Origin of the sequence: Ruegeria sp. HKCCA5763, from assembly GCF_013034545.1 — a bacterium.
Classification (GTDB): domain Bacteria; phylum Pseudomonadota; class Alphaproteobacteria; order Rhodobacterales; family Rhodobacteraceae; genus Ruegeria.
The window spans coordinates 57,672-113,800 of record NZ_WQGF01000010.1 but is presented as its reverse complement, the minus strand read 5'-3'; the positions used below and the strand labels follow the sequence as shown (position 1 = coordinate 113,800).

Sequence of the window (56,129 nt, the reverse complement as noted above, 5' to 3'; positions counted from 1 at the left end):
TTATGCTAAGCTTGCGCAAAGGGGGCAAAAAGAGCGAAACGGTGTCCGTGCTGAGACATATGCCGAGGCATGTGTCGAGTAGATAACTCTTTTTGAAACCGAGGGAAACAAGATGAAAAAAGTTCTCTTCGCATCGACGGCGCTGATCGCGACCGCAGGCGTTGCAGCAGCTGAAGTTAACTTCAGCGGTTACGGCCGTTTTGGTATTGGGTACGTTGAAGATCGTATCGGTTCCGTTCCGAACGTGAACACAAATGTGACCACAACCACAATTTCGGGCGGTGTAATTAACGTCAATCCCGGTCAAACCACTGTCGGCACTGCAATTGTTGACACTGACGACGCAATCCTGGTTTCGCGTTTCCGTCTGAACATCGACGGCATCGTTGAAACCGACGGTGGCGTTCGCTTCGAAGGTCGTGTTCGTCTGCAAGCTGACGAAGACAGCGGCAACGGTGAAGCAAACTCGGCCGGCCTGAACGGCGCGCGCTTCTCCGTCATCTACGGCGGTCTGCGTGTTGACGCGGGCAACGTTGCAGGTGCATTCGACAACTTGGCAAACTACTATGGCAACGAAGTTGGTTTGGAACTGTTCGCAGGCCAGTATTCGGGTGTTAACTACAGCTTCCTGGGTTACTCGTCGACCGGTTCGGGTGCGAACGCCGTGTTCTTCCAGTACGCGGTTGGTGACTTCGCCTTTGGCGCGTCGTACGACCAGGCGACCGTTGCTCTCAACGGTGTTCCTTCCAATGCTGACCGTTGGGATGTCAGCGCGACCTACACGTTCAACAACATCACCGCCGCTGTGGCTTACGGTCAGACCGACGTAGCTCCCGGTCTTAGCAAACCGAGCCTGACCGTTCTGACTCTGGGTGGTGAATGGGGTGACTTCTCGGGTACTCTGTTCGTTGCAGACGACAAAACCCGAATCGCAGCAACTGACGGCACCGCATGGGGTCTGTCGGCAGCCTACAACCTGGGCGCTGCAACCACCCTGCTGTTCACCTACGGTGACGGCAACGCCGACCTCGACACTCAGCAGGTCGCAATCGGTGCGATCTACGACCTGGGTGGCGGTGCATCGCTGCGCGGTGGTATCGGTATGAACGACTGCGACATCTGCGCAGACTCGACCATCGTTGCTGACTTCGGTGCTCAGTTCAACTTCTAAGCTGATCTGAACCGTAAGGTTTAAGGGCGGGTCTTCGGACTCGCCCTTTTCTTTTGTGCCGACTTGGTGTTTTTCTGCGCCAAAGACAGATTGAGGATCCCATGTCGCTGCAAGATATCACCGTTCGTATCGCCAAAGCCGAGGACAGGTCGGGGCGTCCGACAGGCTCGGTTAAACTCATCGCCGTGTCGAAAGTTCAGCCGAATGAACGTGTACAGGCGGTCCTGGAGCAGGGGCACAGGTGTTTCGGCGAAAATCGGGTGCAGGAAGCCGCCGGGAAATGGCCGGCCTTCAAAGAACAGTTCGATGGGGTCGATCTGCACCTCATTGGCCCGTTGCAGACCAACAAAGCTCGGCAGGCGATGGAGCTGTGCAACGCGATCCACTCTTTAGATCGCCCTAAACTGGCCAAGACGCTGGCGCGATTGGCGCAAGAGATGGGGTCATGCCCGGATCTGTTCATTCAGGTCAACACAGGTGAGGAGGAACAAAAGGCCGGTATACTTCCCGCGGATGCTGACGGGTTTATCGCCGACTGCACGGCCTTGGATCTGCCGGTACGTGGATTAATGTGTATCCCTCCCGTAGACGAAGAGCCTACGCTGCATTTCGCTCTTTTAGCCAAAATCGCCGCGCGCAATGGGCTAGAGGGATTGTCGATGGGGATGAGTGGCGATTTCGAGCAAGCTATCGCTTTGGGTGCAACCCATATCCGCGTTGGCTCGGCCATTTTTGGCGAACGCGTTAAACCTCAGGAATAATCAGGCGGGTTCCCAAGGCAATGCGCCCCGCGATCCAGTGCAAATGGTCCCGACGAAAAGCCAGGCATCCTTCGGTTGGATAGCCCGGCCTGCGCCATTGGTGTAAGAAGATTGCTGATCCATCGCCGGGGACGGCGTTGGGCCAGTTCCAGTCTGTCAAAAGAACCAGATCATAAAGCGGGTCGGATCGACGAAGTGTTTCGTGACTAAAGGCGTATGGCGCAGCAACCATGTGGTTGTAGTTGCTGTCAGATACGTCATCCGACCATAAATCCTGCGGGCCAATCGGTCGCGCCCAGTAATTCGGTCGTGCAATCCGGTCTGCGCGGTAAAGCATTCCGATAATCCGATGCGCCCCAGTGGGTGTCGCACCATCACCTTCTCGCTTTGATTTGCTCAAACCGCCTTTTCCAATGGAACAAGGGAAGGTTCTGCCCAGAAACCGAATACCGCGCGGTGTCAGCACAAGGTCACTGGGGGTCAAAGCAGATGCCCCGACTTCGTAGCCTTTGTCGCCAGATAGCCCCGGTTATGCGCTGTTTCACCCACTTTCAGGGGCACGCGTTCGGTCACGGCAATCCCTGTCCGCTCCATCATTGCGATCTTGGCCGGGTTGTTGGTCAACAACCTGACCGAGTTGAAGCCCAGTGATTTCAAAATGTCCGAGCCCAGCCGGAAATCGCGTTCATCATCTTCAAAACCCAGCCTGTGGTTTGCTTCGACCGTGTCAAACCCCTGATCCTGCAGGAAATAGGCCCGCATCTTGTTGGCCAATCCGATGCCGCGACCTTCCTGATTGAGATACAGCAAGACACCAGCGCCTTCAGATCCCATCTGTGCCAATGCTCCGCGCAACTGCGGCCCGCAGTCGCATTTCAGACTGCCCATCAGGTCGCCTGTAAAGCAGGCCGAGTGCAAACGGGCCAATACCGGCTTGTCCCGATCCGGGCGGCCAATTTCGACGGCATAGTGTTCTTCGCCACCATCTTCTGGCCGGAAAACGTGCAGGCGACCGGCCTCTGACACTTCCATCGGCAATCGGGCGGCAACCACTTCGTGCAATGCGCTACGATCTGCCAGATGCGGTGCGGCGCGCGTGTGATCAATGCAGGTCAGGCCATGCGTGGCAGCAAACGAACGACCGTCTTCTATCGAAACAACGACCGCCGCTGGAAGAATCCGCGCGGACTTTGCCAGCGCGATTGCGATACGATGCAGATTGGCATTGCCCTGCCGCTCGGTCATCAGCGGGCCTTTCATCGGCGCACTCAGGTCGTCCGAAGGGTCAGCCACTGCCTGAACCCAGGTGATATCCGCATCTGCGGGCACCACAACACGTGCTAAATCCCCGTCATAGGCCCGCGCTTTGAGCGTTTCGGCCCTACGCCCGGTTATCGCCACAACCGGTGTCCCTAATGCCTTCAGGTCAGCCAGGCGCTGCGGGCTCAGCGTCTCTGCCGACACTGCAAGCACGCTATAACCGCTGTCGTCGGTCAGTGCCACGGGAACACCCATGCGCAAGTCAGCCCGGGCTCGGGCCAGCAACTCAGTGATATCGGGGGCGAGACTCATCTAGGTTACCCTATTACGTTCAACCCTTCTCCTAGCTCTTTCGGAACGAAATGTGAAACATTTCTGCGAACTCTGACACGAAGGCGTGAGACCGTTGCAGCAAATCTTGTTGATTGCATCTTTCGCGCGCAAGTGATGGAAAAGCGTTTGGAGGACCGGGAAATGGCACAACTCAAAAAAATCCTGTTGGTGGACGATGACGAGGATCTGCGCGAGGCTCTCAGCGAGCAACTTGTAATGACCGAGGATTTCGATGTGTTCGAAGCCTCTGACGGAGCCTCGGCGATGGAACGTGCGCGTGAGGCGATCTATGACTTGGTCATTCTGGATGTTGGCCTGCCCGACACGGACGGGCGCGAGCTGTGCCGCCTGATGCGCAAGCAAGGCGTCAAAAGCCCCATCCTGATGCTGACCGGCCATGACAGCGACGCTGATACCATTCTGGGTCTTGATGCTGGCGCGAACGACTATGTCTCCAAACCTTTCAAATTCCCCGTACTTCTGGCCCGCATCCGTGCCCAGCTGCGCCAGCACGAACAATCGGAAGACGCGGTCTTTGTGCTTGGCCCCTATACGTTCAAACCGGCGATGAAGATGTTGATCACCGAAGATGACCGTAAAATTCGCCTGACCGAGAAGGAAACGAACATTCTCAAGTTCCTGTACCGCTCGACCGACGGCGTCGTGGCGCGGGATGTTCTGCTGCACGAGGTCTGGGGTTATAACGCCGGTGTGACAACCCACACGTTGGAAACCCATATCTACCGTCTGCGTCAGAAAATCGAGCCCGATCCGTCCAATGCGCGCCTTTTGGTCACAGAATCGGGTGGATATCGGCTGGTGTCTTAACTGGGTGTGGATTGATGTGGATCAAAGTGATACTCTGAACTCATAATTAGGTTACTCCCAACCCGCGCATGTCCGGGTCATGACATGCACCTCCCTGTTGGACTGCCGGGCCGAATGGCCCGGCTTTTTTTGTGGGGTGGTTGGCAAGATGGCTGCTTTGAGCCCAGCAGAGACATCTCCAAACCCTCGCGTTACAATCGATCGCAATGGAAATGGAACGCCATACCGGAAAAGTATCTAAGATTGTCCGAAGCAGGATTGTTGTGCCGACACAACTGTCGGCCAGTGAGCGTCGAACTCTGTCGCACAAACTGTATTCAGTACATCAAAAGATCTTTGCGGGTGTTTCCGCCGAAGAGTTTCATCAGCACGTGATAGAACCACCGGCAGAAACAACATCCATCCAGCTTTACTGCGCGGCAGACCAACGTGTTATTGGTTATTGTGCAGTTCACCGTTTTCGACGCCAAGTGCATGGGCGCAGCGCCATAGTACTGCGGGCAGAGGCTGGGTTGGAACCTGGGTTTCGCGGGCGCGGCGCAACCTACGGCTTCGGGATCGTACGTGCTTTAACTGAAAAGCTCAGCCATCCATTCACCCCGGTGTACTATCTCGGCACGCTCGTTCATACATCGAGCTATCACCTGTTCTGCAAGTATTTTCGGCGAATTTTCCCGCACCCGGACATTAAACAGCCCGCTGATATTCAGGAAATCGCGCGCCAGCTCATAGAAAGTTTCTCTGATCCGGCAGTTCGTCCAGAAGACCCGTTTGTGCGGGACGTCGGCTGGGTCACTATCGAAACACCGCAAGAAAAACGTCTCAATGAACAGCTTGATCCATCAGACGTGCAGTTCTTTAAGCGACGCAATCCAGGTTTCACGAAGGGTCATGGCCTTGTCGTTCTAGTTCCGATGACCTGGGTCAACCTTTTAGGAGCACTTCTTTCACGTCTTTACGAGCGCGCGCGCATCGCTTCCGGACTTCATAAACCCGACCTTTGATTGAACGGCGGCTTCGTCCGCATAGCGGTCATTCATTGACCTGGCTTTTTGGGGCCTTTTCCCATGGCACCCCATCCCACACCACGCTAACCTCCGTCCAACCGCGACAAAGGAATCCCCCATGCCCTTCACCCTTGCCACCTGGAACATCAACTCGGTCCGCCTTCGCGAGCCTATCGTATTGAAATTGTTGCAGGAAGAAGCGCCGGATGTTTTGTGCCTGCAGGAGTGTAAATCACCTGTCGAAAAGATCCCGACCGAAGGGTTTGCCGAGCTGGGCTATACCCACATGGTTGCACGCGGTCAGAAGGGCTATAACGGCGTCGCGATCCTGTCGCGCCTGCCGATGGAAGAGGTGGGCGACAAGGACTTCGCCGGTCTTGGCCACGCCCGCCATATTGCCGGGCGGTTGGAGAATGGTGTCACCATCCACAACTTCTATGTCCCGGCAGGTGGTGACGTGCCGGATCGGGAGGTGAATGAGAAATTCGGCCAGAAGCTCGACTACCTCACCGAAATGCGCGACTGGTTCCATGCGGAGAAGCCCGAGAAATCCATACTGGTCGGCGATCTGAACATCGCCCCGCGTGAAGACGATGTCTGGTCGCATAAACAACTGCTCAAGGTTGTCTCGCACACACCGATCGAGGTTGAGCACCTGGCCGAAACACAGGACGCAGGTGGTTGGGTCGACATTACGCGGCAGGATATACCTGAGGGTCAGCTGTACAGCTGGTGGTCTTATCGGGCGCGCGATTGGGACGCAGCCGATAAAGGGCGGCGGCTGGATCATGTCTGGGCCACGCCGGATATTTCCAACGCGGGCCATTCCAGCCGCATCCTGCGGGACGCGCGCGGGTGGGAAAAGCCCAGCGATCATGCTCCGGTCTTTGCGACCTTTGACGTCTGAGATGTAACTCTGCCCTTGGTTTCTGCGGCAAGCGATTGCATATAGGGCGCAAGTTCGAACGAAAGAGTGATTGCCATGGACCTTCTGAACGGCGCAGATTCCCCCGCCACCGATCTGATCAAAGACGGGAGCGAGGCCACTTTCATGGCCGACGTGGTCGAAGCTTCGCAGGAAACGCCAGTAATTGTTGACTTCTGGGCACCCTGGTGTGGTCCGTGCAAAACGTTGGGCCCGATGCTGGAAGAGGCTGTTACCGCCGCGAAAGGCGCGGTGAAGATGGTCAAGATCAACGTGGATGAGGCGCAGATGATCGCCTCGCAAATGCGGATTCAGTCGATCCCAACCGTCTATGCCTTTTTCAAGGGCCAACCGGTCGATGGGTTTCAGGGCGCGCTGCCAGGGTCCGAGATCAAGGCGTTTGTCGACCGTGTGATCGAAGCGGCTGGCGGTGAAAGCCCGGGCGGCCAGTTGGATGATGCAGTGCAAGCCGCCGAGGAAATGCTGACCGAAGGCGCGGCTGCGGACGCGGCGCAAACTTTTGCGGCCATTCTGGGTGAAGACCCGAACCACGCAGCAGCCTATGGCGGTTTGGTGCGGGCACATATCGCAACCGGCGATCTGGAACAGGCCGAGGCGATTCTGAATGGCGCCCCAGCTGAGATTTCGACATCCGCCGAGCTGGAGGCTGCACATGCACAACTTGCGCTGGCCAAACAGGCCGCGGATGCAGGCCCCGTCGCCGAGTTGACGGCTGCTGTTGAGGCTGATCCTGGCAACCACCAAGCCCGGTTCGATCTGGCCCAGGCCCTGCATGCGAACGGCGATGTGGAAGAGGCTGTGGCGCAACTGTTGGAGCTGTTCCGCCGGGATCGCGAATGGAATGACGGCGCGGCCAAAACCCAGCTTTTTACTATCTTTGATGCACTCAAGCCCAATGATCCGATTGTTCTGAACGGTCGCCGCAAACTCAGCTCGATGATATTTGCCTAATCCCCGATCAGAGCTAGAATTGGGTACATGATTCATCCCGCCGACTTGCCGGATACGGTATCCGTTTTTCCATTGCCCGGGGCACTGCTATTGCCCCGGTCGCCTTTGCCTCTGCACATCTTCGAGCCGCGCTATCTACAGATGCTGGACGATGCGCTGAAAACCAAGGAAAGGCTGATCGCGATGGTTCAGCCGAACCCATCGGTCAGCGACGAGAACAAGCTGCACCGTATTGGCTGTGCGGGGCGGGTGACGCAGTTTTCCGAAACAGAAGACGGCCGGTATCTGATCACGCTGACCGGAGTGTCCCGCTTCCGAATTGTGTCAGAGTTGGACGCGTTCACACCCTATCGCCGGTGTGCTGTCTCGTGGGATGGATTTGATCGCGATCTTGGTAAGGCCGAGAAAGACGACGGGTTCAATCGCCCGAAATTCCTGACCCTTCTGGAACGTTTCTTTTTGTCCCGGCAATTGTCGACCGATTGGGAGTCAATGAAAGACGCTGAAGATGAGTTGCTTGTGAACTCATTGTCTATGCTTTTGGATTTCGATCCCGAAGAAAAACAAGCTCTTTTGGAGGCCCCCTGCCTGCGTACCCGGCGCGAGACGCTGGTGACGCTGATTGAATTCGCCATGCGCGGCGGATCAAACGAGGAAAAACTGCAATGACTGACACTGACCACGCTTTCGACCGCCGTATGCTCGAAGCGCTGATCTGCCCGCAGACACACACAACGTTGCGTTATGACGCAGAAAAACAAGAGCTGGTGTCCAAAGCTGCCGGGTTGGCCTTTCCCATCCGCAACGGGATCCCGGTCATGTTGATCGATGAGGCGCGGCAGCTCGACTAGATAGCTCGCCCTTGCAACAGCTTGGGCAGATCTCCGGTCAATCCTGCGGCCTCACGAACGAAGCCACGGCGCAATCCGGGCAATGACCCGACAATTCCCATTCCAATATCCCGCCCGAGGCGCAGCAGGGGGTTATCGTTGGAAAACAGCTTGTTGAAGACATCCGTCGCCATCGCAAGCGAGGCGGTGTCAAAGCGGCGCCATTCCTGATAGCGCTCCAACACTATGACCGAGCCGATATCCTCGCCGCGCCGCCCGGCCAGTGTCAGAACCTCGGCCAATGCGCCGACGTCGCGCAGGCCGGCATTTAGCCCTTGGCCTGCAATTGGGTGCATCCCGTGCGCGGCATCGCCGACCAGTGCCATGCGGTCACTGATGAAGGAATTGGCGATGGTCAGGTTCAGCGGGTATGTGAAACGGTCGCCTGCCAGACGGATATCACCCAGGAAATCGCCGAACCTTGGGCGTAGCACTTGCAGATAATCTTCTTCAGACATGGCGTTGATCCGTGCTGCAGCCTCGGTACGCTCACTCCAGACGATAGAGCTGCGGTTTCCGGTCAGCGGCAGAATCGCAAGCGGACCGGGGGGCATGAAGAACTGATGGGCAATGCCATTGTGCGGCAGATCATGTTCGATGGCACAGACCAGCGCGGTCTGACCATAATCCCAACCGGTGCGTTTAATACCCGCCCGTGACGCGGTGTCACTGCGGCGGCCGTCGCACCCAACCAGCAGGCCGCCGCCCACGGTTGTGCCGTCGTCCAACGTTAAGGTCACTTCGGTGGCGTCGGCTTGTTGGGATACAACTGTCTTACCGCTTATCTGGGAGATGCGCGGCGCCTCTGCCATTGCGTCCAGAAAAGCGCGGCGCAGATGGCGGTCTTCGACCATATACCCCATCGGGCCTTCTTCGATCTCGGCATGATCAAAATGCATGAAAAACGGCGATGGCCCTGTTCCGGCATGGCCATCTGTGACCTTGATTTCCAGCATTGGCTGAGCGTGTTCAGCAACGCGATCCCATACGCCGATCGCATCCAGCAGCCGTTGCGACGCCAGGGCCAGCGCATAGGCACGACCGTCAAATGCCGCATTCTTGCGAACCTTTTCCGCCAGCGCATCAATCACCGTGACCGAGTGCCCGGTTTGTGCCAGTGCCAGCGCCAAGGCTGGGCCGTTCAGCCCGCCGCCCACAATCAGAATGTCAGATGCCTGTGTCATGCCCTGCAATATGCGCGCCCTTTCGGGATTGTCCATGTGCAGTCCTGTCGCTACCGTCACCCAAAGCCGAAAAATCAGGAGGGGTGAGATGCAGGATTGGTTGACCATGACCGCGTGTGATTTGGGCCGTGGCATTGGGATGGGTCAGATTGACCCGGTTGAGCTGACGGAAACCTACCTGTCAGCCATCGACTCTCATCCGCATCGGGACCGCATCTATGCCCGCGTCACCCACGACCGCGCCCGGTCCGAGGCTGAAGCAGCCCAGCAACGCGCCAAACTGGGCCTGCGTCGGTCTTTGCTGGACGGCGTTCCGATCAGTTGGAAAGACCTATTCGACACAGCGGGCACTGTGACCGAGGCGGGTTCGGCGTTGCTAAAAGATCGTGTGCCGGATGCGGATGCGCTGGTGTTGTGCAATGCGACTCAGATGGGCACCGTCTGTCTAGGCAAAACGCATATGAGTGAGCTGGCATTCTCTGGTCTGGGTCTTAACCCGATTACCGAAACGCCGCCTTGCGTTCATGATGAAGCCGCTGTCCCCGGTGGGTCGTCTTCAGGGGCTGCGGCTTCGGTTGCGTGGGGTTTGGCGGCTTGTGGAATTGGATCGGACACGGGCGGGTCGGTGCGTATTCCGGCGGCGTGGAATGACCTTGTGGGATTGAAAACCACTGTCGGGCGGCTGAGCCTGGAAGGTGTGGTGCCGCTCTGCTTGCGGTTTGATACGGTCGGGCCTCTGGCGCGGTCAGTCGCGGACGCAGCGCATATGCTGGCTCTGCTTGAGGGTGGAACGCCAGCCGATCTGCGCGGTGCGTCGCTGAAAGGCCGGCGCTTTGCCGATTTGCAGAACATCGCCAAGGACGATCTGCGTGACACACCGGGTAAGGCATATGAGGATGCCCTTGCAAAACTTGCGGATGCGGGGGCTGAAATCGTGCCTTTAGAGGTGCCTGCGCTGAACGAGGCCATGACCCTGACCAGCATCGTTTACACGACCGAGGCCTATGGGCTGTGGCGCGATGTGATCGAAGCCAATCCCGAAGCGATGTATCCTGAGATTCTTGAACGGTTCCGTATTGGCATGGGATTCTCTGGCCCCGACTATGTGGCCGCCTGGTCCAAGCTCAAGGCTTGCCGCACCGCATGGGACGCAGCAACCGCCGGTTTTGATGCGGTTCTGGCCCCCACGGCCCCGATTCTGCCGCCTAATCTGGAACGGTTGATGAGCGACCACGACTACTACGTGACCGAGAATCTACTGGCCCTACGCAACACGCGGATTGGCAATCTGATGGGTCTTGCAGCGCTGAGCCTACCCACCGGAACCCCCAGTTGCGGGTTGATGATGTTGGGTTATCCCGGCTCGGAAGAGGCCCTTTTGCGGCTGGGCTCAGCAGCAGAAGCGGTACTGGCCTGAATGCCACAATCCCCTGATTCGGAACCTCTTTGTCTGGACGAAGAGGGGCCCGGGCTGTAACCTGCCAAAAAAACGGGGCGTAAATGACCCCGATATTGAGGCAGTACTATGGATTTCCCCGAGCGGTTTTCGAACCTACCGGCTTATGCATTCCCGCGTCTGCGCGCCCTGTTGGATCATCACCAGCCGGGCGGTGACGTCGTTCACATGACGATTGGCGCACCCACACATGATTTTCCGGCCTGGGTGACGGATGTCATCATGGAAAACGCCTCTGGGTTTCAGGGCTATCCGCCAAACGAAGGTTCAGAAGACCTGCGTGGTGCGATCACGGATTGGATTCATCGCCGCTATGGCGTTCAGATGGACCCGGATGCCAATGTGATGGCGCTGAACGGCACCCGTGAGGGGCTTTACAACGCCGCTATGGCGCTGTGTCCGGAACAGAAGAACGGCCAGCAACCGATCGTCCTGTGCCCGAATCCGTTTTATCAGGTCTACATGGTCGCTTCGCTTTCGGTCGGGGCGCAGCCCTATTTTGTACCCGCCACCGACGCAACGGGTCATCTGCCAGATTATGCCGGCCTGCCCGCGGAGGTGCTGAATCGCACCGCTGTGGCCTATATCTGTTCGCCTGCCAATCCGCAGGGGGCTGTTGCTTCGCGTGACTACTGGGGCGAACTGATCCGTTTGGCCGAGCAATACGATTTCCGCATTTTTGCCGACGAATGCTATTCTGAGATTTACCGGGACAAGGCCCCGACGGGCGTTTTGACCGTCGCGCAAGAATTGGGCGCTGATCCTGAACGGATCACACTGTTCAACTCGCTTTCCAAACGTTCGAACCTGGCCGGGTTACGGTCGGGGCTGATCGCGGGCGGGCCGGAGACGATCAAACAGGTCAAGCAATTGCGCACCTACGCCGGGTCGCCTTTGCCGCTGCCCTTGCAGGCTGCCGCGGCAAAGGTGTGGGCAGATGAAGAACACGTCCGCGAGAACCGCGCGCTCTATCAGGAAAAATACGCCATCGCGGATGAAGTCTTCGCGGGCGTGCAGGGATACATGTCGCCTGAGGCCGGGTTCTTCTTGTGGCTGCCGGTCGACAATGGCGAAGACACCGCATTGAAGGTCTGGAAGGACACCGGGGTTCGGGTCCTGCCGGGCGCATATCTTTCACAAGGTGATCCGGGGAATAACCCGGGCAAAGGCTTTATCCGGGTTGCATTGGTAGCCCCAAAAACAGAGTTGCAGCGTGGTCTGATCACACTCCGCGACTGCATCTATTGGTGAGGTACGAGGGCAAAATGGCATCATATAACGCGCGCAATCGCGATCCATTGTTGGACAGCACCACGCAAGCCGCCTTGGAGCGGCGCAGCAAGGAACTGATCGGCATCGCCCTGATCCTGCTGGGTTTGGCTGCGGCGGCGATGATTTGGTCCTACACGCCCGATGATCCGAACTGGATGGTTTCGACCGACGCGCCGGTGCAGAACTGGATGGGGCGTATAGGCGCATCGATCGCAGCGCCCCTTTTCATGATTGTGGGCTGGGGAAGCTGGGGTGTTGCCCTTGTTCTGATCGGCTGGGGTATGCGTTTTGCGGGTCATTTCGGTGAAGACCGCGCCATCGCCCGGTTGATTTTTGCCCCGATATGGATTGCCGTTGTTTCGGTCTACGCTGCGACCCTTGTTCCCGGTGCCGAATGGCGCGCGACGCACAGCTATGGTCTGGGTGGTCTGTTCGGCGACACGGTTATGGGCGCGTTGCTGACGCTTTTGCCGATCTCGTCGCATTTTCTGGTCAAGCTGATGTCGCTGGCCATGGCGGTCGGGATGATCGCGCTGGGTATTTTTGTTCTGGGCTTTACCAAAGCCGACGTGAAACGCGGCTTCCGTGCGTTCCTTTTGGGTTTGGTGATGGCCTACGACCTGCTGATGAATCTGCTGGGCCGTGGTGCCTCGGCTACTGCACAGGCGGCTCGGGATCGACAGGCGCAATGGAAAGAGCACCGCGCCGCGCGGGTGGAACCTGTTTTGAATGATGACATCGCCTTCGGCGATCCCGTCTTTGAAGAACTGGAAGAAGAGCCCGAACCTGCGCCCAAAACCGGCCTGCTGGCGCGTATGCCGTCGTTGATCCGCCGCCCGGAACCGATGCCTGAGCCCGAGTTGGTCGATCCCGAACCGATTGCGGGCTTTGACGAAATGCCCGGCGAAGATCGCATCCGCTCAAAAATCTCGGCTGCTGTGCGCAATCGCAAAGTAGCAACAGGTGAGATGACGCCCGAGCCGGATCCGAACCTGCCTTTGACCAAAGGCCGAGGCCGTCGGCCCGACCCGTTGATCCTGAATGCGCATCAGCCGGATGAATTGCCGGCCGAGCCACCGGTTACCGCCAGCGGGTTGCCGCCCGAACCCCCGATGACAGCAGGTGCTGCACCCGAGTGGCATGATCCGGCCCCGGTCGAGTATGCGCCCGAAGCGATCCAAGGCCATTATGCACCGGACCCCGAACTGGACGATGAACCGCTTGTTGAGGATATGGCGGAACCCGTGCCGCAGTCGCGCCCTGCGATGAAGATCCCAGTGGCGGAGCCGCGCAAACCCGTGGTCGCGCAACCGGTGCGCCGCGCACCGCCGCCGTCGCGCCGCGCACAGGCCGAGGCACAACCTGCGTTGTCTTTTGAAGAAAAGCACTCGGATTTTGAACTGCCCCCGCTGGGATTGTTGTCAAACCCAGCCAGCATTCAACGCCATCATCTGAGTGATGAGGCGTTGGAAGAAAACGCGCGGATGCTGGAGAACGTGCTGGATGACTATGGCGTCAAAGGTGAGATCGTCAGCGTGCGCCCCGGTCCCGTTGTCACCATGTACGAACTGGAACCGGCACCGGGCCTGAAGGCCAGCCGTGTGATTGGTCTGGCCGATGACATTGCGCGTTCCATGTCGGCGCTGTCGGCACGGGTTTCGACCTTGCCGGGCCGTTCTGTCATCGGCATTGAACTGCCGAACGAAAACCGCGAGATGGTGGTTTTGCGCGAAATCCTCGCCAGCCGTGACTTTGGCGACGGCAACCACGCACTGCCGCTGGCGCTGGGCAAGGACATCGGTGGTGAATCCGTTGTGGCCAACCTGGCCAAGATGCCTCACCTGCTGATCGCAGGTACGACCGGCTCGGGTAAGTCGGTGGCGATCAACACCATGATCCTGTCGCTGCTGTACAAGCTGTCGCCGGATGAATGCCGCCTGATCATGATCGACCCGAAGATGCTGGAATTGTCGGTGTATGATGGCATCCCGCATCTGCTGTCCCCTGTCGTCACCGACCCGAAAAAGGCGGTCGTGGCCTTGAAATGGGTCGTGGGTGAGATGGAAGACCGCTATCGCAAGATGTCCAAAATGGGCGTCCGCAACATCGCGGGCTACAATGGCCGTGTGAAGGACGCGTTGGACAAAGGCGAAATGTTCAGCCGCACGGTGCAGACCGGGTTTGATGATGAGACCGGCGAGCCGACCTTTGAAACCGAAGAATTCGCCCCCGAGGCGATGCCTTATATCGTTGTGATCGTCGACGAAATGGCCGACCTGATGATGGTCGCAGGCAAGGAAATCGAAGCCTGCATCCAGCGTCTGGCGCAGATGGCGCGGGCCTCGGGCATTCACCTTATCATGGCCACGCAGCGTCCGTCGGTTGACGTGATTACCGGCACGATCAAGGCAAACTTCCCAACGCGAATTTCGTTCCAGGTGACATCGAAAGTCGATAGCCGCACGATCTTGGGCGAGATGGGTGCCGAACAACTGCTGGGGCAGGGCGATATGCTGTACATGGCGGGTGGCGCCAAGATCACCCGCTGCCACGGTCCTTTTGTGTCTGACGAGGAGGTCGAGGAAATCGTCAACCACCTGAAGCAGTTTGGCCCGCCCGATTACATGAGCGGCGTGGTCGATGGCCCGGCCGAGGAAAAGGCAGAAAACATCGATGCCGTTCTGGGTCTGAATACCGGTGGCAACACGAACGGTGAGGATGCTCTGTACGATCAGGCAGTGGCGATTGTGATCAAGGATCGCAAATGCTCGACCTCGTATATCCAGCGGAAACTTGCCATTGGCTACAACAAGGCTGCCCGGCTCGTTGAGCAGATGGAGGACGAAGGCGTTGTTTCTGCGGCAAATCATGTCGGTAAACGCGAAATCCTAGTCCCTGAACAGTAAGATATTTAATAACAAGGGCAGAAGGCCTATCTGTACGGCATGAAACAGATTGCTTTTGCCCTTGCTTTGACACTCGCCGCACCTGCCGCTTGGGCGGCGGATAAGCTGCCGCTGTCGCAGATTTCGAATTACCTTAATGGATTGAAAACGGTTGAGACGACCTTCACGCAAGTGAACGACGATGGATCGCTGAGCACCGGTAAGCTGTGGATGCAGCGCCCGGGCAAGATGCGGTTCGAATACGATCCACCCAACAGTGCGGTCGTGCTTGCGCGTTCCGGCAGCGTACAGATCTTTGACCCGAAATCTAACCAACCGCCCGAGCAATACCCGCTGAAGCGGACACCCCTTTCCATAGTACTGGCGCGGAATGTGAACTTGGGGCAGGCCAATATGGTCGTGGGGCACAGTTTTGACGGCACCGCCACTGTAGTCACGGCGCAAGACCCAAAGAACCCAGAAGCAGGACGGATTGAGCTGATGTTCACAAACGACCCGGTCGAACTGCGCAAATGGGTCATTCACGACAATGCGGGGGGACAGACAACTGTTCTTCTGGGTGCTCTGACTGAAGGCGGACGCCTAGATCAGGGTTTGTTCTCGAACAGTAAAAGGGTCGGGTCAGGCAATCGCTGACCCGAGCCAAACTTTGTCAGTACCGGCAGTTTGACAACTGCGCCTGATATAGCTGCGCACGCGCGTCTACATCATTCGCAACGTTCAACAGCCAGGATTTGCTGTTGTAACTGCCGCGTGCGAAACCGGTATGGCCTTCGTGATAAGCCAGGTATTGATTGCGCGTATCGGCCGGGTGAATGCCGTTACGTTCGTAGCTTTTGTTCATATACCAGCCGATAAAGTCTGACGCGTCGCGAATCCGATCCCGCTTGGCGCGGCGTTTTCCGGTTTCACGCTGGTACTGTTCCCAAGTGCCATCCAACGCCTGACCATAGCCATAGGCACTGCTTTGACGCCCCATCGGGATCACACCCAACACATATCTGTGTGGGGTGCGCGCATCGTGGCGATAGCGGCTTTCCTGATAGATCGTGGCCATCTGAACGTGTACGGGAACACCCCATTTACGTTCCGTGTTCTTGAAAGCCCTGATATAGTCGGGTTTTTCGCGCGCAATGCTGCACGCGTCATTTAATTTGCTGGGCGGCTGTTTGGAGCCGCCCCCACAGGATGCCAGAAGCAGCACCCCGAAGAGTACGATAAGAATTCTGCTCATGTGCCTCATGCCTTTTTTGGGCATTCTAGCGCAGATTGAGCGATTTTGAAATCACAATCGTTACAGAACGATAGCAAGGATAGCGGGCAGTGCCGCAACGGAAAGTACGGTTGACACCATCACCATCCCGGCGACGGCATCCGCGTCAGCTTCGAAGCGTTCCGCCAGAAGATAAGAGGTTACCGCGACAGGGGTGCACATCTGCAGAACCAGCACACCGAAGGCAATTGCATCCAACTCAAATACAACGGCGACCCCCCAGCCGAGGATGAAACATACCAGCAGCTTGAGAAACGACAGCCATACAGCCTGACCCAAACTGCGACTGGTCAGGCGTGCGATAGCCACTCCAACGGTCACGAGCATCATCGGAACAGCCATTTGCCCTAGCAAATCCAAAGTGTTGGTCAAAAAAAGCGGAGTTTCCCAGCCCTGCCACAAAAACAGGGCCCCCAAAAGCGTTGCCCAAACCATGGGCTGACGGATGACCTGACCAAAGGCGCCTTTGCCCGCCACAAGGTAGATGCCGTAAGTAAACGAAAACAAAGCGGTCACCGACAGAAAAATTACGGCATAGCCTAGACCGGCCTGGCCAAACGCGAAAATACACAGCGGCAGTCCCAGATTACCGGTATTCCCGAATATCAGCGGAGAAAGATACGTACGCTGTTCGAGTTTCAGAACACGAACGACGCCCCAAAACACAAATGCCAGAATAATGTTTGCGACGATCGTGGCAGCGGTGAAGCGCGTCAGATCGCCTCCCGGAATCTCGGTCTGCATCAAGGCAACGAAGATCAGGCTGGGGACAGCCAGGGTCATTGCAAAGCGGGTAACAAACTGAAGACGATACTCGAATCCAAGTTTGACCCAGACAAAACCGATCCCCGCCAACAGAAAGACCGGCGCCGCAATTTCGAACACTGTCAATATTAGGTTCACAGACTGTTTCCCTGAGTTTCACATCAATGATTGGCTTTTAGGGCCAGAAACGGGTAGTAAATGCTTTGGGGGCTGAAACAATGCTAAAGACACGTGCAAAATACGGCTTAGGCCAGGTGGTTCGTCACAAAAAACACCCTTTTCGAGGGGTGATTTTTGACGTGGATCCAGAATTTTCGAACACCGAGGAATGGTATCAGGCCATTCCCGAAGACAGTCGTCCGCGGAAAGAACAGCCGTTTTACCACCTGCTGGCTGAGAACGACCAATCCTTCTATGTTGCTTATGTTTCAGAACAAAATCTGGTTGCGGACTATTCCGGAGAGCCGGTCGAGCACCCTGATATCCCCAATATGTTCGGTCCGTTCGAAGACGGAGCATACCCCCTGCATTTCCAACTGAACTGAGGTTCTCCAACCACGCGATCGTGGTTGCGCGTTTATCAGTAGCCAAGCGCGCAACCGTCCTTGCGTGGGTCGCTGGCCCCCTCCAAAATACCATCTTCGCGGATTCGGATCGACTGCGCACCCCCAAGCGGCGTTTCCGGTCTTTCGATAGTGTGTCCGATTTCCGATAATTGTTTCGCAACCCCTTCAGGGTAGCCGCGTTCCAGTTTCAGAACCGATCCGTCGAAAAACGCACGGGGGGCGTTGATGCTCTCTTGCAGTTCAAGTCCGAAATCCCTGAGGTTTGAAACAAATCTAGCGTGGCCTGTTGGCTGGTAGGCTCCGCCCATCACGCCAAATGGCATCATAATGCGGCCATTCTCGGTCAGCATCCCTGGAATGATCGTGTGCATCGGACGCTTGCCACCGCTCAGTTCGTTCGGGTGCCCCGGCTCCAGCGTGAAGCCTGCGCCACGGTTCTGAAGCAATATGCCGTATTTTTCCGAGGCGATCCCCGACCCAAAGCTGTGGAAAATCGAATAGATCAGCGAAACCGCCATCTGGTCGCGATCTACGACGGTTATATACACGGTGTCCTTGTGAACAGCCTCGGTCAGTTGAGCCGCCGAAGGCATGGCGCGTTTCGGATCAATAAGCGCGGCAAGTTTTGCGGCTAAGTCCGGGTCAAGGAAACGCTCGGCTTTGGACACATGGTCCGGGTCCGCGATGAACCGGTTGCGCGCGTCATAGGCCAACTTGGTGGCCTCAGCCTCGATATGGACCCGTTCAGCGCCAAAGGGGTCCATGTTGGCCAGATCCAAATGTTTCAGAATATTGAGCAACAAAATTGCAGTTGCGCCTTGGCCGTTTGGCGGATGCTCAACCAGTTCGATCCCGTTATAGGCCCCTCGCATGGGCTGCGTTTCTGTAAATTGCGTGTTTTGAAAGTCGTCGGCGGAATGCACACCGCCCTGCGCTGACACGGCAGCGATCATGTCTTCGGCAATTGCGCCCGAATAAAACGCATCGCGTCCTTCGCGCGCGATGCGCCGCAACACTTCAGCCTGACCAGGTGCGCGAAAAACTTGACCGACATCAGGTGCTTGCCCATCGATCAGGTAATGGTCGCGCGCGGCACCTTGCAGCGTTGCAGCTCCAATCTTCCAGTCAAACGCAACGCGGGGCGCAACCGGAATGCCGGCTTCCGCGTAGTGAATTGCAGGGGACAGGATTGCCTCCAACCCCAAACGGCCTTCGGCCTCTGCCAGATGGCAGAACGCATCCACGGCACCCGGAATTGTAACGGAGTCCGGTCCGTTCAGTGGCACAGAGGACAGACCAAGATCGCGCAAAGGCTGTGCTTGCGAGCCGGCTGGTGACCGCCCCGAGCCGTTCAGAGCGCGGACCCGGTTCTCTCCAGCGCGGTTGAACAGAACAAAACAATCGCCACCCAGTCCGGTCATTTGCGGTTCGCAAATTCCCAAAAGGACCGCTCCGGCAATTGCAGCATCCATTGCGTTGCCGCCCCGTTCCAAAATGTCGATTGCGACTTTGGCCGCCAGCGGATGAGAGGTTGCGCACATCCCTTGTGTCGCAAAGACTTCTGACCGGCCTGGTTTGTGCAAATCCCGCATAGTTTCTTTCTCCTTGGAACAGGGGAAAGCTATTCACTGATCGAGGATTGTCCAGAAATTTCAGGGAAGAAGTTCCTCGGCGCCGTTCACTGGGTGGGGGCTGTGATAATTGGCGCCGAGGGAAGCTATCTGAGCTACGAGTCACTGTATGGCGGTTGTTTGCGGCGCGACAATGTTTCGAAAATGGCGTTATTGTGACCAATTGGGCCTGATTACGCACTTTTGCCGAAGTTAAACCGCAGCGAAAGCCGATTACACCCATCTCGGCGCTCATATTGGATGTCACTGGTGAGTTGGTGAATCAGGAACCAGCCAAACCCCCCTTCCGGCAAATCTTGCGTTGTTTTCCCCAGCGGCGCGGGCGTTCCGTCCGGCATTTGTAGGCCAGGCAGCGGGTGCCCGGTATCCGAGATCAAGATGTCCAGCCGATTCCGATCAAGTCGACAAGTCACCTGCACCTTAGCCGGAGCAATGCCCTTGTAAGCATGTTCCACCACATTGTTGATTGCTTCGGCCAATGCAATCTTCACATCGTCAGATTTATCAGGCGGCAAACCATGGTTTGCCAGACCGCTGCTAAGCCGCGCGATACCTGCGCTGGCTTCGGCGTCTGTTGCGGGGAAGCTTAGTTCCAGGCAGGTCTCGTTACAAATTGGCTCCACGCCCATTCACTCCTGCCTTGGTCACGCATCCGGGTCCGACAGTGCGTCGTCCAGTGTTTCAAACAGCCGGAAAACGGTGTCCATCCGGGTCAGGCGAAAGACTTTCTGGACCACGGGTTGCGGTCCGGCCAGATCCAGCCTGCGGTCTTTGCCCAGTTGCTTCATCGACGCCACAATCGCGCCCAGACCGCTGGAATCGATAAACTCAACCCCCGACAAATTCAGCACAACCCGATCTGCGCCGTTTTCGGTTTCCGCGCGCATGTCTTCCTTGAACTGAATGGCCATCGCGGCATCGATCCGGTCGGAATGCACGGTTATGACCTGTATTGGGCCGTGTGATGTGCTGGTCAGCCCCATGGCTCGGGCGCCCTCCAAACTGAAAAATGAGTCGTAGAAATACGCTAGACGCCAATTCTTACCATTCGGTATTCAAGAACCCGAAAGCAGGAGGAAAACCCGGATGAAAGATGTTGTGATTACAGGAGCCGCCAGAACGCCGATGGGTGGCTTTCAGGGCATGTTCGATGGCGTTGCCGCCGCCGACCTGGGGGGGGACGCAATCCGGGCTGCGTTGCGCCAGGCCGGGGCCCAGACCGTCGATGAAGTTCTGATGGGATGTGTTTTGCCTGCGGGGCAAGGCCAAGCCCCCGCGCGGCAGGCCGGATTTTCAGCTGGTTTGGGCGAAGAAGTTCCTGCGACCACGTTAAACAAGATGTGCGGCTCGGGCATGAAAGCGGCGATGGTCGCCTTTGATCAGATCGCGCTGGGCCATGCGGATACAATGGTCGCTGGCGGCATGGAGAGTATGACAAATGCTCCTTACCTGCTGCCCAAGATGCGCGGCGGCGCCCGAATTGGCCACGGTCAGGTGGTCGACCATATGTTCCTGGACGGGCTGGAAGATGCCTATGACAAAGGTCGTCTGATGGGCACCTTTGCCGAAGACTGTGCCGAAGCGTATCAGTTCACACGCGAAGCGCAGGATGAGTACGCTCTGCAATCTTTGTCGAATGCCCTGACCGCACAGGAAAACGGGGCCTTTGATCAGGAAATTGCGCCTGTCACAGTTCGCACGCGTAAGGGCGAGATTGTCCAGGACTGTGATGAGCAACCGAAATCTGCCCGCCCTGACAAAATCCCGACCTTGAAACCCGCGTTTCGAAAGGACGGCACGGTGACGGCTGCCAACTCCTCTTCGATTTCGGATGGCGCCGCAGCGCTTGTCCTGGCCTCGGCCGAAGCAGCCGAAGCGCAAGGATTGGCGGTGCGCGCACGTATTCTGGGTCATGCAAGTCACGCGCAAGCGCCCGGGCTTTTTACCACTGCGCCGGTTCCGGCCGCACAGAAACTTTTGTCCCGCATCGGTTGGAGCAAGGATGACGTTGACTTGTGGGAGGTTAACGAAGCCTTCGCGGTTGTGCCGATGGCGTTCATGCATGAGATGGGTCTGCCGCGCGACAAAGTGAATGTGAATGGCGGGGCCTGTGCGTTGGGTCATCCTATTGGTGCCTCGGGCGCGCGCATCATGGTCACATTGCTGAACGCTTTGGAGAAGCGGGACCTCAAACGCGGCGTGGCGGCAATCTGTATTGGCGGCGGCGAAGGCACAGCGATAGCAATCGAACGCGTTTGACCCTTCATCTTTTTCCAAATACTTCGAGGGTGCGGGGGCATGGCCCCCGCGCGGCCCCTATGGATAAGAAACAATGAAAGTCGAATACGATACCCTGACCAAGACAATCGCGGCCTTGACTGAAGGCGAAACGGATCTGGTCGCTTTGATGGCCACGGTCGCGTGCGAGGTGCATCATTCCGATGACCGCTTTGACTGGACAGGGTTTTATCGGGTCGTTGACCCTGGCTTGTTGAAAATCGGCCCTTATCAAGGCGGGCACGGTTGCCTTGTCATCCCATTTGACCGGGGCGTCTGTGGTGCCGCCGCAAGGACAGGTGAGGTGCAGCTTGTGCCGGATGTCGACGCCTTCCCCGGCCATATTGCGTGCGCCTCTTCAACTCGGTCCGAGTTGGTTTTACCCGTTCGCAACGCAGCGGGTGAGGTGATCGCGGTTTTTGACATCGACAGCAATCAACCGGATGCGTTTTCGGTCGATGACGCGGAAAATCTGTCGACGATTCTGTCACAGACCTTCGCTTCAGCGTAGCAGTTTTTGGATGGGTTCAGACTCGTTCAATGGTGGCTGTGTTTTGGTTCTTCTCGGCATCTGATACAGTGTAGCTGCCGAATTTGAGTTGGAGCGGGCATGACACCAAACCAGTTCTCCACACCGCGCCTTTTGGTCAATCATTGGACGGAAGAACTTCAGGTCCCGTTGCTGCGGCAGAAACTCGAAAGCGAGCTCAGCACATTGCTGACACCCAATGTCTTGAAGTGCTTGCCGCCATCCATGCAGTTGCAGGATCGGGACATTTCGCACTGGATCGACGCCCGTTGCGTTGAAAGTGATGTTCTGGTGGTGCGGCAAAGACAAGATGGTCATCTGATCGGACTTACGATTCTGGCTACTGAGTTAAGTCTCAATGCAGTCCCAAATATTCATCTCGGCTATCTGATCGCAGAAAACGCCTGGGGCAATGGCTATGCCTCAGAGCTTTTGGATGGGCTGATCGCTGCGTTGACACCGGGCCCGGTCACACGCCTTGTTGCCGGGGTAGGACGTGATAACCCGGCTTCCACCCGCGTTCTTCAAAAATCAGGCTTTGTGTTGCTTTGTGAAAATGCGCCGGCAGATACCGAGATGTATGTCTGCCAAACCGGTAAACCGACAGAGCCGTCGGCTGTTTAGTTTCCAAAGGCAGATTACCTGCGATGCAAGCCCGAGTGCGCATCGATCCGGAATGAGGGGTGCATGAAAAAAGGCTTGGATTTTTCACTAAATTGCCTCATCGTGAAAAAAGGATAAAAAATTTCACGAGATTCGGAGTGTCTGTGTGAACAACCAAGCCCCACAAAGCGCGACATTGGGTGCTGACTTGCGTGCCTTGCGCAAGGCGCGTGGGTTAACCCTGACCGAGATCGCGACACGGCTGGAGCGCTCGGTCGGTTGGCTCAGCCAGGTTGAACGGGACATGTCCGACCCTTCCATCTCGGATCTGCGACAGATCGCAGAATGCCTTGGTGTACCTATGTCGATGCTGTTTGCTCATGCGGCGGTTCCGGTTGATGAGAAGGGATATGTTGTTCGTGCGGGAACGCGCCGGCCCATGGGGTCGGGGGAAGAAGGGTTGATCGAAGAACTGCTTTCGCCTGATCTGACCGATGATTTCGAAATGGTGCATTCCACGTTCGAGCCCAATTCGAAGATGCAGACGCCCGCTAATCGCCCGACGCAGGAAGTGGGCTACATGATTTCGGGCCGGTTGGATCTGACCATCGGGTCGCGCGTATTTACCGTTGGCCCGGGTGACAGCTTTCGGATCAAACACGAAACTTACCAATGGTCCAACCCCTATGATGAGCACGCAGTGGCAATCTGGGTCATTGCCCCGCCGGTGTATTGATGAGCTTTGAAGCCTGGACCATATTCGCGCTGTTTTGGGTGGTGTTCGTGACCACGCCGGGTCCGAATGCGGTCAATTGTATCTCGAACGGGATGAGTTTGCCCTTCCCAAAGGCGATGTTGGGTGTTCTGGCAATCCTGACGCAAGCAAGCGCGTTTCTGATCATGTCGGCGCTGGGCATCACCGCACTGATCGCCGCGTCACCGACCGGGTTCTTCGCGGCCAAACTTGTGGGGGCCGCTTTCCTGATTTGGGTCGGCATCCGAGGCTGGATGAACGCTACGAAACCAGCGCCGGCCTCTGAACGACCTGCTCGGCATGTCTATTTTCACGCGCTGGCAGTGGCGACGATCAATCCTAAAAGCGTGGCCGGATACCTCGCTGCCTTTTCGCAATTCGTGCAACCTGACGTGCCGATCTGGCAGCAAATGGGGGTGATCATGCCCACCGCGCTGATCATCACCACGCTCAGCTATACCGGCTTCACCTTGTTGGGTGCGCTGATGGGCAAGGCGGCACTAGGGGCTGTGTTCAACATCTGGGTTCGCCGCGTGATGGCAACCTGTTTCATCATCTATGGCGTGTTGCTGGGGGCCAGCTCCACGCCCACAGCAAGGGGGTAGTCTAATGCATACTGGTTCCTGCCTGTGCGGCGCGGTTGCGTTTACGATCGATGGAGAGCTGTCGCCGCCCTCGGCCTGCCATTGCGGCCAGTGTCGCAAGCAGTCGGGCCATATCTGGTCCTCGACCTCGACCCATCAGGACAACCTGAGCTTTTCCGCCAGCGACACGCTGTGTTGGTTCCGTGCGTCAGATACCGCGCGGCGTGGCTTTTGCAGTGAATGTGGCTCTTTCCTGTTCTGGCAGCACAATGCCGAAGACACGATTTCGATTTCCATGGGTGCGCTCAGCGAACCTACGGGCCTGAAACTCTCAAAGCACATCGTTGTCGCTGACAAAGGTGACTACTACGACATCTCAGACGATCTGCCCCAGCGGGCACAGTAACAGAGGATCAAAACACATGAGTGACTTTCCAACCAAAGCCCGTGTTGTCATCATCGGTGGCGGCGTCGTGGGCTGCTCGTCCCTTTATCATCTGGCCAAGAAGGGCTGGACCGACTGCGTTCTGCTGGAAAAGAACGAGCTGACTGCTGGCTCGACTTGGCACGCGGCGGGCAATGTGCCGACCTTCTCGACCTCATGGGCGATCATGAACATGCAGCGCTACTCGACCGAGCTGTATTCGCGCTTGGCTGAAGAGGTCGACTACCCGATGAACTATCACGTTTCGGGTTCCATCCGTCTGGCGCATAGCAAAGAGCGGATGCAAGAGTTCGAGCGCGCCATGTCCATGGGCCGCTATCAGGGCATCCCGATGGAGATGTGGACCCCGGAACAGGCCAAGGAGCACTATCCGTTCCTCGAGACGCATGACCTTGAGGGCGTTTTGTATGATCCCACCGACGGCGATATCGACCCGGCGCAGCTGACGCAGGCACTGGCCAAAGGCGCGCGCGATTTGGGTCAGAAGATCATCCGCTTCTGTCCTGCGACCGGTGTGACGCAGCATGACGATGGCACCTGGACCGTGCATACGGACAAAGGCGACATCGCCTGTGACTACGTAGTGAACGCCGCGGGTTACTATGCACAGCGCGTGGGTGAGATGTTCAAGCCATTCGGCGGCCGAACTGTGCCTGCCATGGTGATGAGCCACCAATACCTGCTGACTGATGAAGTCCCCGAAGTTGAAGCGTGGTCGAAGGAACACGGCGGCAAGCTGCCTCTGCTGCGGGACGTCGATGTCTCCTACTATCTGCGGCAGGAGAAGAACGGCTTCAACCTCGGCCCCTACGAGCCCAACTGCAAAGGCCACTGGATGACCGAAGACGATCCGATGCCCGAGGATTTCAGCTTCCAGCTTTGGAATGACGATCTGGATCGAATCGAGGACATCGTCACCGACGCAATGGAGCGGGTGCCGCTGATGGCAACGTCGGGCGTAGGCCGGGTGATCAACGGCCCGATCCCCTACGCGCCGGATGGCCTGCCGCTGATTGGTCCGATGCCGGGTGTGAAAAACGCGTTCGAGGCGCACAGCTTTACCTTTGGCATCGCGCAGGGCGGTGGCGCGGGCAAGGTGCTGGCCGAGTGGATCGTTGATGGCGCGACCGAGTGGGACATGTGGGCCGTCGATCCGCGCCGTTACACCGATTATACCGATCAGGACTATTGCAACCAGAAAGGCATGGAAGTCTACGGCAACGAATACGCCATGCATTTCCCGCACCACGAATGGCCTGCCGCGCGTGACAAAAAGCTGTCGCCGGTACATGACAAGGTCAAAGCGCTGGGCGGCGTGATGGGTGTGTATAACGGCTGGGAACGTGCCAACTGGTTCGCGCAGCCGGGCGATGATACATCTTTGGAGGCGACGCATACCTGGGGCCGTTCCGGCCCGTGGGAGCAGCGGATCAAAGAAGAATGCGAGGCCGTACGCGACCATTGTGGCGTGCTTGATCTGCCAGGGTTCTCGCGTTTCATGGTCAAAGGCGAAGGCGCTGCCGAGGCGTTGCGCGGTCTGATCACAGGTGGATTGCCCAAAGTTGGCCGTATCAATCTGGTCTACATTTCGGATGACCGGGGCCGCATCCTGACCGAAATGTCCTGTCTGCGCCTAGGCGAAGATGAGTTCGTCATGATCACCGCCGCAACGGCACAATGGCATGACCGGGATATTCTGGTGAATGCAATGCCCGCCAGCGTATCGGTTGAGGACGTCACCACAACCCGCGACACGCTGATCGTCACCGGCCCGAAATCGCGTGAGATCCTGTCGGGTTTGACCGACGCCGATCTGTCCTCGGGCTGGCTGACCCATCAGGCCGCAACCGTGGCTGGCCAACCGGCCCACCTGATCCGCGTTTCTTTTGCTGGTGAGTTGGGGTGGGAGGTTCATGCGCTCAACGCGGATATGCCTGCGATCTACGACGCGATCCTTGATGCGGGGGCCAAGCCGTTCGGTATGTACGCCCTGAACTCGCTGCGCATCGAAAAGGGTTACCGCGCGTGGAAAGGCGACTTGTCGAGCGATTACTCGCTGCTCGAAGGGGGGCTGGAGCGGTTCGTCAAACTGGACAAACCGCAGGACTTCCCCGGCAAGGCCGCGATCCTGAGCGAGAAGCAGCAAGGCGTGAAGAAGTCGTTCGTCACCCTGACTGTTGAGGCTGGCGATTGCGACGCGCCATACATGTCCTGCATCTGGCAGGGGGACGAGATCGTCGGTGAGACGACGTCGGGCGCATGGGGGTACCGTGTCGGCAAATCCATCGCTCTGGGCATGATTAAGGCTGAGCTTGCAAACCCGGGTACCGAGCTTGAGGTCGAAATCTACGGCCAAAAGTGCCGCGCTGTGGTAGAGCAGGATCAACCGCTTTGGGATCCCGAGAACGAGCGGTTGCGCGCTTAACCCCTTGCGGAGACCGCCATGAGCAAACGATACGCCAAACTGGGGCCCGGCGAGGGCCCCAACTATGACTGGGAAAATGACCATACCTTCGTGAAGGTGTCAGGTCAGGACACAGACGGCGCATACACGCTTATGGAAGACAATCTGAAGGCCAGCTTCGCGCTTGGCCTTCATCGCCACGATACGCACGCCGAAACCTTCTATTTTTTGGAAGGTGAAGTTGACTTCTATGTCGACGGCGACTGGCATCGATGCGGGCAGGGCACCACGATGCACGTTCCGCCCGGAGTACCGCACGCGTGCCGCATTGCAGTTGATACACCTGCCAAAATGCTCATGATCTTTCAGCCGTCAGGGTTTGATGGGTTCCTTGCCGAACTCGCGAAGATGACCGAGGCAGACTTTGCCGATGAGGCCAAAATGGCGAAGGTCAACGCAAGGTACGATATCGTTCCCATGGGGCCTGTTCCCGCGCACCCGGATGATGAGGTCTGAGATGGCTATCCCCAACACCATGTCTGGCGTTTATCTGACCGGTCACGGTGGACCCGAAGTCTTGGAGTGGCGCGAAGATATTCCGGTGCCAAAGCCCGGTCCGGGCCAGGTGCTTGTTCGGGTTGCCGCGGCCGGTGTGAACAATACGGATATCAACACGCGTGTCGGCTGGTACTCGTCGGATGTGACCGGCGCTACGGATACCGTGGAGCAAGACGTCGAAGCCGGTGGGTGGGGCGGTGCCTTGCACTTCCCCCGCATTCAGGGTGGGGATCTGTGCGGCATTGTCGAGATGGTGGGCGAAGGAGTTCATTTCAGCCCGGGCCAACGCGTAACCTGCCCGATCAACCTTCCGCGCCCGCGTCCCGGACATCCTCGGGGGTTCGTTGCGCTGGGGTCAGAGATCGACGGCGCGTTTGCCCAATACTGTCTAGTAGAGGCGGATGATCTGTACGACGTCAGCACCTCGCCCTTGTCGGATGTTGAAATTGCAGCCATACCCTGCGCCTTTGGAACCGCCGAAAACCTGCTGACCCGCGCAGGCGTGACTGCAGGGCAAAAGGTCTTGATCACTGGTGCGTCAGGTGGTGTCGGTCTGGCCGCTGTACAGCTCGCGTCACTGCGCGGGGCCACTGTATGGGGCGTAACGGGCGCTGCGAAAGCCAAGGTCGTCATGTCCCAGGGGGCAAGAGCTACGTTTGACCGTAGTGAACCGCTGCCTCAAGACATCTTTGATGTGGTCATTGACGTCGTTGGTGGTCCTGCTTGGGCATCGCTGATCCTTGCCCTGAAACCCGGAGGGCACTACGCCGTGTCGGGTGCAATCGCAGGCCCAATTGTTCAGGCCGATCTGCGGGATATCTACTTGCGCGACATCACAATTCACGGGTGCACCCATCAAAGCCCTGAAGTCTTTGGACGTCTTGTCGAATTGATGAATTCGGGACGGATCAAACCGTTGATCTCTTGCACCTATCCGTTAAAGGATATCGCCCAGGCGCAAGCGGACTTCCAATCCAAGACCTTACCGGGCAAGCTGGTTCTTTTGCCTCAAGGAGCGATAGCATGACAGATATCACCCTTTTGGATGGTTCGATCGGGCAGGAACTGGTTAAGCTCAGTGGCAATGCTCCAACGGCGCTTTGGTCAACCCGTGTCATGATTGAACACCCCGAATTGGTGCGCGAAGTTCACGCCGAATATTTTCGGCGCGGGGCCACCATTGCGACCACCAACACATATGCGGTTCACCGGTCGCGACTGCGGTTTGAAAACATCGAAGATCAGCTTGAGGCCCTTGTTGATACAGCCGTCTCGCAAGCACAAGCGGCTTGCGAGGGTCGGCAAGGGCGCGTTGCCGGATCATTGGGGCCTTTGCTGGCATCGTACAGACCTGACCTGAAGCCCGACCCAATCGATGCTGGTGAGAAATTTGCGGAACTGGTTGGCCTTATGGCGGATCACGTAGATCTGTTTCTGATCGAGACGGTGTCATCAGTACTTGAAGCCGAAGGTGCGCTACGGGGTACGTCGGAATGTGGCAAGCCGGTATGGCTTTCTCTTTCAGTAAATGATGACGACGGTCGTTTCCTCAGGTCGGGAGAGCCCTTGGCGGATATTGCTCCGCTTATCAAAGAGTTTTCCCCGGATGCGCTGTTGATCAACTGTTCGCGCCCCGAAGCGATCCCGGCCGCGTTGGAGATCCTGTCCGGCATGTCTCTGCCATTTGGGGCCTATGCCAATGGGTTCACGCATATCTCGGACGGGTTCCTCGAAGATGCGCCGACAGTGGACGCATTGGAACAACGTCACGATCTTGGCCCGGACGCTTATGCAGATCACGCGATGCGTTGGATCGGTCAGGGTGCTACTATTGTTGGCGGATGCTGCGAAATCGGCCCGGATCATATCGAAACACTGGCCAACCGTTTGCGGGCGGCCGGGCACAATATCGTCTGAGCACACAGATGACAGCAGAAGCGACACAGAGAAGCCCAAAGCAGACGATCCAGCATTTCGACATACTGGTCGCGCCCGGTTTTGTGCTGCTTGAGCTAGCCTCGCTGGTGGATGTTCTGCGTGTGGCGAACCGTGTTTGTGCTTCTCCACCTTTCACATATTCGTACCGGTCGCTGCGCGGTGGCGATGTGGCCAGCAGCAGTGACGCGGTTGTTTCGACCTCAATTGTGCCGCAGCAGCCCAAGGCGGACTATCTATTTGTCATCGGCAATTCCGACCCGGATCAACCCGACCTGTCGCTTGGGCGCACTGTCTCGGATTATACGTACCGTGGTGCACAGGTTTTTCTGCTGTCTGAAGCCGCCAGCCGTTACATAGATGAAAAAGGCACCGAAGACCTGGCAACCCATTGGGAAAATGCCTCTTTCCTGCGTGAGCGCGGCGCCCGGTTTGAGGCGAAACTTCTGATTGCCACAGAGAACGGACCTGTGGTCACATGTGCGGGCATGGGTGCGACTGCGGACATCGCACTGGCTGTCATCGGGCGGCACATCTCGGGGCCGGCGAAAATGACCGTCGCGGATATCATGCTGCATGAGCAGATTCGCGACTTTTCTTCCATGCAGCCGTTTTCCGGGGCAAAAACCTCGGCCACCGGAGATGCAAAACTGGATCAGTGCATCAAACTGATGCAAGAGAACATCGAAGATCCGCTGCCCATCCAGCAGATTGTCGAGGATCTGAACCTGTCGAATCGGTCGTTGGAGCGTAAGTTCAAATCCTTTTTGGGCACCACGCCCAATGGGTTTTATCGTGAAATGCGTCTGGCAAAGGCCAACAACTTGCTTATGAACACCACGATGAGCGTGCGCGAAATCGGTATGGCTTGTGGGTTTCCAAACGGATTTTCTTCTGTTTACAAGAGCTTCTTCGGGGTTACTCCGTTTGTCATGAGGCGGGACAGGCGTCAGACCAACCAAAGATGATTTTCACGAATTTGGTGACGTTTTTGGTGCATTTCCTGTCGACCTCCTATGGCATCCTTCCGCAGACCAAACACTATCGGAGTCGTCATCATGGTTGATCTTCCCAGCAAGGCCCGCGTGGTCATAATTGGCGGCGGTGTCATCGGATGTTCTGTTGCCTATCACCTGACCAAAAAGGGCTGGAAGGATGTTGTTCTTCTGGAACGAAAACAGCTAACCAGCGGTACCACATGGCACGCGGCGGGTTTGATCGCACAACTGCGTGCCACTGCGAACATGACCAAGCTGGCGAAATACAGCCAGGAACTTTACGGATCTCTGGAAGAAGAAACCGGCGTTGCCACGGGCTTCAAACGCTGTGGATCAATCACCGTGGCTTTGACCGACGAGCGCAAGGAAGAGATTTACCGTCAGGCGGCCATGGCGCGCGCCTTTGGTGTCGAGGTCGAAGAAATCTCGAACGAACGCGTTCAGGAGCTGTATCCGCATATCAATCTCGATGGCGTCAAAGGGGCCGTTTACCTGCCGCTGGACGGCCAGGGTGATCCCGCCAATATCGCACTGGCGCTGGCCAAAGGTGCACGGCAACGCGGCGCCGTCGTGAAGGAACGGGTTAAAGTCACTGACATCGTCAAGCAGGGCCGTTCTGTCACCGGGGTGGATTGGGTCGCGGATGACGGCAGCGCTTCGGGCCATATCGAATGCGACATGGTGGTGAACTGCGCCGGGATGTGGGGCCACGAGGTAGGCCGCATGGCGGGTACCAACGTGCCGCTTCATGCGTGCGAGCATTTCTATATCGTGACCGAAAATATCGACGGTCTGACCCAACTGCCAGTGCTGCGTGTGCCTGACGAATGCGCGTATTACAAAGAAGATGCAGGTAAAATCCTGCTGGGCGCGTTCGAACCCAACGCGAAACCGTGGGCAATGGACGGCATCCCGGACACGTTCGAATTCGATCAACTCCCCGAAGACTTCGACCATTTTGAGCCGATCCTCGAAGCTGCGTGTGAGCGGATGCCGATGCTGGCCGAAGCCGGTATCCACACTTTCTTCAACGGCCCGGAATCGTTCACACCTGACGATGCCTATCATTTAGGCCTTGCGCCCGAGATGGATAATGTATGGGTCGCTGCGGGCTTCAACTCGATCGGTATTCAGTCTGCCGGTGGCGCGGGTATGGCGCTGGCTGAATGGATGGACACAGGCGAGAAACCCTTTGATCTGGGCGATGTGGACATCAGCCGGATGCAGCCGTTCCAGGGCAATAAAAAGTACCTCTTCGAACGCTCGAAAGAGACGCTGGGGCTGCTGTATGCCGACCACTTCCCCTATCGTCAAAAAGCCACTGCGCGCGGTGTGCGTCGAACGCCGTTCCACCACCACCTTTTGGAACAGGGTGCTGTCATGGGCGAGTTGGCTGGTTGGGAGCGCGCCAACTGGTTCGCGGGTGAAGGGCAAGAGCGCGCATACCAGTATAGCTGGAAGCGTCAGAACTGGTTCAAGAACTCGGCTGCTGAACACCGCGCCGTGCGCGAAAATGTCGGCATGTATGACATGTCGTCTTTCGGCAAGGTCCGCGTCGAAGGTCCCGACGCCGAAAAGTTCATGAACTATATCGGTGGTGGCGACTACTCGGTACCTAATGGCAAGATTGTCTACACGCAGTTTCTGAACCGTGCCGGCGGGATCGAAGCCGATGTGACTGTCACACGCCTGAGCGAAACCGCATATCTAGTCGTGACTCCTGCCGCGACACGTCTGGCAGATCAAACCTGGATAATGCGCCACGCGGGCGATTTCAACGTCGTGATCACCGATGTCACAGCAGGTGAGGGTGTTTTGGCCGTTATGGGGCCCAACTCGCGTGCTCTGCTCGAGAAAGTGTCGCCCAACGATTTCACCAACGCGGCCAACCCCTTCGGCACTGCGCAGGAGATTGAGATCGGAATGGGCCTGGCGCGTGCGCATCGCGTCACCTATGTGGGCGAGCTTGGATGGGAGATCTATGTTTCTGCGGACATGGCAGGCCATGTATTCGAAACCCTCCACGAGGCCGGACAGGATATGGGGCTGAAGCTGTGCGGGATGCACATGATGGACAGCGCCCGTATCGAAAAAGGCTTCCGCCATTTCGGGCACGACATCACCTGCGAGGATCATGTGGTGGATGCGGGTCTTGGCTTTGCCGTCAAGGTGGACAAGGGCAGCGACTTCATCGGTCGGGAAGCCGTGATTGCCCGCAAGGAAAGTGGCCCCAAGAACCGGTTGGTGCAGTTCAAGTTAACAGACGCTGAACCGCTGCTGTTCCACAACGAACCAATTGTCCGCGATGGCGAATATGTGGGCTATCTGAGTTCGGGCAACTATGGCCACACATTGGGCGGTGCCATTGGTCTGGGTTATGTCCCATGCGAAGGCGAAAAGGCTGCGGACGTTCTGGCATCCACTTATGAGATCGATGTCTGTGGGGTGAAGGTTAGAGCAGAAGCTTCGCTTAAGCCGATGTACGACCCAAAATCCGAGCGCGTGAAAGTCTGACAATGGCGAGGGGGCACTGCCCCCGCCGCCCTTCTCGGGCGACTCCCCCGAGGTATTTGGGGCCAGATGAATGTAGGATCCCTTGTTCATCTGGCCTAAAAATACCTCGGAGCGCGAGGCAGCGCCTCGCTGCACTAACATGGGTTTCCAAGCGACGTCTGAGATCGACCCATCACTATTCGTTATGTACGACTTCACGGTTTTCAGAGTTTTCAAGTTGACCTGAACTGCCGTAAGTGTGTCCGGTACTTACCGGAGACTTACTGTGGCAAACACGCCTCCTGCTTCTCAGAATGCAGATACCCCGAAGGGCCTTGCGCTTGCGGTTACCGCCTATGTTTTGTGGGGGTTTCTGCCGCTTTACCTGAAAGCGCTGGACCATATCGGGCCGGTTGAGGTTGTGGCCCATCGCATTATTTGGTCGGTTCCGGTGGCCGGGTTGCTGTTGGTTATTCTCGGGCGCACTAGGGACATTAAGGCGGCTCTGACCAATCCGAAGATGTTGGGGATGGCTGCATTGACGGCAGCGCTGATCTCGGTGAACTGGGCGATTTATGTTTGGGCGATTTCGACTGGGCACGCGTTGGATGCAGCCCTGGGATACTATATCAACCCGCTTTTCAGCATCGCGCTTGGCGCGATTTTGTTGCGCGAGCCATTGACGCGGACGCAATTGGTGGCCGTAGGTCTGGCCGCTTTGGGTGTGTTGGTTTTGGTCCTGGAAGCGGGTCGACTACCTTGGGCTGCGCTTGGTCTAATGGTCAGCTGGGGATTTTACGCTTTTTTCAAACGATCTCTGCCAATTGGACCCAATCAAGGATTCTTGCTTGAGGTGCTGATCCTTTTGATCCCGGCTTTGGTCTACGTCACATTTCTGGGTGTGCAGGGTACGGGAAAATTTGGCGTGGCTCTTTCCGATACCTTGCTGTTGTCCTGCGCCGGAATCGTGACGGCCGTGCCGCTGCTGGTTTATGCAAACGGTGCCAAGCTGGTGCGGCTGTCCACGATGGGTATCCTGCAGTACATCGCGCCGACCATGATCTTTGTGACGGCAATCACTGTGTTTGGCGAAAAGATCGACACCGGTCGGATGATCGCTTTCCCGCTAATCTGGGCGGCGTTGATTGTCTATTCGATCCCGATGATCCGGCAGGCGCGGGCTCAGGCCTGACGCAACAGTTGCGCTGCGGCGTCTGCCCAAAGGGCGTAGGCGTGTGGACTGGGATGATAGCCGTCCGGGGCAGCAAGCGCCGGGTCATCCGGCAGATCGAGTTTCAGATGCCAGACATGGGGGTGAGCGGACACAACCTGCTGCAGCGCCTGATCCAGCCGGGCCGCCTGACGGCCAAGGACCCAGGCCAAAGGATGGGACAAGGCCGGGAACCTGTTCATTTGTGGAACTCCGGTTACGACAATGCGTCGCGCTCCCAGATCGTTGGACAAAGCATTGATAAGCTGCGTTTGGCGGTGCGCAAATTGTCGGGATGTAACGGCGCGGGTCACATCATTGACGCCTAAGGCCGTGACAACTGCGTCGAACTCCCCCTGCACGCTTTTCAGGCGGTCGAGTGTGTCCAGTGTTGTGTGCCCCGTGGCCGCTTTCAATTGCCACTCGACCGAATAGTGTTTGGCCAGCCGGTCAACCAGCTGCCCTGACAGAGCCTGCGCTTGGGTTCCGGCCCCAACGCCAGCAGCCGAGCTGTCGCCGCAGATGAGCAGGCGCAGGCGTGGTCCGCGACCTGATCTGCCCGTTCGCGGACCAGCCGGTTCAGGCAACATCTGAGCGTTGCGGCGCACAGAAAGACCCTGTGCCGCCAAAACCGGCAGCAGGGGAATGCGCAGGACCTGATCGGCTGCAATCAAACCGCGCATAGTCAGCTCAGGGCGTCTTTGAACTTAAGAAAGCGTGCGTCGGTCATCACGCGCGCCATCATCGCTTCTCGTAACGCACCCACTGTTTTGTAAGGGCGCATCACGACCTCGAAGGTCTGAACCAAGCCTTCGTCGTTCAGCGTGATCAGATCCACCCCGATCCCGTCAAGATCGCCGACCTTGCACTGGAATTCCAACGCCCAGTCTTTTCCTTCGCCCATGATGCGGCGATAGCGGAAGTCTGAAAACACCTGACCAACATGTCCCAGAACGGCGGTCACAGGCGCACGCCCGGTCCAGGTGCTGTAATAGGTCGGGGGCAGGAACTGAACGTCCTCGGCCAACAGCGCGTGGATCAGGGATTCATCGCCTTTGGCGACAACCTCTTGCATTCGTTCGATGGTCGGGTGCATGTCGTTTCCTCCTGTGCAGAAGGTCACTGAACTTCTGGTCACAGGCAAGGACGACGTTGCGGGAGGTCACGGGCTGCGATAGGCAGGCCCGCATGAGCGAGACCTATGACCCCCCTCAAACCCCGCTGGATATCTTGCACGAAGACGCGCAACTCATTGTGGTGAACAAACCGTCTGGCCTGCTTTCGGTGCCGGGGCGTGGTGAACATCTGGCGGATTGTCTTCTGACGCGGGTGCAGGCGGCTTTTCCCCAGGCATTGCTGGTGCATCGGCTGGACCGGGATACATCCGGTGTCATGGTTTTTGCCCAAACGCCCCATGCACAGCGCAACCTGAGTATGCAGTTCGAACAGCGTCAGACACGCAAAACCTACGTCGCTCGTGTCTGGGGGCGCTTGGAGCCAAAGACCGGCACAGTGGACCTGCCTTTGATTGTGGACTGGCCCAACCGGCCCCGACAAATGGTCTGCCATGACACCGGAAAGCCTGCGCTCACCGATTGGCGCGTTGTAAAACATGAGGGCGAAACAACGCGTGTGCGCCTGTTTCCCAAAACCGGACGGTCTCATCAGTTGCGGGTTCATATGCAGGCGCTGGGTCATCCGATTCTGGGTGACCCGTTTTATGCAACGGGTGCGGCGGCGGATTTCCCAAGGCTGATGCTGCATTCGGAAGAACTGCGCCTGAAACACCCAGAAGGCGGGGTTTCAATGAAATTTCGTGCCGGGGCCGATTTTTGAAGAATTCGCATCCCAGTTGGCGGCTAATTGCCGATCTCACTGGATTGTTGCTTGAGACCCAACACCCTGGCCGTGATATACTGGGGAAAACCAAACGCACCTGACAAACGGGTGTTTGAGCAGAAGGTGATATCATGACGATTTCCAAGTTTATTCTGGCCACGGGGCTGAGTTCGGTTCTTGTTCTGTCGGCTTGCACAGATCCAGGTACGTTGTCGGTGCAAAGCGATCCAAACCAAAATACCAAGCAAGGCGCCGTTCTGGGCGGTCTTGTCGGGGCGGGCATAGGGGCGATTGCCAACAACTCGAACCCCGGTCTGGGCGCGCTGGCAGGGGCCGCAATTGGCGCTGCTGGTGGCGGTCTGATCGGCAACCAGCTGGACAAACAGGCGGCAGAGCTGCGTCAGCAATTGGCAAATGACGGGATCACCATCGTTAATGCGGGTGACCGGCTGATTGTGACTGTTCCTAACGATATTACCTTTGACACCGACAGTTCGACCGTGCGCCCGGCGCTACGATCTGATCTGGTGAAAGTGGGTCAAAATCTGGTCAATTACCCCAATTCGAACGTGCAGATCATCGGTCACACAGACAGCGACGGTGACGCGGGTTACAATCAAGGGCTGTCTGAACGTCGCGCCAATGCGGTTGCGGATGTCCTGCAGGCTAATGGTGTCAGCTATAATCGCATCACAACAATCGGTCAGGGCGAGAACAATCCTGTGGCATCGAACCTGACACCGGAAGGCAAGGCGCAAAACAGGCGGGTTGAAATCGTTGTTGTGCCCAGCGGAAACGCGTAACGCGGATTAAACATTTTGCACGGGGTCGCCTTTGGCGGCCCCGTTTGCGCATTGACTGTGCGTCAAATGGGGTTTGGAACAGGTCCAACTCGGGCTAGTTTTCCAGAAATCACAGAAATGGAGTTCCCCTAGATGTCTCAACCCACTCTCCTTGGTCTGTCTGGATCCCTGCGTCAGGATGCGACCAACCGCAAGCTTTTGCGGGAAGCGGCCCGGTTGTTTGATCCGGCCCACTTTGTCGAAGCAGACCTGAACTTGCCCCTTTATGACGGGGATCTGGAAGAGGGTGAGGGCATACCGGCAGCGGTGCAGTCTCTGGCAGATCAAATCGCACAGGCTGACGCGGTAATTATCTCGACGCCGGAGTACAATAAGGGTCCATCTGGCGTTCTGAAGAACGCGCTGGACTGGGTCAGCCGCACTCAGGGTAACCCTTGGGCCGACAAACCGGTTGCGGTCATGTCGGCGGCAGCGGGTCGTGCAGGCGGTGAGCGGGCACAGATGATCCTGCGGTCGTTTATGGTGCCCTTTCAGCCACGCATTCTGCAGGGGCCTGAAATCCATCTGGCGAACAGTTCGAACGAGTTTGACGAGCACGGAAAACTGGCCTCTGACCGCTATGAAAAGTCACTGCACAAACTGATGCAGAAACTCCGTGCCGAGGCTGGTTTTTGAAACTGGCTCGCGTATTGGGCATGGCACGTTCGGGCTGGCTAGCCTCAAAGGGTGGTGTTGGGTATATGCGTCCATCTCGTAGAGTGCATCGATTACAATGAGGCGTCGGGTCGGAAATCTTCGGGGATTTCATCCCGGTTTTCCAGCATCAGATCAGCCATGACCTCGGCGATCTTGGGGGCCATGCCAAACCCGATCTTGAACCCGCCATTTGCGATGAACTGCCCCTGATGCAATGGATGTGCGCCCAGCATTGGCGCGCGGCTTTTACTGCGGGGGCGGACACCAGCCCAGCGTTCTATTACCTCGGCCCCGTGCAGCAGCGGCAGGGCACGCGTGGCGCGGTCAATCACGTCGTCCAGAGCGCTGTCTGTGCTGGTCGGATCGTCATACTCCCGCTCCGAGGTTGATCCGATCGCCAGTGTTCCGTCCGCGTGGGGCACAATATGTATAGCATCGGCAAAGAGCTGCGGGACCTCACCCGCGTCAAAGCGCAACAGGGCAGCTTGCCCTTTGACGCCGTTGCCAACGGTCTTGCCGTAGGCATCGTTGAGCTCTTTTAACCCGGCAAGGCCAGTTGCGTGTACAACCTGTCCTTTGTTTTCCGCATCATTGACAACGTGAACGCCCATAACCTCAAGGGCGGCAACAAGCGCGGCGCAGGCTCGCCGGGGGTGCATCCGTGCGGTCAGAGTGTCCCGGATGACAAATCCGGTGGGGCTGGGCGGGCACCACGCTCCAGCTTGCGCGGTGGTGATCACGCGCCATTCGGCCTGACCTTGCCAAAGTCTATCTGCCGTACCTTCGCGCTGCCGCGCAAGGTCAAGGCTGCGGGTATCCGAGATGGGTTGAAGGCGACCCAACCGACCATAACCGGAGGAAACGCCGCCGGTTTCTTCGACTTGCCGCCAGAAAGCTTCAGCCATGATCAGGCTTTCGAACTGAAAGGCTTTCTTGGCGTTCCAGTTTTCAGGTACATGCGGGGCCAATGCGCCGACCAGACCGCCGCTGGAGCCGGCTCCGGGGCCGAATGGATCGACAACCTGCACTTTCGCGCCGCGCCGGGCGCAGGTCCAGGCAATGGACAGGCCGAAAATGCCTGCACCGCGAACTGTAACATCGACCATTGCCAATTCCCTTTTCCTTGTTCAGTGTCGCGCCGCTTAGCTACAGGATTCCCCGATGGCAGACCAGCGTGCCAAATTGACTTGGACCGAGGATCAGATACCGGTCTCGGATCGTTTCGATGATCCCTATTATTCGCTGCAGAACGGGCTGGAAGAGACGCGACACGTGTTTTTGGCTGGCAATGATTTGCCTGCGCGCTTCACACCTGGATTTCACATTGCCGAGCTGGGTTTTGGCACGGGCCTGAATCTGCTGACCGTTTGGTCTGAGTGGGAGAAATCAGGTCAAACAGGACCCTTGCGGTTTACCAGTTTCGAAGCTTTTCCCATGGCCGCGAAAGATATGCAGCGTGCGCTTGAAGCCTTTCCCGAATTGCAAGCGTGGAGCAGCCGGTTTCTTGCGCATTGGACGGGCCGCGATTGCACGCTTGAAACCCTCGCGTTTGAGCTGATCATCGGAGATGCTCGTGAGACTTTGCCGAAATGGGCCGGAATAGCAGATGCCTGGTTTCTTGACGGGTTTTCGCCCGCCAAGAATCCGGAACTATGGGGTGCAGACCTGATGCAGGAGGTTGCAAACCACACCGTTACAGAGGGGACCGCCGCCACATATACCGCCGCAGGCTTTGTGCGCCGAGGGTTGGAGGATGCCGGGTTCGACATCACCCGCGCGCCCGGCTATGGCCGCAAGCGACATATGACGCGGGCATTCAAAGCATGACACAAAAGAACAACGTTGGCGCAGGCATCGCCTTAATGGTGGGCGCGACAATTGTCTTTGCCCTACAGGACGGAATCTCGCGCCATTTGGCCGGGACCTACAACACCTACATGGTGGTTATGATCCGCTATTGGTTCTTCGCGGCGTTTGTCATAGCGATAGCCGCGCGCTCTGCAGGCGGTTTGAGGGCCGCGACGCAAACAAATCAGTTGGGTCTGCAGATCACCCGGGGCGTGTTGTTGGCCGCAGAGATCTGCGTCGCGGTCTTCGGCTTCACTGTGCTTGGACTGATCGACAGCATGGCCATTTTCATATGTTATCCTTTGCTTGTCGCCGCACTCAGCGGGCCGGTTCTGGGCGAACAAGTCGGATGGCGGCGGTGGAGCGCGATTGGAGTGGGGTGTATCGGCGTTCTGATCATTTTGCAGCCCGGCGTTGGGGTATTTGACCCATGGGCGATCATTCCCCTGATTTCCGCCCTGATGTTTGCGATCTACGCCTTGTTGACACGTTATGCCGCGCGTCAGGACAGCACAGCCACCAGCTTTTTCTGGACCGGCGTCTCAGGCGCAGTTGCAATGACTCTGGTCGGTATGTGGTTTTGGGAGCCGATGGTCCCCGCCGACTGGGGCTGGATGGCGTTGCTGTGTGTAAGTGGTGCATCCGGGCACTGGTTGCTGATCAAGTGCTACGAGATGGCCGAGGCCAGCGCGGTGCAGCCCTTCGCCTATTTCCATCTGGTCTGGAGCGCGATTCTGGGGATCTCGGTCTTTGGCGAGATGCTGCGCCCCGAAGTTGTCGTAGGCGCAGCAATTGTTGTGGCCGCAGGGCTGTTCACCTTATGGCGCGAACGCCGCCAGAGATGATCCGATCAGCTCCTGCGAGAACGGGACCGGAAGCGCGGGCTGCCCCAATCGGGCCCGGTAAACCGGCAGGCTTTCGGTCACGCGCATCACGTAGTTGCGGGTTTCACTGAACGGAATTGTCTCGATCCAGTCGACGATATCGATCTGGCCCGCGCGGGGGTCGCCAAAACGTTCCATCCACGAGATCGGTCGCCTTGGCCCCGCGTTGTACCCGGCCGCCATCATCACTACGTTGCCGTTGAAATCAGCGGCCAGTCCAGAAAGGTAGTTGGCCCCCAGCTTGGCGTTGTACTGCCAATCCGTGGTCAATCGGCCGGTTTTGTGGCCACTGAGAATGCCCAGCTCACCTGCGACCAGCTTGGCTGTTGCAGGCATCACCTGCATCAGGCCGCGCGCTCCCGCGCCACTAATGACGACAGGATCAAACTCGCTTTCGCGTCGCGCAATCGCCAGCGTCATTTCCTTGGCCATAGGCAGGCGCATATCGGCCACCGGATGCATCGGGTAATATGCTGCGGGCAAAACAGTGCCTGTGGTCGCTGCCCGCTTGGCGATCATAACCGCCAGGTGCGGCTGTTTCAGCTCGATGACCAAGTCGCCAAGTTGATTGGCCTGTACCGGATCAAGGCTTTCAACCAGATGGGTCAGGAACCTCTCGGACAGGTTCGCCTCTCCGGCCTTCAGCAGCAGCAAGCCTGCTTCCAAAACACTGGAATCGGCAAATTCTGCCTGCCGCCAATGCGGTGCGCGGCGTGGGTTGGCCAGCTCTGTGTCAAACGGCCTTCCTATCTGTTCCGCAGCAAGCAAGCCGTAGAACGAAGTCTGGTAGTCGGCCCCTGCGGCATACGCGTCATATGCTTTGTCCGCATCCCCCAACGCAGCATAAGCCCGCCCAAGCCAATAGCCGCCGCGCCCCTTCGAGATTGGGGATCGGACCGCGTCCGAGAAGTTTTGGAAATGCCGTACAGCCGTGGCTGGGTCATTCAGCTTACGCAGCGCCAGAAACCCTGCCAGCCACTCCAGATCCGCATATCCATAGCCCATTTCAGGTGTCATGTGGTGATTGGCGGCGACGTCGTAAGCTCGTGCCAATCGTCCAGACCGCATCTCAAGCCGTGCCAGACGGCGGCGCCCTTCGGCCCATTTGTCGGGTTCGCCCAAGGCATCCGGGCCAGTCGAACGCGCCAGCATAAGGTCAATGGCACTGTCATCCAGTTCCTTCCTGTCCCGCCAGACAAACCGATCAAAGGCAAGCCCAGGCGCATCCTTTAGCGATTTCGGAACCGCCGCGACTTTGCTGTCCACACCAGGCTGGCGCTTTTGCAAGGCGATCCGCGCCTCTGCCAACTTGCGCTGATCGGCATTGACCAGCGAAAGCATTTGGCCGGAACTGACCAGATGACCATCCCACAACATTCGGTCCAAACGTGCGGTGTGATGCGGTTTCAACAGCTTCGCAAAGTTTTCCAGATACGTCTTCTGCAACCCCGAACCCATCGGCATGGTCCGCCACGCGGTGACGATATCCGCTTCGGCGTCTCCGACGCGCCCCTTTGCTTTCAGAGCGATTGCATAGTTCAAAGCACCTTCAGCAGTCTGAGGGGGCATGTCAGAATAAAACTTCAATACCCTGTCAGGATCGGCGCCGGTAAAGACCGGTTCGCTTTTGCGGCGCAACCATGCAAGTCCGGGCCAGTCCGGACGGCGTTCAAGAAACACCAGCACATCGCCCGAGCTGCCGAACCCTTCGCGCAGCCAGTGCCAGACGATGATATCGCGCGATACGGACCCGCGCTGGCCAGACACACGCAGCGCGGCGTTCCAGTCGCCCTTGCGCATTTCATAAAGACCTGCGCGCAAATCACCTGCGGCATCCGCCCGCGCAAGCTGCGGTGCCGTCACTGAATACACAATCACAGCAATCAACAATGCCAGAAAGCGTGTCATCCCTTGCATTTCCCAACCAACCGAGGATAGAGCCTGTGAGGATAAACCGTGCGTCGCCGGGATCAACTCACAAAGCTGGAAACGTGAGGGACCGAGGCGCAAAAACCGCAAATTGCACCTTAAAGGAGCGTGTCATGTTCAAAGGCTCAATGCCAGCCCTCGTCACCCCGTTCAATAACGGCGAGTTGGACCTGAAGACGCTCAAACACCTTGTGGATTGGCAGATCACCGAAGGCTCGACCGGTCTGGTGCCGGTCGGAACCACGGGCGAGAGCCCCACGCTCAGCCATGATGAGCATGAAACGGTGATCGAAGAGGTTGTGAAAACAGCGGCGGGCCGCGTTCCGGTCATCGCCGGGGCCGGATCGAACAATACGGTCGAGGCTATTCGGTTCGTGCAGTTCGCCGAAAAGGTCGGCGCGGACGCAGCGCTGGTCGTCACCCCCTATTACAACAAGCCGACCCAAAACGGCCTGATCGCACATTTTCAGGCTCTGCACGAAGCTGCGAATATTCCGATCATCATCTACAACATTCCCGGACGGTCCGTTGTCGATATGACACCCTCTACAATGGGTGAGTTGTCGAAGCTGCCACGCATCGTTGGAGTCAAAGACGCCACGGGCGATCTGGCCCGTGTCAGCCAACAGCGCGCGACCTGTGGCTCAGATTTCTGCCAGCTTTCCGGTGAAGATGCGACGGCGCTTGGTTTCAATGCTCATGGCGGTGTTGGCTGCATCTCGGTCACCGCAAACGTAGCCCCCAGGCTCTGTGCCGAGTTCCAACAGGCCACACTGACCGGGGACTATGCAAAAGCGCTGGCCTATCAGGACAAGTTGATGCCGCTGCACGAAGCCATCTTTATCGAGCCGGGCCTTGTTGGCGCCAAATACGCACTCAGCAAACTTGGTCTCTGCAGCACCGAGGTCCGTTCACCTTTGACCGAGCTTGAGGACAGCACCAAGGCCGCAATTGAAGCCGCAATGGCACATGCCAGCCTGATCTAAGATGGACCCGAGATGACAAAAGGGCGGCCTCGAAGCACGAGAGCCGCCCTTTTCATTTTACGGGTCCAGACTTCATCTGGCTATAAATACCTCGGGGGAGGCGCGGCTTGCCGCGTCGGGGGCAGAGCCCCCTTTAACGTTTCCCGTAGTATAGCCCTACGACATGTTCTGCTTGCGCAAAGAACAACCAGCGTGACGTCGCCACACCCGCCAGATGCGACGCTACGGCCAGCAACGCGAAGACGTGATTGAATGGTAAAACCAGCAGCAACACCGGCAGCAAAAAGGCCAGAACAAACGAGATGATCCGCAGCTTCTCGGCATGTTTGCGACCGACTACGTGCACAAATTCCCGCAGCAGATAGTTGGTTCCGGTATGCGGTGGTTCAAAGGCGCGGACGGATCCGCGCGCGCCAAGACCAGTCGCGGTGCCCAGATCGGTTCCCGAGGATGTAAACGCCTGATCCCCTTTGCGCCAGTACAAGATCTGTACAAGCGCGGCGATCAGAAGCAGTGGAATAGCAACGCTTGTTTGACCAGCCAGCAATGCACCACCCGCCAAGCTAAAGCTAAGGAACATCACTGGGGTCAGGTTCATGTTCCAGCGCGGGATGGTTTTGAGCTGTGTGTAGATCATCGACGTGGTGAAAACAGTTGCCAGCGAGAACAGCGCACCGATCAAGCCCAAAAGGCTCCACTTCTGATCCAGAAATACCAGACCAAGCGCGTAGAGGCCCATGAAAATCAGGGCCAGAACAGCGCACCAGCCTTCGCGGCTGAGCCAACTGGTCTTCCATTGGGTAAAGGCTTTCCAAGCGCGCTCCGGGTGGCCCAGATGGAACGTTGATGCCATCAGCCCGCCGACAGCCAACGCATAGGCGATGGCAAAGAAGACAAAAGCTATCCAGCCCGAGACGGCTGGAAACCCGAGGCCCAGGAAGACCAACAGGCCAAAACCCAGTCCGGACAAAGTGGTGAAGATAATGACGGAGGGTGCAGGATGCATCAGAGTTTCTCCAGCGTCTTGTCGAGCCAGCCGAGGAAACCTTTGGGTTCTTCAGCGACCGGCGCCAACAGGGGTGCCAATATGTCGATTTGGTCTTCAACCGTATCCTTGGGGCGCGGCGGCAGGTATTTGTTAACGGGTTTGGTGCCCATTTCGGGCATCAGATCCATGCCACCCCGGTCTGCAACCAGCTTGCTGACGTCGCTGTCAGGATCGCCCAGATCGCCAAAGTGCCGAGCACCAGCGGGGCAGGTGCGTACACAAGAAGGGACACGATCCACCTCTGGCAGGTTTTCGTTATAGATTCGGTCAACGCAGAGCGTACATTTTTTCATGACGCCTTCGGCCTGATCCAGCTCGCGCGCGCCGTAAGGGCACGACCAAGCGCAGAGGCCGCAGCCGATGCAGTCGCTTTCGTTCACCAAAACGATGCCGTCTTCAACACGCTTATAGCTGGCACCAGTCGGGCAGACGGTGACGCAGGGCGCATCTTCGCAATGCAGGCACGACTTAGGGAAGTGGATCAACTGAGCGTGACCTTCCGCAGGTTGCACTTCGTACGAATGCACCCGGTTCAGGAACGTGCCCGAGGGGTTGGCGCCATAGGCGTCCTGGTCGGACAGAGGCGCGCCGTAGTTTTCGGTATTCCAGCCTTTGCACGAGATCACGCAGGCGTGGCAGCCCACGCAGGTGTCCAGGTCAATGACCAGACCCATCTTGCGCTCGGTGGATGTGGGGAGCTGGGTCATGACTGCCTTGCCTCCGCGATTGTTGTGAGGGCGGGCTGGGGCTCAGCCCCAGACCCCGAGGTATTTTGGGCCAGATGAAAAGCGGATCGGGTCATTTTCCCACCTTCCACGCCAGGTCTTTCGGACCTTGGCCAACTGGTGATTTGATCGGTGCAAATTCCGGCTGGCTTTCTGCATCTGAAGGCGGTGCGGCCTTTTCGAGTTTGACTTTGAGGTCAAACCAAGCGGCCTGACCGGTGATCGGGTCGGAATTGGCCCAGCGCAAACCGTCGCCCTTTGCTGGCAGAAGCTCGTGGATCAGGTGGTTCAGCAGGAAACCCTTGGTGGCTTCGGGCGCGTCCTCCTGCAGGGCCCAAGCGCCTTTGCGTTTGCCGATGGCGTTCCAGGTCCAGACGGTGTTGTCGTTCAGTGCCGCCATTTCCATGACCGGGACCGTGATCTCTCCGTGCGGAGACGTCACCTTGGCCCAATCGCCGTCCTGCAGCCCGTGCTCGCGCATCAGCTTGGTCGGCACGTAGAGCGGGTTGCGCCCGTGCAATTGGCGCAGCCAGGCGTTCTGGGTGCCCCAGCTGTGATACATCGCCATCGGGCGTTGGGTCAGGGCATTGACGGTGAAGCCCTCGTTGCCAGTCTGATCGGTTTCGTACCAGATGGGCATCGGGTCCAGCGTCTCTTTTATGCGCGCGCGCAGATGATCCGGCGGTTGACGTTCGCCATGGCCTTCGGCGGCCAGCTGGAATTTGCGCATCGGTTCGGAATAAAGCTGGAACAGGTAGGGTTGCGGGCTGTCATAGATGCCCATGTCTACGGCCCAGTCCTGATAGGCAGTGTTCCACGGCTTGTAATAATCCGCACCCTGAGGGATGTGGGCCACGTAGAAGCCGCCGTTTTCGATGTAGCGGTTCAACTGGTCCGGGTTGACCTCGCCCCGACCTTCCTTGTCGCCGTTCTCGCCCCGGAACCCAGCCAGCGGGCCGATGCCCGGTTTGCGTTCGTGGTTCACGATGTAATCGGCATAGTCCGTCCACTTGGCACTGCCGTCTTCATTGGTGAAGCCGGGCAGGCCCATGCGGTTGGCCAGATCGATCAGCACCGACTGGAACCCGCGTACGTCGCGATCAGGTTCGATTACAGGCCAGCGGATCGCGTCTGCGGCGGCTTCGGCCTCGCAGATGGGGCGGTCAAGCAGTGAGATACAATCGTGGCGTTCCAGATAGGTGGTATCTGGCAGGATCAGGTCGGCATAAGCCACCATTTCCGAACTGTAGGCATCGGAGTAGATGATGCGCGGGATCACGTAATCGCCGTTCTCATCCTTGTCGGTCAACATCTCCATGACGCCCTTGGTGTTCATGGTCGAGTTCCACGACATGTTGGCCATGTACATGAAAAGCGTATCGATCTTGTAGGGATCACCTGCGTGGGCGTTCGAGATCACCATATGCATCAGCCCGTGGCTGGACATCGGGTTTTCCCATGTAAACGCCTTGTCGATCCTCGCCGGGCTGCCATCAGCCTTGAGTGCCAGATCATCAGGTCCTTGAACAAAGCCCAGATGCGGGCCGTCCAGCGGTGAGTTCGGAGTAACCTTGCAATGTGGTTTCGGGTGCGCCTCGACCGGTTTGGGGTAGGGCGGTTTGAAGCGAAAGCCGCCGGGAACCTCGACCGTGCCCAGCAGGATCTGAAGCACATGCAGCGCGCGGCAGGTTTGGAAACCGTTGGCATGGGCCGAGACGCCGCGCATCGAGTGCATGGCGACGGGCCGGCCGATCATCTTGGTGTGTTTTTCACCGCGGAAATCGGTCCATTCGTGATCCAACTCGAACGCTTCGTCGAAGGCGACGCGGGCCAGTTCACCTGCGATGGCACGGATACGCTGGGCCGGGATGCCGCACTGATCGGCGACATTCTCGGGGGCATATTCATCGCTGAGATACCGTTCGGCCATCAGGTGGAAGACCGGGCGGTGGGTGACGCCGTCTTTTTCGTAAGTGGCCGACAAGTCCGGGCGAACACCGGGCTTGTCAAAGGCAGTCAATTCACCGGTGACGCGGTCGATGACAAGCGGTTTGCCATCCTCATCCCGCAGGAACAAACCCTTGGTCGCGCCTTCGGACGCGTCGATCAGTACCGGTGCGTTGGTGTAGCGGCTGAGGTAGTCGAGGTCGATCTTGCCTGCTTTCATCAACACGTGAATCATAGACAGGATGAACAGCCCATCGGTGCCCGGTGTGATGCCGACCCAGTCATCCGCCACGGCGTTATAGCCCGAGCGGATCGGGTTGACACCGATGACCCGCGCACCTCGAGCCTTGATTTTGCCGATACCTATTTTGATCGGGTTTGAATCGTGGTCTTCCGCCACGCCAAACAACATGAACAGCTTGGTGTGGTCCCAGTCGGGTTGTCCGAATTCCCAGAACGCGCCGCCCATCGTATAGATGCCACCCGCAGCCATGTTTACGGAGCAGAAACCGCCATGCGCTGCGTAATTACATGTGCCAAAATTTTGTGCCCAGAAACTGGTGAAACTTTGGCTCTGGTCGCGGCCGGTGAAGAAGGCCAGCTTTTCAGGATTGTCCTCGCGGATCGGCTTCAACCAGCTGACGGCAAGTTCCAGCGCTTCATCCCAGCTGATTTCCTCGAACTCACCCGAGCCGCGCGGGCCAACGCGTTTCAGCGGCGCCCGCAGCCGCGACGGCGCGTTGACCTGCATGATCCCCGCAGAGCCTTTGGCGCACAGGACGCCTTTGTTGACGGGGTGATCCCGGTTGCCCTCGATATAGGCGACTTTGCCGTCTTTCATGTGCACGTTGATGCCGCAGCGGCAGGCACACATATAGCACGTGGTCTTGCGCACCTCGTCCGAAACTTTCGGAGATGTATCAAGGATCGGCTGCTGATGGGTCATTGGCGGGTCCTGTCGGTTGGGTTGGGAAGAATGTGTCAGTTTCTTCCCAATTTGAGAACACTGTTCCGAAAAACGGTGCGAATAAGTGCGTTACGTCTTTTTGGCTTGCAGGCAGGTCACAGCGATCATTTGAGTCACATCCTCGGCGGAGCATCCGCGCGAAAGATCGTTGGCCGGTTGGGCCAGCCCCTGAAGCACAGGACCAATCGCGGTGTAACCTCCCAGTCTTTGAGTGATCTTGTAGCCGATATTGCCCGCATCGAGATTGGGGAAAATCATCACGTTGGCCTGACCGGCGACGGATGATCCGGGGGATTTGCGTTCGCCGACCGAAGGAACAAAAGCGGCGTCAAACTGCAATTCTCCGTCGACGGACAGATCAGGTGCGGTCTGACGTAAAGTGTCCGTGGCTTCGATCACCTTGTCCACGTCCGGGTGTTTGGCGCTGCCTTTCGTCGAAAAACTGAGCATTGCGATTTTGGGATCGATCTGAAGAAGAGTCTTTGCCGAAGCGGCCGAGGCGATGGCGATTTTGCTCAATTCAGAAGCAGACGGATTGATGACCAGACCGCAGTCTGAATAAAGCATAGCCCGTGCGTCGGGTTGGGCATTTTCCGGAGGGTACATCAGAAAAAATGACGAAACCATTCCTGCATCGGGGGCCATTCCGATGACCTGAATTGCAGCACGGACAATATCGCCGGTGGTGTGCACTGCACCGCCAACCGTTCCGGTGGCGCGCCCGCTGCGCACCAGCATGGCGGCATAGACCGGCGCTGTTTCAACGGCAGCGCGAGCCTTGGCCAAGTCGACGCCCTTGTGTTTGCGCAATTCGTAAAATGTTTGGGTAAACTCCTCGGTCAGATCCGAGGTTGCAGGGTCATGCACCGCAACGTTCTGTGAAGGAGCAGCACCTTGGTCTTTCAGGGCTGCTTCGACTTCGGCTTGCGGGCCAACCAGAATAACATCGGCCAGATCGGCCTTTTGGGCGGCAAGCGCCCCCGCAACAACGCGGGGATCACTGCCTTCGCATAAAGAAATCACAGGACGGGTGGCCGGGGCGCGCTGACGCAACAGCTCGATTGGTGTTTGGGTCATGCGCGCTGGCTCCTGTTCTGCTTAGACGGCTTGCTCGCGCATGTCGTCGGCGTCGATACCGGCAACAGCTACAGGCTTTTTCATCGCGTCACGGCGGAAGGGCTCACCCAGTTCTTGGTTGATCAGAGCTTCGATCAGAGTGGTGATGCCGTTTTTCTGGTCTTCAATCGCCTGGTTCAGCGCATCGGTCAGCTCTTCCTGAGTGCGAGCGACAACGCCTTTCAGTCCACAGGCCTTGGCGATACCGGCATAGGAAACCTGAGTGTCCAGCTCGGTGCCGACGAAGTTGTCATCGAACCACAGGGTCGAGTTCCGCTTTTCCGCACCCCACTGGTAGTTGCGGAAAACGATCTGAGTCACGGCGGGCCATTCCGAACGGCCAATGGCGGTCAGTTCGTTCACGGCGATACCGAATGCACCGTCACCAGCAAAGCCGACAACAGGAACGTCTGGCTGGCCGATTTTCGCGCCAACGATGGCAGGCAGACCGTAGCCACAGGGGCCGAACAGGCCAGGGGCCAGGTACTTGCGGCCTTCTTCGAAGGACGGGTAGGCGTTGCCGATGGCGCAGTTGTTGCCGATGTCGGACGAGATGATCGCCTCTTTCGGCAGCGCGGCCTGGATTGCGCGCCATGCCATGCGGGGGCTCATCCAGTCAGGCTTGGCAGCACGTGCACGCTCGTTCCAGGTGGTGCCCGGATCGTCGTCTTCGTGGGTCATCGAGGTCAGTTCCTGTGCCCATGCGGATTTCTTCTGGGCGATACGGTCCTTACGCTCTTGACGGCCTTCGTCACCTGCAGTTTCGCTCAGGCGAGACAGGATGCCGGTGGCCACTTTGGCTGCGTCACCGATGATGCCGACGCTGACGTCTTTGGTGAGGCCGATACGGTCAGGGTTGATGTCGACCTGAATGATCTTCGCGTCTGCCGGCCAATAGTTGATGCCGTAGCCGGGCAGGGTCGAGAACGGGTTCAGACGCGTTCCCAGAGCCAGAACAACGTCTGCTTCCGAGATCAGCTCCATACCGGCTTTCGAGCCGTTATAGCCCAGCGGGCCAGCAAACAGCGGGTGGTTGCCGGGGAAGGCGTCGTTGTGCTGGTAGCCAACGCAGACCGGGGCGTCCAGACGCTCGGCCAGGGCTTTCGAAGCTTCGATGCCACCTTCGGCCAGAACAACACCGGCACCGTTCAGGATGACCGGGTTCTTGGCGTTCGAAAGCATTTCTGCAGCTGCCGCAACCGCATCTTCACCGCCTGCGGGACGTTCGAATTCCACGATCTTGGGCAGCTCGATGTCTACAACCTGGGTCCACATGTCGCGCGGGATGTTCAGCTGCGCCGGTGCGCTGGCGCGCTTGGCGTTCATGATCACGCGGTTCAGAACTTCGGCAACGCGCGAGGGGTCACGCACTTCTTCCTGGTAAGCAACACAGTCTGCGAACATGCGCATCTGCTCCATCTCCTGGAAGCCGCCTTGACCGATGGTCTTGTTGGCTGCCTGCGGAGTGACCAGCAGAACCGGAGTGTGGTTCCAGTAGGCGGTCTTAACAGCGGTGACAAAGTTGGTGATGCCAGGGCCGTTCTGCGCGATCATCATCGACATTTTGCCAGTGGCGCGGGTGTAGCCGTCTGCCATCATGCCGCCTGAACCTTCGTGGGCGCAATCCCAGAAGTTGATTCCAGCTTTCGGGAACAGATCCGAAATCGGCATCATTGCCGAGCCAATGATACCGAACGCATGTTCGATCCCGTGCATCTGCAGAACCTTAACAAAGGCTTCTTCGGTCGTCATCTTCATGTGAGTGCTCTCCAAACAAGTGGGTGAAACCGGGCAGATTGCCCGGGGTTTGATAAGGTTTTGGCGTATGGCCGCGACTGGCGTTAGGGCCAAAACGAAAGCCAGATTAGGTCCAGATGCCGCTTAGGCAGTCCGAATGGCGTCTGCGATCAGTTTGACGCCCGGCGCGATGCGCTCGGTCGAGATCGAGGAGTAACCGAGGCGGTAGAAGTTCTGAGGTCTGTTCCGCCCGGAGAAAAATGGCGCGCCTGGTTCAATATGAACACCTTGGGATTGCAGCTTTAATGCAAGTTGGGTCGTGTCTACTTGTTCGGGTGCTGACATCCACATTGAGGACCCGCCAATCACGCCACGTCCGGCCACGGTCAGCCCGCTTTCTTCTATGGCTGAGTTCATTGCCGTACGCCGCTCTTGCAAAGCTTTGGACATGCGCCGGATCTGCGCGTCGTAGTGACCCAGTGATAGAAAATATGCTGCTGTACGCTGTATGTGACCAGGCGGGTGACGCAGGACCAATGACCGAAGTGCACGTGCTTCACGGATAAAAGGTTCAGAGCCGACCATATATCCAAGTCGCAAACCGGGGAACAGCGACTTGGAAAAACTGCCGACATAAATCACGCGCCCATCCCGATCCATGGATTTGAGTGCTGGGGACGGCGCACCTCGAAAAGCCATTTCAAACTCGTAGTCATCTTCGACAACCATCGCATCCAGTTCGTGGGCTCGATCCAGCAGTTGGTTGCGGCGCTCGATTGGCATTGTCGCGGTGGTCGGGCTTTGATGGCTGGGAGTCGTAAAGATGACATCGGCGTCGTCAGGGATCGCCTCAGGCGGAAGCCCGTTTTGATCGACACTCAAGGGCGTAACCGCGCAGTCCCAATGGTTCAGTAGGCTCCGGAGCGCGTAGTAGCAGGGGTCTTCAATCACGGCGGAACGATTGTGAGTCAGCAAGATTCGCGACGCCAGCCAGAGCGCGTTCTGCGCGCCCAACGTGATCAGTATTTCTTCGGGGCGGGCGGTAATGCCGCGCCTGGGAAGGGTGTGGCGGGCGATGAACTCGACCAGAAGAGGGTCATCCTGATCCACGTAATCACCGGTCAGTGAATCGAAGTCCTTGTGTCCCAACGCGCGCACGGCGCACAAGCGCCAGTTGGCGTGATCAAACAAAGTCCGGTCAGCCTGTCCGTAAATGAACGGATAGCGGTACTCGCGCCAGTCGCTGGGTTTTGGCAGTACGTTGCGGTCCAGAAAACGACGCGCCAGTGCTTTGTCCCAGTCAACGGATTCTGTGCCGCGCTGGACAGGAGAGTATTTGGGTGGGACAGGAGCGTTATGCGAAACGTAGTATCCAGATCGTCCCTTAGCAGTCAGGTAGTCATTCGCCAGCAACTCTGTATAGGCCAGCGTTACCGTGATTCGACTGACGCCAAGGTGGGCGGCCAGTTTACGCGAGGAGGGTAGCTTTTCTCCTACGTGAAAGCGTCCTGACAAGATGCCCTCGGCAATCATCTGCTGGATCTGAGCCTGCAGCGTGCCCTGACCGTTGAGCTCAAGAAAGAATGTATCAACCGAAATCCCCATGCTTGCTTATAGGGTGGACTTAAGGGGTGTGCAATCTGGACTTACATGGGCGCGACGTATTTTCCGGGCCTGGGTTGACTAGAGGATTTATTTAAACTAAAAAACCGGAAATCTAGTTTAATGGAGGTGCCGCATGTGGGAAGCAGCAGCTGCCGGATTTTCCGCCATGGGCTCGGAGGCCCGGCTGAAGGTCCTCAAGACCCTGGTACGGGCTGGCGAGGCCGGTTTGACGGTTGGTGAAATACAGAGCAGGACGGGTATCGCCCCGTCGACCTTGGCCCATCACCTGCGGTTTCTTGCGGCCGGTGGTGTGGTTGAACAGGAAAAGATCGGGCGTACCACGATCAACCGGGCCAGTTACGATGAATTGAGAAACCTTGCGCAGTTCATTCTAAGCGAATGTTGCGCCGACGCGGTTGGAGAGGCTGCGAACGATGGCTGAATTAACACAAAACCCCAAAGTGACTGCCAAGGGCGTGATTGAACTGATCAAGACGCCGTGGGCATTGATCGTTGCAATTCTTGCGGCTGTGGCGGTCCTGGATCCAGGTAATCTGCGCGAAGTCATAACGTTTGCCGCCAAGGCTTTGGCGCATACAGGGCAATACATCCTGTTTGCCGTGTTGCTCTTGTCATACCTGAAGGCGACCGGTGCGGAAGTGATGGTGGCGCGCGCCTTTGAGGGGCGCGAGACCCGGATGATCTTTCTGGCTGCACTGTTTGGTGGGCTGGCGCCCTTCTGTTCTTGTGAGGTCATTCCATTTATCGCGGGTCTTCTGGCCCTTGGGGCGCCGTTGTCAGCGGTTATGGCGTTCTGGCTCAGCTCGCCCTTGATCGACCCGCCGACGCTTTTGATTGCCGCTGGTGCATTGGGATGGCCCTTTGCCATTGGCAAAGCCGTCGCGGCCGTTGCTTTGGGCCTGTTTGGTGGGTTCGCGGTGCGGCTGCTGATGCGCCAGGGTGCATTTGCCCAGCCTCTGCGCGAATACAAACCGGTTGGATGCTGCGGATGCGGTCCAAAACTGGATGACAAGCCAGTCTGGAAATTCTGGCAGGAGCCTGAGCGACGCGTTCGGTTCCGCTCGGAATTCGTGCACAACGGCTTGTTCCTGTTAAAATGGCTGGCTCTGGCCTACGTGCTCGAAGCCCTGTTGGTCAACTACGTACCTGCCGACCTCATCGCTGGCGCGGTTGGTGGGGAAGGTGTGCTGCCCATCGTTGTCGCCGCTTTGGTGGGAATGCCGGCCTATCTGAACTCGTACGTCGCACCGCCACTGCTGGCCGGTTTGATGGAGCAAGGAATGACAGCAGGGGCAGCGATGTCGTTTATGGTTGCTGGTGCCGTCAGCTCGATCCCGGCGATGGCCGCTGTGTGGTCGCTGGTAAAACCCCGCGTGTTTGCGACCTACCTGAGTCTTGGTGTGGGTGGTGCGATTTTCGCAGGTATCATCTTTCAGATGGTATAAATACAAAAGCCGCCCGACGTGAGGGCCGGGCGGCTTTATTACACGGGTTCAACCCATCAGTTGTCTTCGCACAGGTGTGGCAGTTTGAACCTATACCGGGCCTCGCCACTTTCGACATATACGCGTTTCTCGATACAAGCCGTTGTGCCCACGGTTTGGGAAATTTGCCCTTCGGTCGACGTGATTGAAGTAGCAGATCCATCCGGCAACCGAACCGAGGCGATGACTCCGTTTTTAAGATCTCCGTTCACCGCAGTCGCAGTCAAAACCGGTACTGTCAGGAAGGCTTCGTGCTCGTGTTCACCTTCGTCACCCAGCAGAAACAGGAACGTGACAATAGCGATCATGACAACGCCGCCAGCCAAACCAAGACCCCAGGTTTTGAGGAAGGCATAAATCGAGACGGCGCGATGCGGGCCAAAAACAGCGGAAAAAACGTTAAGCATGGCTAGTCCGTAAAAAAGCCCCAGCCGTACCGGCCAGGGCTGATTTTGGATTATGGGCGAAGATCATCTTCGTCTTCGTCATCCGCCCCACCTTTGGGAAGGTTGAAGAAGCTGTCGGCATCGATGACCGGCTCTTCGTCTTTTTCTTCTGCTGGCTCGTCGGACAGCGAGAAGGTTTCGAGCCCTTCAATGGCTGTCGGAATCTTCGGCGCGGCATCCATTTCCAGAGACTGTTCGGTCGAGACCAGTTTGCGACGCTCATCATCGCTCATCACACCGCCTTCGGCTGCTTTCTTGGCGGCTGCTTTCTGAACGGCTGTGTCCAGCTCAGATTGTTTGCAAAGGCCCAGAGCAACCGGGTCGATAGGCTGCATGTTGGTGATGTTCCAGTGGGTACGCTCGCGGATCGACTGGATTGTCGGTTTGGTGGTGCCCACCAACTTGGCAATCTGGCCATCGCTGAGTTCGGGGTGGAACTTGACCAGCCACAGGATCGAGTTCGGACGGTCCTGACGCTTGGACAACGGGGTGTAACGCGGACCACGGCGCTTTTCTTCGCCAGCGGCCGAAGGATTGAACTTGAGCTTCAGCTTGTGAAGCGGGTTGTTCTGCGCCGCGTCGATCTCGTCCTGCGTCAGCTGGTTGTTGGCGATCGGGTCAAAGCCCTTAACGCCAGCAGCGACATCACCATCGGCGATGCCCTGCACTTCCAACTCGTGCATTCCTACGAAATCCGCGATCTGCTTGAAGCTGATCGTGGTGTTGTCCACCAGCCATACGGCGGTTGCCTTGGCCATAAGCGGTTTTGCCATCAGCCCGTCTCCTATACATACATCTGTCCCGTCGCCGGAATGCGGCGGCCCCGGGGATTTGGGGCAGGTTTCCGTTGTCGGGGAACTTGGGGCCTATATAGTCCCGCATGTGCAAGAAGGGAAGAGGCGAATGCGCTGGTTCGTATTGTGGGTCTTCAGCGCGGTTGCCGCGCTGGCCGAAGGCGAAAAGGCCGGAGAGTTCGATTACTATGTTCTGTCGCTCAGCTGGTCGCCCAACTGGTGCGCCCGCGAAGGTGATGCGCGTGGGTCTGATCAGTGCGATGCGCGTCATGATCATGGCTGGATTCTGCATGGCCTTTGGCCGCAATTTCACCAAGGCTGGCCGTCGTATTGCAGAACGCCGGAAGCACCGCCAACCCGACGTATGACACGCGAAATGGAAGATATTCAGGGCAGTGCGGGCCTAGCCTGGCACCAGTGGAAGAAACACGGCACCTGTTCCGGGCTGTCGGCAGCCGATTATTTCGCGCTGTCCCGGAGTACCTATGATGCGGTTGAGCGCCCGGAGGTCTTCCGCAAGCTGGACGCATCCGTGAAGTTACCCGCCGAAGTGGTCGAAGAAGCGTTTCTGAAGGCCAATCCCGAACTAGAGCGCGACATGATCACGGTCACGTGCAAGCAAGGCTATATCGAAGAGGTCCGCCTGTGCCTGTCGCGCGACCTTGATCCCGTGCCTTGTGGCCGTGACGTGATCCGCGACTGCACCGCAAAGGACGCTCTGTTCGATCCGATTCGTTAAAGCTTTTTGTTCTGACAATCGCGGGCATAGTCCAGTGCTTTGGCGGTGCCTTTGAGATCGATGGCCATGACGACCTCACCAGCCGGATTGTAGACGGTCATTGTCTTGTTTTGGGCGATTGCGTTGACGAAGCCTCTGTCGGTGAAAAACACGGTTGCGCCCGGCACGTCGCGCTCGTTGAACCCGATGGCCGTGGCATCATAGCTTTTGCCGTCCAGATCAAAGCGGATCGGATAGCTCTCACCCTGTTTAATGTCGCCCCACGCCTTGTTGTAGACTGCGAAATACCCGCGATTGCCCAATGCGTCGTAGCCCAACCTGACCACCGAGAGATCCTGATACACCGTCTGGATCAGACAGCCATTGCCAAGTGCTGGGTCCATCATGATGTTCCAGCCTTCGACGAAGCCCTTGTCGACAAGTTCCTGCGACAGGGCGGTGGTTGCAGTGAAGGTGGCGAAGGTGAGGGCGAGAAGGCGGGTCATAACGTATTCCAATCAAAGGGATCAAGTCTGAGGCATTCTA

At 57.7% G+C, this 56,129-nt stretch carries 56 protein-coding genes; 35 read left to right on the top strand and 21 right to left on the bottom strand.

Annotated elements, in window-relative coordinates; all coding sequences use genetic code 11:
- Positions 1-112 precede the first annotated feature (112 nt).
- Both GOV89_RS16990 and GOV89_RS16985 read left to right on the top strand, forming a co-directional pair.
- The gene (locus GOV89_RS16990; protein WP_171238685.1) at positions 113-1,171 is read left to right on the top strand and encodes a porin; all 1,059 of its coding nucleotides are present in this window, start codon (positions 113-115) and stop codon (positions 1,169-1,171) included.
- 101 nt (positions 1,172-1,272) lie between these two features.
- On the top strand, positions 1,273-1,932 hold the full coding sequence (locus tag GOV89_RS16985) for a YggS family pyridoxal phosphate-dependent enzyme (protein ID WP_171238684.1): 660 nt from the start codon (positions 1,273-1,275) through the stop codon (positions 1,930-1,932).
- Here the strand turns inward: GOV89_RS16985 and GOV89_RS16980 are convergent.
- Complete coding sequence (locus tag GOV89_RS16980; RefSeq protein ID WP_171238683.1) at positions 1,916-2,416, bottom strand: L,D-transpeptidase; 501 nt, start codon at positions 2,414-2,416, stop codon at positions 1,916-1,918. The two genes, GOV89_RS16985 and GOV89_RS16980, sit on opposite strands and share 17 nt — an antisense overlap.
- Positions 2,413-3,504, bottom strand: coding sequence for a GTP cyclohydrolase II (gene ribA / locus GOV89_RS16975; RefSeq protein WP_171238682.1), 1,092 nt, complete (start codon positions 3,502-3,504; stop codon positions 2,413-2,415). The genes GOV89_RS16980 and ribA overlap by 4 nt, the downstream gene beginning before the upstream one ends.
- A 162-nt stretch (positions 3,505-3,666) precedes the next feature.
- Between ribA and GOV89_RS16970 the strand changes: the two genes are divergently transcribed.
- From GOV89_RS16970 to GOV89_RS16945, 6 genes are all read left to right on the top strand, one after another.
- Positions 3,667-4,353 (top strand): response regulator transcription factor, encoded by a 687-nt coding sequence (locus GOV89_RS16970; protein WP_171180271.1) that lies wholly within the window; start codon positions 3,667-3,669, stop codon positions 4,351-4,353.
- A 263-nt stretch (positions 4,354-4,616) separates the two neighbouring features.
- Complete coding sequence (locus GOV89_RS16965) at positions 4,617-5,357, top strand: hypothetical protein (protein ID WP_371810649.1); 741 nt, start codon at positions 4,617-4,619, stop codon at positions 5,355-5,357.
- A gap of 121 nt (positions 5,358-5,478) precedes the next feature.
- Positions 5,479-6,267, top strand: a complete 789-nt coding sequence (locus GOV89_RS16960; RefSeq protein ID WP_171180266.1) for an exodeoxyribonuclease III — start codon at positions 5,479-5,481, stop codon at positions 6,265-6,267.
- A 75-nt stretch (positions 6,268-6,342) separates the two neighbouring features.
- On the top strand, positions 6,343-7,257 hold the full coding sequence (gene trxA / locus GOV89_RS16955; protein WP_171180264.1) for a thioredoxin: 915 nt from the start codon (positions 6,343-6,345) through the stop codon (positions 7,255-7,257).
- Positions 7,258-7,284: 27 nt separating this feature from the next.
- The gene (locus GOV89_RS16950) at positions 7,285-7,926 is read left to right on the top strand and encodes an LON peptidase substrate-binding domain-containing protein (protein ID WP_171180262.1); all 642 of its coding nucleotides are present in this window, start codon (positions 7,285-7,287) and stop codon (positions 7,924-7,926) included.
- Positions 7,923-8,108, top strand: coding sequence for a Trm112 family protein (locus GOV89_RS16945; RefSeq protein ID WP_171180252.1), 186 nt, complete (start codon positions 7,923-7,925; stop codon positions 8,106-8,108). The genes GOV89_RS16950 and GOV89_RS16945 overlap by 4 nt, the downstream gene beginning before the upstream one ends.
- Here the strand turns inward: GOV89_RS16945 and GOV89_RS16940 are convergent.
- Positions 8,105-9,367 carry an FAD-dependent monooxygenase gene (locus tag GOV89_RS16940; protein ID WP_245222917.1) on the bottom strand — a complete coding sequence of 421 codons (1,263 nt, stop codon included), beginning with the start codon at positions 9,365-9,367 and terminating at the stop codon, positions 8,105-8,107. The genes GOV89_RS16945 and GOV89_RS16940 overlap by 4 nt on opposite strands.
- A gap of 52 nt (positions 9,368-9,419) precedes the next feature.
- Between GOV89_RS16940 and GOV89_RS16935 the strand changes: the two genes are divergently transcribed.
- The 4 genes from GOV89_RS16935 to GOV89_RS16920 all read left to right on the top strand — a co-directional run bounded on the left by GOV89_RS16935 (position 9,420) and on the right by GOV89_RS16920 (position 15,601).
- A complete protein-coding gene (locus tag GOV89_RS16935; protein ID WP_171180250.1) occupies positions 9,420-10,748 on the top strand; it encodes an amidase in 1,329 nt (442 codons plus the stop codon).
- A gap of 108 nt (positions 10,749-10,856) precedes the next feature.
- Positions 10,857-12,038: an aminotransferase class I/II-fold pyridoxal phosphate-dependent enzyme gene (locus GOV89_RS16930; RefSeq protein WP_171238681.1), complete on the top strand. Its 1,182-nt coding sequence runs from the start codon at positions 10,857-10,859 to the stop codon at positions 12,036-12,038.
- A gap of 14 nt (positions 12,039-12,052) precedes the next feature.
- Positions 12,053-14,965 carry a DNA translocase FtsK gene (locus tag GOV89_RS16925; protein ID WP_171180246.1) on the top strand — a complete coding sequence of 971 codons (2,913 nt, stop codon included), beginning with the start codon at positions 12,053-12,055 and terminating at the stop codon, positions 14,963-14,965.
- 39 nt (positions 14,966-15,004) lie between these two features.
- Positions 15,005-15,601, top strand: coding sequence for an outer membrane lipoprotein carrier protein LolA (locus tag GOV89_RS16920; protein ID WP_171180238.1), 597 nt, complete (start codon positions 15,005-15,007; stop codon positions 15,599-15,601).
- A 16-nt stretch (positions 15,602-15,617) separates the two neighbouring features.
- On the opposite strand, the gene GOV89_RS16915 is transcribed toward GOV89_RS16920, so the two are convergent.
- Positions 15,618-16,199 carry a lytic transglycosylase gene (locus tag GOV89_RS16915; protein ID WP_171180236.1) on the bottom strand — a complete coding sequence of 194 codons (582 nt, stop codon included), beginning with the start codon at positions 16,197-16,199 and terminating at the stop codon, positions 15,618-15,620.
- Between the two features lie 60 nt (positions 16,200-16,259).
- Positions 16,260-17,141: an AEC family transporter gene (locus GOV89_RS16910; RefSeq protein WP_171180233.1), complete on the bottom strand. Its 882-nt coding sequence runs from the start codon at positions 17,139-17,141 to the stop codon at positions 16,260-16,262.
- A gap of 80 nt (positions 17,142-17,221) precedes the next feature.
- Between GOV89_RS16910 and hspQ the strand changes: the two genes are divergently transcribed.
- On the top strand, positions 17,222-17,548 hold the full coding sequence (gene hspQ, locus GOV89_RS16905; RefSeq protein WP_171180231.1) for a heat shock protein HspQ: 327 nt from the start codon (positions 17,222-17,224) through the stop codon (positions 17,546-17,548).
- Positions 17,549-17,583: 35 nt separating this feature from the next.
- On the opposite strand, the gene GOV89_RS16900 is transcribed toward hspQ, so the two are convergent.
- From GOV89_RS16900 to GOV89_RS16890, 3 genes are all read right to left on the bottom strand, one after another.
- Complete coding sequence (locus GOV89_RS16900; RefSeq protein WP_171180228.1) at positions 17,584-19,161, bottom strand: gamma-glutamyltransferase family protein; 1,578 nt, start codon at positions 19,159-19,161, stop codon at positions 17,584-17,586.
- 212 nt (positions 19,162-19,373) lie between these two features.
- A complete protein-coding gene (locus GOV89_RS16895; RefSeq protein ID WP_171180226.1) occupies positions 19,374-19,829 on the bottom strand; it encodes an ATP-binding protein in 456 nt (151 codons plus the stop codon).
- A 15-nt stretch (positions 19,830-19,844) separates the two neighbouring features.
- On the bottom strand, positions 19,845-20,183 hold the full coding sequence (locus GOV89_RS16890) for an STAS domain-containing protein (protein WP_171180223.1): 339 nt from the start codon (positions 20,181-20,183) through the stop codon (positions 19,845-19,847).
- Positions 20,184-20,286: 103 nt separating this feature from the next.
- Between GOV89_RS16890 and GOV89_RS16885 the strand changes: the two genes are divergently transcribed.
- The 13 genes from GOV89_RS16885 (at position 20,287) to rarD (ending at position 33,972) form a co-directional block, all read left to right on the top strand.
- Positions 20,287-21,459 (top strand): acetyl-CoA C-acyltransferase, encoded by a 1,173-nt coding sequence (locus tag GOV89_RS16885; protein ID WP_171180221.1) that lies wholly within the window; start codon positions 20,287-20,289, stop codon positions 21,457-21,459.
- Positions 21,460-21,532: 73 nt separating this feature from the next.
- A complete protein-coding gene (locus GOV89_RS16880; protein ID WP_171180220.1) occupies positions 21,533-21,988 on the top strand; it encodes a GAF domain-containing protein in 456 nt (151 codons plus the stop codon).
- A 99-nt stretch (positions 21,989-22,087) separates the two neighbouring features.
- Complete coding sequence (locus GOV89_RS16875) at positions 22,088-22,630, top strand: GNAT family N-acetyltransferase (RefSeq protein WP_171180218.1); 543 nt, start codon at positions 22,088-22,090, stop codon at positions 22,628-22,630.
- 145 nt (positions 22,631-22,775) lie between these two features.
- Positions 22,776-23,345 (top strand): XRE family transcriptional regulator, encoded by a 570-nt coding sequence (locus tag GOV89_RS16870; RefSeq protein ID WP_171180216.1) that lies wholly within the window; start codon positions 22,776-22,778, stop codon positions 23,343-23,345.
- Positions 23,345-23,968 (top strand): LysE family translocator, encoded by a 624-nt coding sequence (locus tag GOV89_RS16865; protein WP_171180215.1) that lies wholly within the window; start codon positions 23,345-23,347, stop codon positions 23,966-23,968. The genes GOV89_RS16870 and GOV89_RS16865 overlap by 1 nt, the downstream gene beginning before the upstream one ends.
- A gap of 4 nt (positions 23,969-23,972) precedes the next feature.
- Complete coding sequence (locus GOV89_RS16860) at positions 23,973-24,353, top strand: GFA family protein (protein WP_171238680.1); 381 nt, start codon at positions 23,973-23,975, stop codon at positions 24,351-24,353.
- A 16-nt stretch (positions 24,354-24,369) separates the two neighbouring features.
- Positions 24,370-26,817 carry an FAD-dependent oxidoreductase gene (locus GOV89_RS16855; protein ID WP_171180211.1) on the top strand — a complete coding sequence of 816 codons (2,448 nt, stop codon included), beginning with the start codon at positions 24,370-24,372 and terminating at the stop codon, positions 26,815-26,817.
- 18 nt (positions 26,818-26,835) lie between these two features.
- Positions 26,836-27,312, top strand: coding sequence for a cupin domain-containing protein (locus GOV89_RS16850; RefSeq protein WP_171180209.1), 477 nt, complete (start codon positions 26,836-26,838; stop codon positions 27,310-27,312).
- Position 27,313: 1 nt separating this feature from the next.
- Positions 27,314-28,381, top strand: coding sequence for an alcohol dehydrogenase family protein (locus GOV89_RS16845; RefSeq protein ID WP_171180207.1), 1,068 nt, complete (start codon positions 27,314-27,316; stop codon positions 28,379-28,381).
- Positions 28,378-29,271, top strand: coding sequence for a homocysteine S-methyltransferase family protein (locus GOV89_RS16840; RefSeq protein WP_171180205.1), 894 nt, complete (start codon positions 28,378-28,380; stop codon positions 29,269-29,271). The genes GOV89_RS16845 and GOV89_RS16840 overlap by 4 nt, the downstream gene beginning before the upstream one ends.
- A gap of 8 nt (positions 29,272-29,279) precedes the next feature.
- Positions 29,280-30,257: a GlxA family transcriptional regulator gene (locus GOV89_RS16835; RefSeq protein WP_171236059.1), complete on the top strand. Its 978-nt coding sequence runs from the start codon at positions 29,280-29,282 to the stop codon at positions 30,255-30,257.
- 90 nt (positions 30,258-30,347) lie between these two features.
- Positions 30,348-32,801, top strand: coding sequence for an FAD-dependent oxidoreductase (locus GOV89_RS16830; protein WP_171238679.1), 2,454 nt, complete (start codon positions 30,348-30,350; stop codon positions 32,799-32,801).
- A gap of 265 nt (positions 32,802-33,066) precedes the next feature.
- Positions 33,067-33,972: an EamA family transporter RarD gene (gene rarD / locus GOV89_RS16825; protein WP_171238678.1), complete on the top strand. Its 906-nt coding sequence runs from the start codon at positions 33,067-33,069 to the stop codon at positions 33,970-33,972.
- Here rarD and GOV89_RS16820 read toward each other — a convergent pair.
- On the bottom strand, positions 33,963-34,673 hold the full coding sequence (locus GOV89_RS16820) for an SGNH/GDSL hydrolase family protein (RefSeq protein WP_171180197.1): 711 nt from the start codon (positions 34,671-34,673) through the stop codon (positions 33,963-33,965). The genes rarD and GOV89_RS16820 overlap by 10 nt on opposite strands.
- A gap of 2 nt (positions 34,674-34,675) precedes the next feature.
- Positions 34,676-35,086 carry a nuclear transport factor 2 family protein gene (locus tag GOV89_RS16815; RefSeq protein WP_171238677.1) on the bottom strand — a complete coding sequence of 137 codons (411 nt, stop codon included), beginning with the start codon at positions 35,084-35,086 and terminating at the stop codon, positions 34,676-34,678.
- 92 nt (positions 35,087-35,178) lie between these two features.
- On the opposite strand from GOV89_RS16815, the gene GOV89_RS16810 reads away from it, so the two are divergent.
- The 3 genes from GOV89_RS16810 to GOV89_RS16800 all read left to right on the top strand — a co-directional run bounded on the left by GOV89_RS16810 (position 35,179) and on the right by GOV89_RS16800 (position 37,307).
- Entirely contained in the window at positions 35,179-35,826 is a 648-nt protein-coding gene (locus GOV89_RS16810; protein WP_171180192.1) for an RluA family pseudouridine synthase, read from the top strand.
- Positions 35,827-35,960: 134 nt separating this feature from the next.
- A complete protein-coding gene (locus GOV89_RS16805) occupies positions 35,961-36,632 on the top strand; it encodes an OmpA family protein (protein ID WP_171180190.1) in 672 nt (223 codons plus the stop codon).
- Between the two features lie 132 nt (positions 36,633-36,764).
- Positions 36,765-37,307 (top strand): NADPH-dependent FMN reductase, encoded by a 543-nt coding sequence (locus GOV89_RS16800; protein ID WP_171180188.1) that lies wholly within the window; start codon positions 36,765-36,767, stop codon positions 37,305-37,307.
- Positions 37,308-37,399: 92 nt separating this feature from the next.
- Here GOV89_RS16800 and GOV89_RS16795 read toward each other — a convergent pair whose 3' ends face one another.
- Positions 37,400-38,434, bottom strand: coding sequence for an FAD-binding oxidoreductase (locus GOV89_RS16795; protein ID WP_171238676.1), 1,035 nt, complete (start codon positions 38,432-38,434; stop codon positions 37,400-37,402).
- A 55-nt stretch (positions 38,435-38,489) separates the two neighbouring features.
- Between GOV89_RS16795 and mnmD the strand changes: the two genes are divergently transcribed.
- On the top strand, positions 38,490-39,155 hold the full coding sequence (mnmD, locus tag GOV89_RS16790; protein WP_171180184.1) for a tRNA (5-methylaminomethyl-2-thiouridine)(34)-methyltransferase MnmD: 666 nt from the start codon (positions 38,490-38,492) through the stop codon (positions 39,153-39,155).
- Positions 39,152-40,021: a DMT family transporter gene (locus GOV89_RS16785; protein WP_171180183.1), complete on the top strand. Its 870-nt coding sequence runs from the start codon at positions 39,152-39,154 to the stop codon at positions 40,019-40,021. The genes mnmD and GOV89_RS16785 overlap by 4 nt, the downstream gene beginning before the upstream one ends.
- Here the strand turns inward: GOV89_RS16785 and GOV89_RS16780 are convergent.
- Positions 39,995-41,968 (bottom strand): lytic transglycosylase domain-containing protein, encoded by a 1,974-nt coding sequence (locus GOV89_RS16780; RefSeq protein ID WP_171180181.1) that lies wholly within the window; start codon positions 41,966-41,968, stop codon positions 39,995-39,997. The two genes, GOV89_RS16785 and GOV89_RS16780, sit on opposite strands and share 27 nt — an antisense overlap.
- A gap of 134 nt (positions 41,969-42,102) precedes the next feature.
- Here GOV89_RS16780 and dapA point away from each other — a divergent pair, with 134 nt between their 5' ends.
- The gene (dapA, locus tag GOV89_RS16775) at positions 42,103-42,975 is read left to right on the top strand and encodes a 4-hydroxy-tetrahydrodipicolinate synthase (protein ID WP_171180179.1); all 873 of its coding nucleotides are present in this window, start codon (positions 42,103-42,105) and stop codon (positions 42,973-42,975) included.
- Positions 42,976-43,108: 133 nt separating this feature from the next.
- On the opposite strand, the gene GOV89_RS16770 is transcribed toward dapA, so the two are convergent.
- The 6 genes from GOV89_RS16770 to GOV89_RS16745 all read right to left on the bottom strand — a co-directional run bounded on the left by GOV89_RS16770 (position 43,109) and on the right by GOV89_RS16745 (position 52,120).
- The gene (locus tag GOV89_RS16770; RefSeq protein ID WP_171180177.1) at positions 43,109-43,981 is read right to left on the bottom strand and encodes a DmsC/YnfH family molybdoenzyme membrane anchor subunit; all 873 of its coding nucleotides are present in this window, start codon (positions 43,979-43,981) and stop codon (positions 43,109-43,111) included.
- The gene (locus tag GOV89_RS16765; RefSeq protein WP_171180175.1) at positions 43,981-44,730 is read right to left on the bottom strand and encodes a 4Fe-4S dicluster domain-containing protein; all 750 of its coding nucleotides are present in this window, start codon (positions 44,728-44,730) and stop codon (positions 43,981-43,983) included. Before GOV89_RS16765 ends, GOV89_RS16770 begins: the two co-directional genes overlap by 1 nt.
- Positions 44,731-44,821: 91 nt before the next feature.
- Positions 44,822-47,641: a molybdopterin oxidoreductase family protein gene (locus GOV89_RS16760; protein ID WP_171180173.1), complete on the bottom strand. Its 2,820-nt coding sequence runs from the start codon at positions 47,639-47,641 to the stop codon at positions 44,822-44,824.
- 90 nt (positions 47,642-47,731) lie between these two features.
- Entirely contained in the window at positions 47,732-48,739 is a 1,008-nt protein-coding gene (pta, locus tag GOV89_RS16755) for a phosphate acetyltransferase (RefSeq protein WP_171180170.1), read from the bottom strand.
- Between the two features lie 21 nt (positions 48,740-48,760).
- Complete coding sequence (xsc, locus tag GOV89_RS16750; protein WP_171180169.1) at positions 48,761-50,536, bottom strand: sulfoacetaldehyde acetyltransferase; 1,776 nt, start codon at positions 50,534-50,536, stop codon at positions 48,761-48,763.
- Positions 50,537-50,659: 123 nt separating this feature from the next.
- The gene (locus GOV89_RS16745; protein WP_171180166.1) at positions 50,660-52,120 is read right to left on the bottom strand and encodes a PLP-dependent aminotransferase family protein; all 1,461 of its coding nucleotides are present in this window, start codon (positions 52,118-52,120) and stop codon (positions 50,660-50,662) included.
- Between the two features lie 133 nt (positions 52,121-52,253).
- Between GOV89_RS16745 and GOV89_RS16740 the strand changes: the two genes are divergently transcribed.
- Together GOV89_RS16740 and GOV89_RS16735 are read left to right on the top strand one after the other, a co-directional pair.
- Positions 52,254-52,562, top strand: a complete 309-nt coding sequence (locus GOV89_RS16740) for a helix-turn-helix transcriptional regulator (protein WP_171180164.1) — start codon at positions 52,254-52,256, stop codon at positions 52,560-52,562.
- Positions 52,555-53,586 carry a permease gene (locus GOV89_RS16735; RefSeq protein WP_171180161.1) on the top strand — a complete coding sequence of 344 codons (1,032 nt, stop codon included), beginning with the start codon at positions 52,555-52,557 and terminating at the stop codon, positions 53,584-53,586. The genes GOV89_RS16740 and GOV89_RS16735 overlap by 8 nt, the downstream gene beginning before the upstream one ends.
- 56 nt (positions 53,587-53,642) lie before the next feature.
- On the opposite strand, the gene GOV89_RS16730 is transcribed toward GOV89_RS16735, so the two are convergent.
- Together GOV89_RS16730 and GOV89_RS16725 are read right to left on the bottom strand one after the other, a co-directional pair.
- Entirely contained in the window at positions 53,643-54,032 is a 390-nt protein-coding gene (locus GOV89_RS16730) for a hypothetical protein (RefSeq protein ID WP_171180160.1), read from the bottom strand.
- A gap of 50 nt (positions 54,033-54,082) precedes the next feature.
- Positions 54,083-54,844, bottom strand: coding sequence for a DUF1013 domain-containing protein (locus GOV89_RS16725; RefSeq protein ID WP_171180158.1), 762 nt, complete (start codon positions 54,842-54,844; stop codon positions 54,083-54,085).
- A 130-nt stretch (positions 54,845-54,974) separates the two neighbouring features.
- Here GOV89_RS16725 and GOV89_RS16720 point away from each other — a divergent pair, with 130 nt between their 5' ends.
- Positions 54,975-55,604 (top strand): ribonuclease T2, encoded by a 630-nt coding sequence (locus GOV89_RS16720; RefSeq protein ID WP_171180155.1) that lies wholly within the window; start codon positions 54,975-54,977, stop codon positions 55,602-55,604.
- Here GOV89_RS16720 and GOV89_RS16715 read toward each other — a convergent pair.
- On the bottom strand, positions 55,601-56,089 hold the full coding sequence (locus GOV89_RS16715) for a hypothetical protein (protein ID WP_171238675.1): 489 nt from the start codon (positions 56,087-56,089) through the stop codon (positions 55,601-55,603). The two genes, GOV89_RS16720 and GOV89_RS16715, sit on opposite strands and share 4 nt — an antisense overlap.
- Between the last annotated feature and the right edge of the window lie 40 nt (positions 56,090-56,129).

Excerpts from the sequence above, each read along its gene's own strand:
- GOV89_RS16940 (WP_245222917.1), bottom strand. The coding sequence starts at position 9,367 with ATGGACAATCCCGAAAGGGCGCGCATATTGCAGGGCATGACACAGGCA.
- GOV89_RS16865 (WP_171180215.1), top strand. The coding sequence starts at position 23,345 with ATGAGCTTTGAAGCCTGGACCATATTCGCGCTGTTTTGGGTGGTGTTC.
- mnmD (WP_171180184.1), top strand. The coding sequence starts at position 38,490 with ATGGCAGACCAGCGTGCCAAATTGACTTGGACCGAGGATCAGATACCG.
- GOV89_RS16785 (WP_171180183.1), top strand. The coding sequence starts at position 39,152 with ATGACACAAAAGAACAACGTTGGCGCAGGCATCGCCTTAATGGTGGGC.
- GOV89_RS16880 (WP_171180220.1), top strand. The coding sequence starts at position 21,533 with ATGAAAGTCGAATACGATACCCTGACCAAGACAATCGCGGCCTTGACT.
- trxA (WP_171180264.1), top strand. The coding sequence starts at position 6,343 with ATGGACCTTCTGAACGGCGCAGATTCCCCCGCCACCGATCTGATCAAA.
- GOV89_RS16915 (WP_171180236.1), bottom strand. The coding sequence starts at position 16,199 with ATGAGCAGAATTCTTATCGTACTCTTCGGGGTGCTGCTTCTGGCATCC.
- GOV89_RS16845 (WP_171180207.1), top strand. The coding sequence starts at position 27,314 with ATGGCTATCCCCAACACCATGTCTGGCGTTTATCTGACCGGTCACGGT.
- GOV89_RS16805 (WP_171180190.1), top strand. The coding sequence starts at position 35,961 with ATGACGATTTCCAAGTTTATTCTGGCCACGGGGCTGAGTTCGGTTCTT.
- GOV89_RS16745 (WP_171180166.1), bottom strand. The coding sequence starts at position 52,120 with ATGGGGATTTCGGTTGATACATTCTTTCTTGAGCTCAACGGTCAGGGC.
- GOV89_RS16930 (WP_171238681.1), top strand. The coding sequence starts at position 10,857 with ATGGATTTCCCCGAGCGGTTTTCGAACCTACCGGCTTATGCATTCCCG.
- GOV89_RS16890 (WP_171180223.1), bottom strand. The coding sequence starts at position 20,183 with ATGGGGCTGACCAGCACATCACACGGCCCAATACAGGTCATAACCGTG.
- GOV89_RS16985 (WP_171238684.1), top strand. The coding sequence starts at position 1,273 with ATGTCGCTGCAAGATATCACCGTTCGTATCGCCAAAGCCGAGGACAGG.
- GOV89_RS16760 (WP_171180173.1), bottom strand. The coding sequence starts at position 47,641 with ATGACCCATCAGCAGCCGATCCTTGATACATCTCCGAAAGTTTCGGAC.
- GOV89_RS16795 (WP_171238676.1), bottom strand. The coding sequence starts at position 38,434 with ATGGTCGATGTTACAGTTCGCGGTGCAGGCATTTTCGGCCTGTCCATT.
- xsc (WP_171180169.1), bottom strand. The coding sequence starts at position 50,536 with ATGAAGATGACGACCGAAGAAGCCTTTGTTAAGGTTCTGCAGATGCAC.
- GOV89_RS16855 (WP_171180211.1), top strand. The coding sequence starts at position 24,370 with ATGAGTGACTTTCCAACCAAAGCCCGTGTTGTCATCATCGGTGGCGGC.
- GOV89_RS16875 (WP_171180218.1), top strand. The coding sequence starts at position 22,088 with ATGACACCAAACCAGTTCTCCACACCGCGCCTTTTGGTCAATCATTGG.
- GOV89_RS16840 (WP_171180205.1), top strand. The coding sequence starts at position 28,378 with ATGACAGATATCACCCTTTTGGATGGTTCGATCGGGCAGGAACTGGTT.
- GOV89_RS16935 (WP_171180250.1), top strand. The coding sequence starts at position 9,420 with ATGCAGGATTGGTTGACCATGACCGCGTGTGATTTGGGCCGTGGCATT.
- GOV89_RS16725 (WP_171180158.1), bottom strand. The coding sequence starts at position 54,844 with ATGGCAAAACCGCTTATGGCCAAGGCAACCGCCGTATGGCTGGTGGAC.
- GOV89_RS16945 (WP_171180252.1), top strand. The coding sequence starts at position 7,923 with ATGACTGACACTGACCACGCTTTCGACCGCCGTATGCTCGAAGCGCTG.
- GOV89_RS16900 (WP_171180228.1), bottom strand. The coding sequence starts at position 19,161 with ATGCGGGATTTGCACAAACCAGGCCGGTCAGAAGTCTTTGCGACACAA.
- GOV89_RS16950 (WP_171180262.1), top strand. The coding sequence starts at position 7,285 with ATGATTCATCCCGCCGACTTGCCGGATACGGTATCCGTTTTTCCATTG.
- ribA (WP_171238682.1), bottom strand. The coding sequence starts at position 3,504 with ATGAGTCTCGCCCCCGATATCACTGAGTTGCTGGCCCGAGCCCGGGCT.
- GOV89_RS16730 (WP_171180160.1), bottom strand. The coding sequence starts at position 54,032 with ATGCTTAACGTTTTTTCCGCTGTTTTTGGCCCGCATCGCGCCGTCTCG.
- GOV89_RS16720 (WP_171180155.1), top strand. The coding sequence starts at position 54,975 with ATGCGCTGGTTCGTATTGTGGGTCTTCAGCGCGGTTGCCGCGCTGGCC.
- GOV89_RS16800 (WP_171180188.1), top strand. The coding sequence starts at position 36,765 with ATGTCTCAACCCACTCTCCTTGGTCTGTCTGGATCCCTGCGTCAGGAT.
- GOV89_RS16895 (WP_171180226.1), bottom strand. The coding sequence starts at position 19,829 with ATGGGCGTGGAGCCAATTTGTAACGAGACCTGCCTGGAACTAAGCTTC.
- GOV89_RS16770 (WP_171180177.1), bottom strand. The coding sequence starts at position 43,981 with ATGCATCCTGCACCCTCCGTCATTATCTTCACCACTTTGTCCGGACTG.
- GOV89_RS16810 (WP_171180192.1), top strand. The coding sequence starts at position 35,179 with ATGAGCGAGACCTATGACCCCCCTCAAACCCCGCTGGATATCTTGCAC.
- GOV89_RS16740 (WP_171180164.1), top strand. The coding sequence starts at position 52,254 with ATGTGGGAAGCAGCAGCTGCCGGATTTTCCGCCATGGGCTCGGAGGCC.
- GOV89_RS16715 (WP_171238675.1), bottom strand. The coding sequence starts at position 56,089 with ATGACCCGCCTTCTCGCCCTCACCTTCGCCACCTTCACTGCAACCACC.
- GOV89_RS16885 (WP_171180221.1), top strand. The coding sequence starts at position 20,287 with ATGAAAGATGTTGTGATTACAGGAGCCGCCAGAACGCCGATGGGTGGC.
- GOV89_RS16860 (WP_171238680.1), top strand. The coding sequence starts at position 23,973 with ATGCATACTGGTTCCTGCCTGTGCGGCGCGGTTGCGTTTACGATCGAT.
- hspQ (WP_171180231.1), top strand. The coding sequence starts at position 17,222 with ATGCTAAAGACACGTGCAAAATACGGCTTAGGCCAGGTGGTTCGTCAC.
- GOV89_RS16835 (WP_171236059.1), top strand. The coding sequence starts at position 29,280 with ATGACAGCAGAAGCGACACAGAGAAGCCCAAAGCAGACGATCCAGCAT.
- GOV89_RS16920 (WP_171180238.1), top strand. The coding sequence starts at position 15,005 with ATGAAACAGATTGCTTTTGCCCTTGCTTTGACACTCGCCGCACCTGCC.
- dapA (WP_171180179.1), top strand. The coding sequence starts at position 42,103 with ATGTTCAAAGGCTCAATGCCAGCCCTCGTCACCCCGTTCAATAACGGC.
- GOV89_RS16780 (WP_171180181.1), bottom strand. The coding sequence starts at position 41,968 with ATGACACGCTTTCTGGCATTGTTGATTGCTGTGATTGTGTATTCAGTG.
- GOV89_RS16820 (WP_171180197.1), bottom strand. The coding sequence starts at position 34,673 with ATGCGCGGTTTGATTGCAGCCGATCAGGTCCTGCGCATTCCCCTGCTG.
- GOV89_RS16765 (WP_171180175.1), bottom strand. The coding sequence starts at position 44,730 with ATGACCCAGCTCCCCACATCCACCGAGCGCAAGATGGGTCTGGTCATT.
- GOV89_RS16970 (WP_171180271.1), top strand. The coding sequence starts at position 3,667 with ATGGCACAACTCAAAAAAATCCTGTTGGTGGACGATGACGAGGATCTG.
- pta (WP_171180170.1), bottom strand. The coding sequence starts at position 48,739 with ATGACCCAAACACCAATCGAGCTGTTGCGTCAGCGCGCCCCGGCCACC.
- GOV89_RS16925 (WP_171180246.1), top strand. The coding sequence starts at position 12,053 with ATGGCATCATATAACGCGCGCAATCGCGATCCATTGTTGGACAGCACC.
- GOV89_RS16830 (WP_171238679.1), top strand. The coding sequence starts at position 30,348 with ATGGTTGATCTTCCCAGCAAGGCCCGCGTGGTCATAATTGGCGGCGGT.
- GOV89_RS16990 (WP_171238685.1), top strand. The coding sequence starts at position 113 with ATGAAAAAAGTTCTCTTCGCATCGACGGCGCTGATCGCGACCGCAGGC.
- GOV89_RS16960 (WP_171180266.1), top strand. The coding sequence starts at position 5,479 with ATGCCCTTCACCCTTGCCACCTGGAACATCAACTCGGTCCGCCTTCGC.
- GOV89_RS16850 (WP_171180209.1), top strand. The coding sequence starts at position 26,836 with ATGAGCAAACGATACGCCAAACTGGGGCCCGGCGAGGGCCCCAACTAT.
- GOV89_RS16815 (WP_171238677.1), bottom strand. The coding sequence starts at position 35,086 with ATGCACCCGACCATCGAACGAATGCAAGAGGTTGTCGCCAAAGGCGAT.
- GOV89_RS16735 (WP_171180161.1), top strand. The coding sequence starts at position 52,555 with ATGGCTGAATTAACACAAAACCCCAAAGTGACTGCCAAGGGCGTGATT.